We start from the raw sequence: 48,569 nt of genomic DNA on the forward strand, positions 1-48,569 counted from the left end.
CCCTCGCGCCGTGCGCCCCGACCCCGCCGGCATGGCCCGGGCGGTCCGCGACTTCCTCACCGCCGCGGGGCTCGACCTCCAGGACGTGAACCTGGTGGACACGCCGACGCGCGTGGCCGACGTGTGGGCCAACGGCTTCCTCGACGGCTACGGCCGCACGCCGGAGGAGGTGCTCGGGAAGACCTACCCCGCGCCCGCGGACTCTTCTGGAGAGCTGGTGGTGATCACGGACCTGCGCTTCCACTCCATGTGCCCGCACCACCTGCTGCCCTTCACCGGCCGCGCGCACGTGGCCTACGTGCCGGGTTCGCGCGTGGTGGGCTTCGGCCGCATCGGGGCGCTGGTGGACTGCTTCGCGCACCGGCTCATCCTCCAGGAGGACCTGGCCCGGCAGGTGGCGCGTTCGCTCGCCCGCGTGCTCGGCAGCCCCGCCACCGCCTGCATCCTGGAGGCGGAGCAGGCGTGTCTGCGGTTGAGGGCCGACCACCAGCGTGACGCCGTCACCCACGCGGAGGCCTACGAAGGGCGCCTGCGCCGTGACGGTCCGCTGCGCCGCGAACTGTGGGCCCGCCTGGGTGCGCGCACGGGGGCAGGGCGATGAACCCCGCCGCCCAGACCTTCGAACGGGTGGCGCCCGAGCGCGTGGCGAAGGTGCTGGAGGCCCTGACGGCCGTGCTGTCCGACGGCCAGGTGAAGCGCGACGCGGACACGCTCGACGCCTACGCGCGCGACGAGTCCGACAGCGGCGTGTACCGGCCCGACGCGGTCCTCCTTCCGGAGACGACCGCGCAGGTGTCCGCCATCTTCAAGGCCTGCCAGGCGCACGGCGTGCCCTTCACCCCCTGTGGCGCGCGCAGCGGCAAGAGCGGCGGCTCGCTGCCCCTGAAGGGCGGCATGGCGGTGAGCCTGGAGCTCATGAACCGCATCCGCTCCATCTCCAAGGAGGACCTCACCGCGGTGGTGGAGCCCGGCGTGGTGACGGGCGCCCTGATGAAGGCAGTGGAGGCGGAAGGCCTCTTCTATCCACCGGATCCGAACTCCTGGGAGTTCTGCACGCTGGGCGGCAACGTGGCGGAGAACGCCGGCGGCCCCCGCGCCTTGAAGTACGGCGTCACGCGCGACTACGTCATCGGCCTGGAGTGGGTGATGCCGGACGGCGAGGTGCTGCGCGTGGGCCGGCGCACCATCAAGGGCGTGGCCGGCTATGACCTGGTGGGGCTCTTCGTCGGCTCCGAGGGCACGCTCGGCGTGGCCACCGAAATCACGGTGCAGCTGATTCCACTGCCCCGCCAGGTGATGACCGCGCTGGTGGTGTTCCCCTCCGTGCTGGATGCGGCGCGGGGCGTCTCCGCGGTGCTCGCCGCCGGCATCCTGCCGCGCTGCCTGGAGCTCATCGACGAGGTCGCCGTCCAGGCCATCGTGCACCGGGGCAGCTTCCAGTTCCCCCCGGACGCGGGCGCCGCCCTCATCGCCGAGGTCGACGGCAACACCCCCGAAGGCGTGCTCGCGGAGCTCCAACTGTTGGGGGACATCTGCAACCAGCACAGGGCCACCCAGACCCTGGTGGCCCAGGACGAGTCCCAGCGCGAGAAGCTGTGGGCCGCGCGGCGCGTGATTTCGCCGGCCCTGCGCGCGCTCAAGCCAGCCAAGATTTCCGAGGACATCGTCGTACCCCGCTCGAAAATTCCCGAAATCATCGAGCGGCTGAAAAAGATGGGCGGCGAGCTGGGGCTCACCGTGGCCACCTATGGCCACGCGGGCGACGGCAACCTGCACGCCAACATCCTGTACGACGGCCCCGCCCAGCGCCCCCTCGTCGACGAGGCGCTGCGCCGCATGCTGGTGCTTACCGTGGAGTTGGGCGGCACCATCACCGGTGAGCACGGCGTGGGACATGCGAAGCGGGAATATCTGGCGCTGGAGCAGGCCCCCGCGCTGCTGGACCTGCAGCGCCGCCTGAAGGCCTTTTTTGATCCATCAGGCCTGCTCAACCCCGAGAAAATCTTCCCCGCTCCCAAGCGTTGAAGACTCCGTGGCCGGAAACGTAGGTGCTGTCCCACCCGTCGCGTCGCGCGCTTCCAGAGGCCCGGAAGGGCGACTGCGTGACGGGCTTTTGACAAGGGTAAGGGGCCGAAATGCCCTTCTTGGCAGGAATGAGAAACCCTTTCCGTCGTTGCGCGTCCTAGTCACAGGTGGACGCGGTTCGTCGGGGGATTCATCGCGTCCGGCAGTTTCGAACGGAAGGACGGGAAATCATGGCCAACTCGACGAAGTTCGCGGCAGAGGGCCTTTCGCATTACCTGCGTCACCTGGGCGGGCACCAGCAGCTCACGCGTGAACAGGAGTATGAACTGGCTCGCCAGGCCCGTAAGGGTGACGAGAGCGCCCGACAGACGCTCGCCAGCTCCAACCTCGCTTTCGTGGTCGCCGTGGCGAAGAAGTTCGCCAACCGCGGCGCCCGCCTGGACGACCTCATCCAGGAAGGCAACGTGGGCCTGATGAAGGCCATCGAGCACTTCGACCCGAAGAAGAACGTGCGCTTCGCCACCTATGCCGTGTGGTGGATCCGCGCCTACATCACCCGCTATCTGAAGGACAACCGCAGCCAGGTGCGCGGCGGTGAAGCGGAGCGCGGCAGCATGGTGGACTTCTCGCTGGACGCCACCATCGACGAAGAGGGCGAAACCACCTTCCTCGACCGCATCGAGGACGGCGGTCCCTCGCCGCAGGAGACCTTCCTCTCCCGGGAGCAGGACACCGAAATCCAGGAGGCCCTGGCCAAGGTGCGCAAGCGCATTGGCGACCTGGGCTGGGACATCCTCCAGGAGCGCCTCACGCAGGACAAGCCGCTGACGCTGGAGGAGCTGGGCCAGCGCTGGGGCGTGTCGCGCGAGCGCGTGCGCCAGGTGGAGCTCAAGACGAAGAACTTCCTGGAGCGCTACCTCATCGCGTTCAACGAGAACGAGGAGCACACCGCCACGGCCGACGCGGCCTGAAGCGGGGCAGGAACTGTTGCACCGGTGACGGGGCCTGGCGGGGTGTTCGCACCTTGCCTGCCCCGTCTTCTTTTTTGCCGCGCTGCGTCTGGCGCGTTCGGTTGATGGTCGGCAAGCGTGCGTGCTAAGGCATTTCGATGCGCTTGAAATTGCTTGCCCTTTGGGTGCTTTGGGCCATCCCGGCACACGCTGCGGATCCCGCGCTGCTCGACCAACTCGACGCGTTGTACGCGAAGCGCGGTGACGCGGAATCCGTCAAGGCGTTGGACACGGGGCTGTCGGATGCCCTGAAGGCCACGCCGGACGACTTCGACCTCGCGTGGCGCAAGGCCCGCCTCCTCCAGTGGCAGGCCGACGGCGCCACGGAGAAGAAGCTCAAGATGGTCCTGGGCAAGCAGACGTGGGAGGCCGGGGACAAGGCCTCCAAGCTCCAGCCCGCGCGCGTGGAGGGCTACTACTTCGCGGCGTGCGGCATCGGCTCGTACTCGCAGGCCGTGGGCATCATGAAGGCGTTGGGCGACGGGCTGGAGGGCAAGTTCAACGAGCGCCTGGACACCGCGCTGAAGATCGACCCCACGTACGAGTACGGCGGTCCCTGGCTGGTGAAGGGGCGTTATTTCTATGAGTTGCCCTGGCCCAAGCGCGACCTGGGCAAGTCCGCCGAGTACTACCAGAAGGCCATCACCAAGTTTCCGCAGTCGCTGCGCGCGCACTTCTACCTGGCCGAGACGCTGTTGAAGGACGGCAAGGCGAAGGAAGCGAGCGCGGCCATCGAGAAGGTCAAGCAGGGAAGCACCGCGTACAACCCCGCGGAGGGGCAACGCGTGCAGCAGTGGGCCAAGAAGGTGGATGCCGACATCCAGGAGGAGCTCAAGTGAGGGCAGAGAGTCAGGTCACGACGGCTCCCGCAGCGGGCGGGACGCAGGAGCAGAACCTCGTCCAGTTGCTCGTTCAGCGGGCCCAGAACGCTTCCAAGGTGGGAGTGACCCACAAGAAGGACGGGCGCTGGCAGGACGTCACGTACGCGCAGGTGCTGGAGGACGTGAAGGCGCAGGCGGCGGGCCTCATCGCCCAGGGTGTCCAGCCCGGGGACCGGGTGGCCATCTTCGCCAACACCAGCCTGCAGTGGATCATCGCGGACCTGGCCGTCAGCGCGGCCCAGGCCATCACGGTGCCCATCTATGGCTCCAACACGCCGGATGAGTGTCACTACATCCTGAACCACTCGGAGACGAAGCTGCTGCTCGTCGACTCCGATGAGAAGGACGCCAAGCAGGCGGGCCGCCTCACGCGCGTGCGCTCCAAGCTCGCGGACATCCCGTCGCTCCAGAAGATCGTCGTCTTCGAGGGCCCGGTCTCCGGCGACAAGGAGATGTCGCTCGCGGACATGGTCGCTTCCGGCAAGGGCCACCCGCAGGCCGCGGAGTCCGCGTTCGCCGAGCGCGTGGCGCAGGTGAAGTCGGACGACACCAACCTGCTCATCTACACCTCCGGCACCACCGGCGCCCCCAAGGGCGTCATCCTCACCCACGGCAACTGGGCCTATGAAGCGAAGGCCACCCAGGCCATGGGCATGATGAAGCCGGAAGACTCCGTCATGCTGTTCCTGCCCCTGGCGCACGTGTTCGCCCAGGTGGTGAAGGCCGCGTGGCTGTCCATGGGCTTCCGCCTCATCATCGCGGAGTCGGTGGACAAGCTGCTGGCGAACCTGGCGGAGACGCGCCCCACGGTGCTGCCGTCCGTGCCGCGCGTGTTCGAGAAGGTCTACAACAACGTCGTGGCCAACGGCTCCGCCGCCCCGGGCATGAAGGGCAAGCTGTTCAAGTGGGCCTTCGGCCTGTTCGACGAGTACTCCGAGGCCAAGGGTCAGGGCCGCGAGTACAGCTCGCTCCAGTTCTCCCTGGCGAAGAAGCTCGTGTTCTCCAAGGTGCGCAAGACGCTGGACGAGAAGCTGGGCGGCAACATGCGCATCTTCATCTCCGGCGGCGCGCCGCTGTCCCGGAAGATCGCCTACTTCTTCGACCTGCTCGACCTCAAGGTGCTGGAGGGCTACGGCCTCACGGAGACGAGCGCCCCGTGCAACGCCAACCGGGTGGAGAAGATCAAGATCGGCACCGTGGGCCCGCCGGTGCCGGGCACGGAGATCAAGATCGCCGCGGACGGTGAGATCCTGGTGCGTGGCCCCTGCGTGATGAAGGGCTACTACAAGAACGAGGAGGCCACCCGGGAGGTGCTGGATCCGGACGGCTGGTTCCACACCGGTGACATCGGCGAGGTGGACTCCGACAACTACCTGCGCATCACCGACCGCAAGAAGGACATCATCGTCACCGCGGGCGGCAAGAACGTGGCGCCTCAGAACATCGAGAACACGCTCAAGACCTTCCCGCTCATCAGCCAGGCCATGGTGTACGGCGACAAGCGGCCGTTCCTGGTCGCGCTGATCACCGTGTCCGAGGAGCCGGCGCGCAAGCTGCTGGAGGACAAGGGCATCGCGGTGGGCACCTACGCGCAGAACTCCCAGCGGCCGGAGATCAAGACGGCCGTCGAGGAGATCATCAAGAAGGTGAACGCGGAGATCCCCCCGTACTCCAGCATCAAGAAGATCGCCGTCATGGACGCGGACTTCACGCAGGAGTCCGGTGAGCTCACGCCCACCCTCAAGGTGAAGCGCAAGGTCGCCAGCCAGAAGTACATCAAGACCATCGACGCCATGTACGAAGGCGCGAAGGTGATGGACTGACGCACCCTGGCCGCTGCTCCCCGTGACCCGAGGTCGCGGGGGGCAGGGGGCCCCAAAAGCCCGACGCCCGTCCGCAGCCGCTTCGGAGCGGTCACGGTACGGGCGTCACGGGTGAACGTCGCTGGATGGTTTTTTCCGCCGGGGCGGGGCCTTCCCGGGCCCACCCGGACGGAATCAGGCGTGGTGGCTGGGCGACTTCGCGGCGACGTCCTTGTCCACGGTGGTGGACGCGGACAGGGTGCCGGTCTTCTTGTCGCTGGCGTCGTCCTTCTCCTCGTCGCTGGAGAAGCCGCGCTTGAAGTTGCGGAGCGCGCTGCCCAGGGACGAACCGAGCTGCGGCAACCGCGAGCCGCCGAACAGCAGCAGCAGCGCCGCGAAAATCAGAAGAATCTCAGGAAGTTTCAAACCCATGGCTTCGCTCCTCGCGAAATGCGCGGGGGAGCATACCGGTGGGAAGTGGGTCGCGCTAGCAACTCTGGCGGCCCGGACTCACGCCTGCCAGCCCGCTGGATGCCCGAGTTCTCTTGTTTCTGATGCCGCCAATGACACCGGCAGCGTGAGGAACAGGGTGGTACCGCCCGCGTCCGCCTGGGCACCCACCTGGCCACCGTGGGCTTCCACCTCCTGGCGGGCCAGGAAGACGCGCAGCGGATCCTCCAGCTTGCGCTCGCGGAAGGCGCGCTCCTCGCACTGGAAGACGGCGCTGATGTCCTCTTCCGGAACGGCGGCGCCGTCCCGGCGCACCTCCACCCTCACCTCGTGCCCCACTCGCGCGGCTCGCACGTGGAGTGACTCGCCCGGCTGCGCGCGTCCCAGCAGGTGATGCACGAAGGACTCCACGGCGTGCTGGATGCGGCCCGCGTCCACCTCCACGTTGGGCAGCTCCGGCAGGTCGTCCAGCGCCAGCGCCACGTTGGCGGCGGACGCGGCGGCCCGCGTGCGCTCCACCGCGGCGTCCAGGATGGGCAGCAGTTGCTGCCGCTCGCGCTCACACGCCAGCGCGCCCAGGTCCGCGCGGCTGGAGTCGAAGAAGTCCTGGGCGAAGGAGAGCGCCCGGTCCGCGTTGCGCAGGATGGTCTCCAGCCCGCGCTGCGCCTTGGGCTCCAGCGGGATGCGCCCGTTGAGCAACAGCGCCGCGTACGAGCGGATGTTGGCCAGCGACCCGCGCAGGTCGTGCGACGCGAGCGACAGGTAGCGCACGCGGTCCGCCACGCGCTCCCCCGTGGGTGAAGCCTGGGACACCGGGGACGCGGCCTGGCTCGCGCTCCAGGGCACCGGCAGCGCCCACACCAGCCGCCCGCCGTCCTCCAGCGGCTCCTCGCCCACCAGCAGGGTGCGGTCCTCGCGCTCCCACAGGTTCCGGGCGCCATCCCTCCGGAGGAAGCCCGCGGCGGCCATCAGCCCGTCGATGCCCGTCGCGCCCGGCATGGGAGGCAGGGCCTCCAGCCCCAGGTAGTCCAGGAGCAGGGGACCGAGCAGGCGTGGCGTCCCCTGCCGGGGCAGCAGCGCGAGCCCCGGCGCCGCCTCGTTGCTCCCAGATGTCTCCCCCATCCACGTCACGCGGACCTCCCCTGCCCGGGCCTCGAATCAACGGAAGGGTGGGCAGTGACTGTCGGTTTTGCAACGGGCTCCCTCTCTGGGCGAAGGGCCCTTGATTTCTTGCGCCAGGGGGGCCAGTGATCGTGGATGATCGATTCCCGGTAGCGGCATCGAGGAGACACCTCTGACCTCGCTCAACGCACAGCACACTGGTGCACCCGTGGTTCTTGTCGTGGACGATGATCCCGACATCCTGGAGGCCCTGTCGGAGATCCTCGAGGCCGAGGGCTTCGAGATCCGCCGGGCCCGCAACGGCAAGGAGGCCCTGGAGCGCCTGGATCCGGACCCTCCCGACCTCATCCTGTTGGACCTGATGATGCCGGTGATGGATGGCTGGGAGTTCGCCCAGCGCATGCGCCAGAAGCCGCCGGCCGTCGCGGGCATCCCGCTCATCGTCCTCAGCGCGGACCGCAACGTCGGCAGCAAGGCGAAGGACATTGGCGCGGTGGGCCATCTGGCCAAGCCCTTCGAGCTGAACGACCTCTTGTCGATGGTGCGACAGTCCCTCAGCCCCCCGGTGGACACGTCCCGCGTCTGAGCACGCCGCATGGGCCGTGCTTGACCCGGCGGTGGGGCGCCATTACGGTCCGCGCAGGCTTGATTCACCAATCAACGCTGATCATTCATAAGGAGCGAGTCATGGCGACCGCGAAGGACATCATCGAGACGCAGATTCCCGCAGTTCTGGCGGCCAAGCCGGAACTGGCGAAGGAGCTCAACGCCATCATCCACTTCGACGTCTCTGGCGACGGCGGTGGCAAGTGGACGCTGGACACCACCAAGTCCGAGGGCTGGGTGTCCGAAGGGCTCAGCGGCGCGTCGAAGATGACGGTCACCGTCAGCAACGACGACTTCGTGAAGATCCGCGAAGGCAAGCTGAACGCGCAGATGGCCGCCATGCAGGGCAAGCTCAAGTTCAAGCCGATGGACATGGGCCTCGCCATGAAGCTGGCGAAGCTGCTGAGCTAAGCCTCCCCGTATCGTGTCGTACCGACGGCGCGTCACCCTTCGCGGGGGCGCGCCGTCTGCATGTCTCCACTTCCCCCTGGAGCCCCCTCCATGCCTGAGCCGTCTGCCCCCCTCGCGGGCCTGCGGGTGTTGGACCTGTCACGTCTATTGCCCGGCCCCTACGCGACGCTCGTGCTGGCGGACCTGGGCGCCACCGTCGACACCGTGGAGGACCCGGACGTGGGGGACGCCACCCGTCACATGCCGCCGCACCGCGACGGGGAGGGGGCGCTCTACTACGGGCTGCACCGCAACAAGCGCTCGCTCGCGCTGAACCTCAAGACGCCGGAGGGCCGCGACGCGCTCCTGCGCCTCGTGCCGCACTACGACGTGCTGGTGGAGAGCTTCCGCCCCGGCGTGATGGACAAGCTGGGCGTGGGCGAGGCGGTGCTGCGTCAGAAGAACCCGCGGCTCATCTACTGCGCCATCTCCGGCTACGGCCAGACGGGCCCGGACCGGCTCAAGGCGGGGCACGACCTCAACTACGTCGCCCGCGCGGGGCTCCTGGGCTACGGCGGTGAAGCCGGTGGCGCGCCCGCGTTCCCGGGCGTGCAGATGGCGGACATCGGCGGGGGAAGCCTCTTCGCGCTGGTGGGCATCCTGGCCGCGCTGCACGAGCGCGAGCGCACCGGCGTGGGCCGCGCCGTGGACGTGTCCATGACGGACGGCGCGCTGGCGTTCCTCCACCTGCACCTGGCCTCGCGCCTGTTCATGGGAAGCGAAGGCACGCCGCTGCGGCGCGGAAGCGAGGCGCTCAACGGCGGCTACCCCAGCTACGGCCTGTACCGCACCGCGGATGAGCGCTGGCTCGCGGTGGGCGCGCTGGAGCCCAAGTTCTTCGGTGCGCTGTGCGCGAAGCTGGGCCGCCCGGAGTTGCTGGAGGACGCTTACATGGGCGGTGAAGCCAGCGCGCGGGTGAAGGCGGAGCTCACCCGCATCTTCGCGAGCGAGCCCCTCGCGCACTGGCGCGAGCAGCTCTCCGGCGCGGAGTTCTGCGTGGAGCCGGTGGCGGAGGGTGACGAGGTGCTCGCGGATCCGCAGCTGCGCGCGCGCGGCCTCTTCGCGGAGACGGATGATGCGCAGCGCGGCATTCGCGTTACGCACCTGCTCACGCCGCTGCGCATGGGCGACGTCGCGCTGCGTCCACCGCCCACGCTGGGACAGCACTCGCGCGTCATCCTCGAAGACGCGGGTTTCACTGCCGAAGAAATCTCGCGCCTGATTGCATGAATGCCGCGTGAAACGACCCGTGAAGGCGGGTTCGTACGCGGAGCCAAAGTGACCCGTTGCTGATTGACAGCTCTGGAGCCACAGTTAGATCTTTCCTGTTTTCTGACTGGGAAAACGACTTTCAAGCCCTGGGAAGGAAGGTCCCCCGTGCCCGACGCGCAGGAGCTCGAGTCATACATCCGACGGAAGTTTGCGGAAAACGTGGGTCTCACGGAGGCGGAGCTTTTCTCCGAAGACCTGTCACTCGCGGCGCTGATCACGCGCTCCGAGCGCATGACCAACAGTGTTGACCTGATGGAAGCCTTTGCCCGCACGTCCAACGGGCTGCGCAAGGATTTTGGACTGCGGGTGCGCCTGCCCGCACTGTCACTGGATACACCTGTGTCAAAGGTCCTGGCGGTTTTCATGGGTGAAGTCACGAACCCAGAGCGGAAGTCGGCATGAGCGTCCTGGCGCGCAGCCTCGAGCACGAAGAAGCGACCGTCGCCTCCCCCTCTCATCCCCTCCCGCACGAAGGCCGCCCGGCCATCATGGCGGAGCTGTACGAAGCCCTGACCCAGCGGGGCCTGTCGCTGGTGGACATCACCTGGGAGCAGCAGCGGTTGCATGAGTCGCGGCGCTGGAGCGTGGTGGAGATGCTCTCCTCGGTGGACTTCACGCACGTGGGTGAATCCGACCGGCACCTGGTGTGGAACGCGGGGCGCGCGGAGCTGACGACGAAGCCGGGCGCGGACCGGTTGGAGCGGCTGGCGGACGTGGAGTGCCGCCGGTGGCAGGAGAAGAACCCCACCGTCGCGGCCATCATGCAGGCGTGCGGCACGTGGAGCAGGTACTGGAACGAAGAGGAGGCGCACCACGAGACGGCGTTCAACCGCCTGTCCACGGTGCTGCGGCTGGAGCCCATCTCCGACGCCACCTTCATCGAGTTCCGCAAGGTGTTCCCCGACGACGACATGCTGCGCACGCTCACGCTGCTGGCCATCTCCGAAGTGGTGGCGGCGGTGGACTACGGCCAGTGCTCGCAGATGGTCCAGGACCCGGGCCTGCGCGCGTTGTTCAAGCAGGTGGCCGCGGACGAGGTGCAGCACATGACCTACTTCGTCGCCTTCGCCAAGGCGCTGGTGGACAGCGGCGCCTACCAGGCGAAGGAGGCGTTCGCGGTGGCGCACCTGTTCCTGCGCGACGGCGGCGAGGTGCACGGCAGCAAGCGCGAGCGCGTGGAATCCCGCGACACCCACGTCAACTGGTGGGATCAGCTGGAGCACCGCGAGGGCTTCTACGCGCCGGACGCGCTGCGCAAGAAGGAGCAGCTCATCTTCCACGCGCTCAAGCGCATCACCGGCATCACGGTGACGTCGCGCGAGGACGTGGAAGACACCTGGATGGACCTCGTCGGGTGTTGATGGGGTTGGGCCATGACCTCCAGGCCGTCACGGAGCTGGAGGCCTCACGGGCCCTGCGGGAGCCGGACATCTTCTTCACCGCCGCGGAGCTCGCCCACTTCGAGCACGCGGCGAACCCGGTGGAGAGTCTGGCCGCGGGGTTCAGCGCGAAGGAGGCCCTCTTCAAGGCGCTGCCCGCGGTGGAAGGTTGGTTCTGGACTGACGCCGAGCTCGTCCACGACGCCCGGCACGCGCCACGCTTCCGGTTCCACGGCGCGCTCGCGGCGCACCTGGCCCGCGAGGGCCTGCAGGTCGCTGTATCGCTGTCGCATAGCGGAGGGTTCGTCTCGACGGTGGTCATCGTGACGCGCGCTCCGTCCCCCTGAAGTCGCTGTCCTCCCCCGGCAGCCCGAAGGACATCCCCCCGTGCACTTCCAAGAGTCCACCCTCACTCTGCGCGTGCGTCCCAACGACCTGGACATCCTGGGGCACGTGAACAACGCCACCACGCTGGAGTACCTGGAGGCCGGCCGTTGGGCCTGGCTGGAGCGGCAGGGGCTGACGCGCGGCGGGCCGGTGGTGGCCGTGGTGTCGCGCGTGGAGGTGGACTACCGCCGGGAGATTCCGCCGGGTGACGTGGTGGTGCACACGGAGCTGGAGTCGCCCGCCGCGGACGAGCTGGAAGCGGACGGCCTCAACTACCGCGCGCGGTTTCGTCAGCGCGTGTTCCTCGCGACGGACGGGCCGGTGGCGGTGGAGGCCCTGGTGAGCGTGGCCTTCCTGGATGCGCGGGCCCGGTCACTCGCGTCCCTGCAGCAGTTCCTGGCCGCCGCGCGCGCGCCGGCATCCACCGTCGAGGAGCCTCGTCCATGAGCACGAACGCGAAGCCGGACTTCGCCTCGCAGGAGTTCTGGGTCCCCACGTCCCAGGAGCACGCGCTGCACGTCGTGGAGGCGCGCATGTCCGGGACGCCGGCCTCCGCGCCCGGCATCCTCTTCGTCCCGGGCCTGTTCTCCGACGGCCGCTTCTTCCTGGGCGGGCAGGGTGACGGCCCCGCGCGCTTCTTCGTGGACGAGGGCTGCGTGGCCTATGTCGCGTCCCTGCGGGGCCATGGCAAGAGCCGCTGGCCCGCGAAGCGCGCGCACGACTGGAGCTTCGACACGTACGTGCGCCACGACGTGCCGGACCTGGTGCGGGCCGTGCGCGCGCGCCACCCCGGACCGGTGTTCCTGCTGGCCCACAGCATGGCGGGCTACGCGGCGCTGGCGGCCCTGGGCGTGGACCCCTCGCTCCAGGAGTCGTTGTCTGGCGTGGCCACGCTGTCCTCGGCGGTGAATGACTACAGCGACGGCGGGTTCAAGAAGCGCTTCCAGCTGGGCTTCTCGTCCACGGTGGCGGGGCTCCTGGGGCGCTTCCCGGCGAAGGCGCTGAAGCAGGGGCCGTGGGATGAACCGGCGGGCGTGATGCGGCAATTCACGGACTGGGCGCCCACGGGCGCGTTCCGGAGCGCGGACGGCGCGACGGACTACTGGAGCGCGCTGGGCAAGGTGACGCTGCCGGTGTTCGCGGGCGTGGGCGCGGCGGACATGTTCCATGCGTCGCCGGTGCGCGCGCAGAAGCTGGTGGCCCACCTGGGCAGCGCTCGCAAGGAGCTGGCCGTGCTGGGGCGCGCGCAGGGGTTGAGCTGGGACGCGGGTCACTTCGACGTGGTGCGCGGAGAGCGCGCCCGGGCCGAGGTGCTGCCCCGCGTGCTCACGTGGATGCGCCAGGTCGCGCCCGCGCACTGAAGAAACCAGAGGAGGGGAGGTTCCGCATGCTCGACATCATCCAGCGGCTGGAGTCGGTGGACCCGCGACGCGGCCTGTATCTCTATGAAGACTTCGTCGGACCGCCGGAGTTCGTGCCCTACCGGGAGTTCGCCTCCCGGGTGGCCGGAGCGGCGGAGCACTTCCGCGCGCGCGGCGTAGCGCAGGGCACGCGCGTGGTGCTGCCCTTCGAAACCTCGTCGTCCGTCATCTTCGCCTTCCTGGGGCTGATGGAGCTGGGCGCGGTGCCGCTGTCCGTGAAGCCGTACATCCTGAGCACGCCGAAGGGGCCCTACCGGGACTTCCTCGCGCGCATCCGCGAGCGCTACGGCGCCTCGCTCGTGCTGGACGCGCCGAGCCTGTCCGGACTGGAGCTGCCCCTGGAGCGGCTGCCGCTGCCGCCCGCGGGCGCGAAGGTCGCGGGCGCGAAGCTGCGCGAGGTGGCACCGGGAGAGCTGGCGTTCGTGCAGTTCTCGTCGGGGTCCACGTCGTTCCCCAAGGGCGTGCCCATCACCCAGGAGAACCTGGCCGCGAACCTGCGGATGATCACCCGGCATGACGGCCGCACGACCGGGGACCGGGTGACGAGCTGGCTGCCGCTCTACCACGACATGGGGCTCATCGGCGGGCTGCTCACCTGCATCGCGGTGGGCAATGATCTGCTGCTGTCCCAGCCCGCCTCGTTCCTGATGGATCCCATGGGCTGGCTGGAGCTCATCTCCAGCGAGCGGGTGATGGGCTCCGTCATCCCCAACTTCGCCATCGACTACGCGCTGAAGACGCTCAAGTCAGCGGACGCGGACGACCTCAAGCGGTTGGACCTGTCGCGCGTGCGGAGCATCTACCTGGGCAGCGAGCCCATCAACATCCCCAACCTGGAGCAGTTCCTGGACATCCTCGCCCCGTGCGGCCTGCGGCGTGACGTGTTCATGCCCTGCTACGGCATGGCGGAGACGGTGCTGATGGTCGCGAGCGTGCCGCCGGGCCAGACGGTGCGCGTCATCACCGCGCCCAACGGGCAGCCCGCCATCTCCGTGGGCCGGCCGCTGACGGAGTTCGAGGTGCGGCTGCGCACCGAGGACGGCCGTCTGTGCGGCGAGGGCGAGCTGGGCGAAATCGAGCTGCGCGGTGGCAGCCTGGCGCCGTCGTACTACCAGGACGACCGTCCCCTGCGCGGCGACGAGGGCTTCTACGCCACGGGCGACCTGGGCTTCCAGAAGGCCGGCGAGCTCTTCATCACCGGGCGGATCAACGACCGCATCAAGGTGAACGGCCAGAGCTTCTTCTCCGCGGACTTCGAGCAGGCCGTGGAGCGGCTGGCCTTCATCCGCCCGGGCCGCACCGCCGTCATCCAGGTGAAGGGGCGCCTCGTGGTGCTGGCGGAGGTGAACCATCCGTCCGCGCTGGAGCGCCTGGAGGACAGCCGCAAGCAGGTCTGCCAGTCGGTGCTGGAGACGGTGGGCGTGACGCTCCCGCCCCAGGACGTCCTCTTCATCCGCTACGGCCAGCTCCAGAAGACGAGCAGCGGCAAGCTCCAGCGCCGCTCCATCACGGAAGCCTACGAGCAGGGCCGCATCCGCACCGTGACGCCCATGGAGCTGCGCGCGGACCTGCTCCAGATGCGCGCCCAGCGCATCGTCCTGGGCTCGGTGATGGTCGCGCGGCAGCGGGGCCGCCGGTGGATGGCCTCCGGGAAGGCGGCGCTCTCCGCGGGCCTCCAGCGGCTGCGGCCAGGAGGCCAGCGTCAGGACGGGCCCTGAGGCTCGCGAGGCCCGGGCCTCAACGCGCCTTCGCGGAAGCCCACAGGTCCCAGCCGCGCGCCGCGTGGCACGCATCGCCCACCAGGTCCAGGGCGAGCTGGGGCTGTGTCCGGGATAGCGCCTCGGTGTCGCGGAAGGCGCCCGTGGCCTCCAGCCGGAGCGTGGCGTGCTCCAGCGCGGCCTTCGCCTCCTCCACCGCGCGGGCCTGCGCGGGCGTGGGCTTCCAGCCCGTCTCGTCCCGGTAGCGCCCCAGGGCCTCCAGGAAGTGGCCATGGAACTTCACCATCTGCACCAGCACCGGGACGCGGTACGCGGGCGCGGCGGTGAGCGCGGCCTCGTACTGCCGCGACTCCGAGGCCAGCCGGTACACCAGCACGTCCACCTGCGCGTCCAGCCGCGGACCCCACGCCTTGCGCACGGAAGGGAAGCGCGCCCAGCCCGCGACGGCCTGGAAGAAGTGGAGCCCGCCACACGGGTGCGCGTAGATGCCCTGCTTGTTCTTGGGCAGCTGGGGAAGGCCCGCCTTCATGCCCCGGGCCAGCTCCGCCTGCGCGGCCTCCAGCGTGGCGAGCGCGGTGTCCATGACCGCGTCCATTCGCACCGTCTCACCCGCGCCGTTGACGAAGGACTGCCCGGGCTCCAGCACGTGCGACAGCGCGTCCAGCGCCCACGCTCCATCCGGCGACGCGGCGAGCGCGGGGCGGAAGTCATGTTGGAGTGACGCCACCAGTTCGCGCAGCGTCACCTGGCCCCACGCCGTGCGGAAGGAATGCGAGCGCGGGTATCCAGCGAGCAGGAACGTCTTCACCTGGAGCGCCGGGTGCGGCTCCACGGGCGTGCCGTCCGGGGTGAAGGCGTCGAAGAAGTAGCGGGCCGTGCCTCCCGCGTCGGGGGCGTCGCGGCGCAGGAACCCCGCGACGATGGCGTCCGAGGCCGGGCGGCCGTCACGCGCGCGGAAGGCCTTCCCGTCCAGGTCCATGCCGTGCGCGAGCGCCCAGGGCCGGGACGGATCCGCCGCGTGCGTGCGGCACTGCGCGTGGAGCAGCGCGGACGCGGAAGGCGCGGCGGGGGAGGGTGGGGGAGCGGCGCTCAGGCCAAGCCCGAGCAGGGCCACGAAGGAGGGGAGCATGGGCGCGGGCAGTGTCGCAGCCCGCGCCCCTCCACGCACCTGCCGTGCCCGTCAGCGCGGCGGGGCGCCGCACTTCATGCGGGCAAGCATCCGCTCGATGATGCCGAAGAGCGCCTCGCGGTCCTCCTCGGGGAGCAGGCCCATCAGGCGCCGGATGCCGGCGTCCGTCATCAGCTGGATGACCTGGTAGATCTCACAGCCCTTGTCGGTGAGCTTCGCGGTGACGGCGCGGCGGTCCTCCGCGTCCCGGCCGCGCTCCACCATGCCCATGTCCTCCAGGCGGTCCACCACGCCGGTGATGGTCTTCTTGGTGATGCCGATGCGCTGGGCCAGCACGCCCACCTGGATGGGGCCGTCCATGCCCAGCCAGCCCAGGGCGTGCACCTGCGTGGGGGTCAGCCGCATGTCGTCGCAGAGGCTCGCCAGCGGATCCCTCAGGGAGCGGAAGTGGGCCAGCTCCCGGATGAGCCCCAGGAAGCGGCGCGAGTCCGGCGTGGACTGGTCCCCTTCCTGGAGCAGTCGCTCCATCGCGGCCTTCTCTTCGGCGGCCTCGTCCTTCCCCTCGGAGCGCGCGTCGGCGTCCGAGGGGGGCGCGATGGAGGTGGGGCGGCGCATCAGGCCGTCTCCACCCGCGCCGCGGCAGCCGCGGCTTCCCGCTCACGGTCCTGGTTGACGGGACCATGCGACGGGCCAGAGCCACCCGCGAAGCCGGGGTCGCTGCCCTTGTTGCGCTTGAAGCGCGCGGCCAGCTGATCCAGCAGCGAGTACACCACCGGCACCACGCCCAGCGTGAGGAACGTGGAGGTGATGAGGCCGCCAATGATGGTGATGGCCATGGGCGCGCGCGTCTCCGCGCCGTCGCCCTTCGCGATGGCCACCGGGATCATGCCGGCGATCATCGCGATGGTCGTCATCAGGATGGGGCGCAGACGGACCGGGGCGGCCTCGAGCAGCGCCTCGTGCGCCGTGCGGCCCTTCTCACGGACCTGCAGCGTGAAGTCCACCAGGAGGATGCCGTTCTTCACCACCAGACCCATGAGCATGATGACGCCGATGAGGGCGAACATGGACATGTACTGGCCCGTGATGAGCAGACCGCCAATGGCCCCGATGAAGGCGAAGGGCAGGGACAGCATGATCGTGAACGGGTGGATGAGGCTTTCGAACTGCGCCGCGAGGATCATGTAGATGAGGATGATGCCCAGGAGCAGCGCGGTGCCGAACGCGGCCACCGACTTGCCCAGTTCCTTCGCGTTGCCTTCCAGTTCGCCCACGACGCTCTTGGGCAGGTCCGTGGAAGCGTAGCCCTGCATGTAGGTGATGGCGTCGGAGAGCGCGTAGCCCTCCTTGAGGTTCGCCAGCATGGTGATCTGCCGCCGCTGCGCCTGACGGTCGATCTGCACCGGACCCTCGGCGGGAACGATGCGGCCCAGGTTGCGCAGCTCCACCAGCTGCCCGGACGGCGCACGCACGGCCAGTTGGCCGAGCGCGTCCGCGGAGGCCAGCGTCTCCGGCGGCAGGCGCAGCTTCACCTCGTACGTCTCACCGCCCTCGCGGTAGTCCAGCACCTTGTCCCGGCCCAGGTAGGAGCGCAGCGTGGCGCCCAGGGACGCGGCCGGCACGCCCAGCATGGCCGCGCGGTCGCGGTCCACCTGCACGTCGTACTGCGGCTTGCCGGAGCGGTACGTCATGTCCACGTCGGTGAGGCCCGGGTTCTTGAGCATCGCCTGGCGCATCTTCTCCGCGGACTCCGTCAGCTCCTTCCAGTTGTCGCCGCGCAGGTTGAACTGCACCTGCTGCGAACGCGCGCCGCCACCCGACACCGCGGCCACGTCCTGCACAGCGACGGTGACACCCTTGGGCGGGTGGATGTTCTGGCGCAGGTAGGCCTTGAGCTCGCTCTGCTTGAAGGCGCGGTCCTTCACCGGCTTCAGGTTGATGAGCACCTCACCCTTGTGGACCTCCTCCTGCACGCCGCCACCCGCGGTGGTGAACGTGGAGGCGATGCCCGGCACCGCGCGGACCTGCGCCGCGAAGGTGTCCAGCTGCGTCTGGGTCTCGTGGATGGTGGACCCGATGGGCAGCTCCACCGTCAGCTTGATGTTGCCGTTGTCCTGTTCGGGGATGAACGTGAACTTGAGGAACCGCATCATGCCGAAGGTGGCGAAGAGCACCGCCACCGCGACGACCATCGTGATGAGGCGGTGCCGCAGGATGCCACCCAGGATCTTCCGGTAGCCGTTCTCCATGCCCACCAGCACCTTCTCCACCGCCGCGGAGATGCCCGTCGGGTGGCCGTGCTCACGCAAGAGGCGCGAGGACAGCATCGGCGTGAGCGTCATGGACACCACGTAGGAGATGAGCGTGGCCACCGCCACCGTGACGCCGAACTGGTAGAAGAACTTGCCGATCATGCCGTCCATGAAGGCCACCGGGATGAACACCGCCACGATGGCCAGCGTCACCGCGAGCACCGCGAGGGCAATCTGTCCGGCGCCCTCCAGCGCGGCCTGCATGGGCGAGGCGCCCTCTTCCATGTGACGGACGATGTTCTCGATGACCACGATGGCGTCGTCGATGAGCAGACCGATGGACAGGGTCAGCGCGAGCATCGTGATCATGTTGAAGGTGAAGCCCAGCGCCGCCATCACCGCGAACGTACCCACCACGGACACCGGCAGCGCGATGGCCGCCACGATGGTGGAGCGCAGGTTGCGCAGGAACACCAGCACGATGAGCACCGCGAGCACGCCGCCCAGGATGAGGTCCTCCTGCACCGCGTGGATGGACGAGCGGATGAACCGCGCGTTGTCCGTCACCGTCTCCACCTGGATGCCCGCGGGCAGCTTCTTGTTGATCTCACCCAGCGACTCCTGGACCAGGTCCGCCACCTGCACCGTGTTGGAGCCGGACTGCTTGCGCACCACCAGCGCCACCGCGCTGCGCTCGCCGCTCTTCGCGCCCGAGCGCTGCTCCGCGGGACCGTCCACCACCTCCGCGATGTCGCGCACGCGCACCGGCGCGCCGCCCGAGCTGGTGATGATGATGTTGCGGATGTCCTCCACGCTCTTCGCTTCGGAGGTGAGGCGCACCACGCGCTCACGGCCGCTGTCCATGCTGCGGCCGCCGGGGACGTCCAGGCTCTGGGCCTTGAGCGCCTGGCTGACGTCGCTGATGGCCAGGCCAAAACCGCGCAGCCGCTGCGGATCCACCACGAGCTGGATCTCCCGCTCACGGCCACCGACGATGTCGATGCTGCCCACGCCCGGGTTGCGCTGGAGCGCCGGCTTCACGACGTCGTCCGCGATGCGCGTCAGCTCCTCCACCGGCATGGCGCCCGCGAGCGCCAGCGTGATGATGGGGGCCGCGCCGATGTCGAACTTCTCGACGACGGGCGTCTCCACCTCATCCGGCAGCTTGCTCAACGTGGCCTGGACGCGGTCGCGCACGTCCTGCGCCGCGATGTCCACCTTGGTGGACAGCTTGAACTGCACGACGATCTGCGAAACGCTCTCCAGGTTGATGGACTTGAGCGTGTCCACGCCGTTGAGCGTGTTGAGCGCCTCCTCCAGCGGGTCGGAGACGTTCTTCTCCATCGACTCCGGGTCCGCGCCCGGGAGGACGGTCGTCACGGTGACGACGGGGAAGTCGACGTCGGGGAACTGGTCCACGCCAATCTTCGGATAGGCGTACAGGCCGAACACCACCACCGCCAGCATCAGCATGGCGGTGAAGATGGGCCGTGAAATGAAGGTCTTGAGCATTCAGATACCCAGGGAAGAAGAGGGGAGGAGGGACCGCTACTGCGCGACGCGCACGGCGGTCCCCTCCTTGACGTCCAACGAGGCGTCGGCGAGCACGCGCTCCTCCGCCGTCAGGCCCTGCAGCACCTTCACGTAGCCCGGCAGCACGCGCTGCACGCGCACGTCGCGCTTGCGCACGGTGCCGTCCTGCACCACCCACACGAAGCCGTCCTGGCCCTTGCTGCTGACCGCCTGCGCGGGCAGGAACAGGCCGTTGCCCGCGTCGCCCGCGGCCTTGGAGAAGTCCATCTCCACCAGCGCGCCCGGACGCAGCGGGTGATCCGTCTTACCGGTCACGTCCGCCAGCACCTCCACGGTGCGGCTCTGCGCGTCGATGACGGCGCCCACGTTGGCCACCTTCGCCTCGAAGCGCATGCCGCTGGGGTTCACGGTGCCCGGCGTCACGATGCCCGGCGTCACGTTGTCGATGACGGACTCCGGCACCATCATCCGGATCTCCAGCCCGTCGGCGTCCACGATGGAGAACACCGGGGTGGAGGGCGTCACCGCCACGGAGTCACCCACGTTCTTGTTGCGCGCGGTGATGATGCCGTTGAAGGGCGCGATGATGGAGTGATCCCGCAGGTTCTCCACCGCCAGCCGGTAGGCCGCGCCGGCCTGGGCCGCCTGGGCCGCGGCCTGCTTCTGGCCAATCTCCACCTGCTCCAGCGCGTTGGCCGCGACGCCGCCGGACTCGGCCACCTTGCGCGTGCGCTCCAGGTTGCTGGAGGCCAGCTGCAGCGCGGCCTCCGCCATGTCCTTGGCCGCCTTCGCCTGGTCCACCGCGATGCTCACGTTGGACGTGTCCAGCTGCGCCAGCACGTCGCCCTTCTTCACCTTGTCGCCCACCCGGACGTTCACCTTCGCGAGCGTGCCCGTGGCCTGGGGACCCAGGACGGCCTCCTGCTTGGAGCGGACCTGGCCGGTGACGCGCGTCACGTTCTGCTCCAGCTCGGTGGCCGGGGTGATCGCCTTGACTCCCAGCGCGTTGGAACCCTCCTGCTGCGCCGGCAGCTGCGCCTTCTCCGCGCCCGCCTTCGAGCACCCCGCCGTCGACACAGCCACGGCCACCACGGCAGCCAAGATTCGCTGATTCACGCGTCCGAACTCCTGCCGGGTCGCCGGCGGGACACCCGCCCTGGCACCTGCTCCGGCTAATTCTTTGTGGGCTAGAAATTACCGACACTCGATTATCTGTCAAGAGGATACTCCGGAGTGCGGACTATCCACTCCCCAGTCATCCTGCGGGCTTGGCTGCTTGCCCTCCAGGGCTCAAGACTTCTTCACAACCCCGTCACCGGCGCGCTGCGTCACCGCTGGAGAGGGGGGCAGGCGGGGCCTGGACGAGGTTCGTCGCTTGTGGCTGACGGCGGGCGCCTGTTATTGACTCGCGAATCAACCCGCACCGGGACAACCCAAAAGGACTCGCGATGCTCAACCCGTTCACCGAGGAGCATGAAGCGTTTCGCAGGACGGTCCGCGCCTTCGTGGAGAAGGAGATGGCGCCCTACGGTCTGGAGTGGGACCGGGCAGGCATCTTCCCCCGCGAGCTGTTCAAGAAGTGCGGCGAGCTGGGCTTCCTGGGCATCAGCCACGACCCGAAGTTCGGCGGCAGCGGCCTGGACTACTGGTACGTGACGGCGTTCGCGGAGGAGCTTTCCCGCAGCCGCAACGCGGGCGTGAACATGGCGCTGCTGGTGCAGAGCCAGATGGCCACGCCCATCATCAACGAGATCGGCACCGACGAGCAGAAGCGCGAGTTCCTGGAGCCCGCGCTCAAGGGCGAGCGCATCGCGGCGCTGGGCGTGAGCGAGCCGGGGTGCGGCTCGGACGTGGCGAGCATCAAGACGACGGCGCGCCGGGATGGCGACGACTACGTCATCAACGGCTCCAAGATGTGGATCACCAACGGCACGCGCGCGGACTTCATCACGCTGGCGGTGCGCACCGGTGAGCAGGGCTACGGCGGCATCTCGCTGGTGACGTTCCCCACGGATGTGAAGGGGTTCAGCATCTCCAAGAAGCTGGACAAGATTGGCAACCTGTCCTCGGACACGGCCATCCTCTACTTCGAGGACTGCCGCATCCCCGCGCGCTACGTGCTGGGCGAGGAGAACCAGGGCTTCTACCACATCATGACCAACTTCCAGGGCGAGCGCCTGGTGGGGGCCATCACCACGGTGGGCGGCATGGACCGGATGCTGGAGGACGCGCTCCAGTACGGCAACGAGCGCGAGGCGTTCGGCCGGCCGCTGATCAAGTTCCAGGTGTGGCGCCACAAGTTCGTGGAGCACCTGACGGCGGTGGAGGCGGCGCGGCGGCTCAACTACTACGCGGTGGACCTCTACGACCGGAAGGAGAACCCGGTGAAGGAGATCTCCATGGCGAAGCTGTTCGCCGGAGACCTGGCCCAGCGCGTGGCCTACGACTGCCAGCAGTTCTTCGGCGGCATGGGCTACATCGAGGAGACGCCCATCGCGCGCATGTGGCGCGACGTGCGGCTCATCACCATCGGCGGCGGCACCTCCGAGGTGATGAAGGAGATCATCTCCAAGCTGTACGGCTTCTAGCTACTTCCTGCCGAAGAGGGCCTCCGCGGCGCTGACCATCGCGTCGCGCGAGGCCTTCTGGTGCAGGCCGCCTTCGCCCAGCTGGAAGAACTCGCAGAAGTTGGCCTCGTCCTTGTCGCGGGGCGCTTCCGCGAAGGGCTCCTTGCAGGCCTTGGCCACGGACTCGTCGAAGTGCCGGCAGTTGCGGCACGAGCGCAGGTCCTCTTCACAGCCGGGGCACGTGTCGCGCCGGCCCACCTGGTTGGCGATGATGTCGAGCGTGTGTCCGCAGTGCGCGCAGCCGGGCATGGCGGTCCTCCCCGTTCAGGAAACAACGGGGTGGCATCCTGCCAGAGTCCTAGCGCTGGACGCTGGGCGTGAACGCCGGAGCGGGCAGGGAGGAGGCTTCCTGGGGCCGGCGCAGCTCGCCGGTGGCATCCAGGAGCTGGTCGTCCAGCCGCTTGAGGAGGAAGAGGACGTAGGCGGACAGCGCGGACAGGACGGCGGCCATGATGCCCAGCAGCATGCCGCGCTGCCAGCGGTGGGCCTGCTCCATCACGCCACGGCGTTCCTTGAAGGTCTTCAGCTGGGCGTCCACGGAGGTGCCGTCCAGCTTCTGGGCGAAGTCGGAGGCCTGGGCGCTGCCCCGGGCCATCAGCCAGCGGCCCTCCGCCTGGAGGCCTTCAGCGCGCGCGTAGCAGAACGCAGCCCCGCCCGTGAAGAACAGGGAGATGCACAAGGCCGCTGTCACGCTCCGGGTGCCCATGCCACCAACCCTCCGGAATATCCGTTGGCGCGGCGAACGAACAGGCCGCGACTGCTCCGGCTTTCCGAAGACAGTAGCGGATGCTAGGGACGGCTTCTGACATGGGCAAGCCCTACCGTCCTAAAGACCACTATTTCCAGAAAGCCAAGCAAGAGGGACTGCGCGCGCGTTCCGCGTTCAAGGTCGATGAGATCCTCAAGCGCTTTCCTGCGTCCGTGAAGAAGGGCGCGGCGGTGCTGGATCTGGGCGCGGCGCCGGGCGGCTTCCTCCAGATTCTCGCGGACGCGGTGGGCATGCACGGGCGCGTCATCGGCGTGGACATCTCGGCCATCCGGCCGTTCTCCCAGAAGTGGGTGACGACGGCGGTGCTGGACGTGCTCGCGGACGACTTCGACGCGAAGCTGGCCGCGCTGTACGACGGTCCCTACGACGCGGTGATTTCCGACATGGCGCCCAAGACGTCCGGCATCAAGGGCACGGACGAGGCGCGCAGCCTGCGGCTCGCGGGCAAGGCGCTGGAGGTGGCCGCCACGCGCGGCAGGCCCGGCGCCACGTTCGTGGCCAAGGTCTTCATGGGCGGCGACTTCGAGGCCTTCCGTGACGAGGTGCGCCAGCACTTCGAGGAGGTGAAGATCGTCCGCCCGGAGGCCACGCGCGGCGCCAGCATGGAGGTCTACGTGGTGGGGCTGCGGCGCCGGGCACCCGCGCCCGCTGCTTCCTGAAACGGAGAAGGGACCGCCAGGGACGCGGGCGGCGTCTAGAGTGCCGCCCCTATGTCTTCACCTCCGCGCCCGCGTACATCCGCCGTCGTGCTGTGCCTGCTGTCCCTCGTGTTGTCCTCCGTGTCCGTGGCTGCCCCCGAGAAGGCGCTCCCGACGTGGAAGGCCATCGACGCGCTCGTCGAGGACGACAAGGTGGAGTCCGCCGCGCAGGGGGCCGAGGCCCGGCTCGCCGCGGCGAAGGCCCAGGGTGACGCGGACGAGTGGACGCGCGCGCTGATCCGCACGGTGCAGCTGCGCACGCGGCTGCATGGCTATGAGACGGCGGTGCGCTTCCTGCGCGAGCAGCCCTGGCCAGAGGGGCTGCGGCCGCAGGCCACGCTCCACCTGTTCCAGGCGGCGGTGATCGCCAACTACGTGCAGGCGTACGGCTACGAGATTGGCCAGCGCGAGCAGGTGGTGACCTCCGGGACGGTGGACCTGAAGGCGTGGACGAAGGATCAGCTGTCGGCGGAGATCCAGCGCGAGTACGCGGCCGTCTGGGAGCTGCGCCAGAAGTTCGGCACGGAGCCCGTGAAGGTGCTGTCCGAATACGTCACGCCCAACACGTATCCGGAGGGCATCCGCTCCACGGTTCGCGACGCGGTGACGTACCTGTGGGTGGCGTCACTGGAGAGCACGGACCTGTGGCGCCCGGAGCAGGAGCAGGGGGTGTACCGGCTGGACCTGGGCGCGCTCCTGGAGGGCACGCCGAAGGTGGAGCTGAAGGAGCCGTCCGCGCATCCGCTGTTGAAGATCGCGGCGGTGCTGGGCGACCTGGAGGCGTGGCACCTGGCGGCGGGCCGGCGCGAGGCGGCGCTGGAGGCGCGGCTGCGGCGCTACGAGGTGCTGGCGGCGTCCTTCACCGACGTGGCGGATCGCCAGCGCATCCGTGAGCACCTGGCCGCGCACCTGAAGGGCTTCCGGGACGTGCCGTGGTGGTCCATGGGCCAGCACCAGCTCGCGACGATGGAGCAGTTGGCGGGCCGGCGGGTCACGGCGCACGCGCTGGCGAAGGCGGGCGTGGAGGCGTGGCCGAAGTCGGTGGGTGGCGCGCAGTGCGCGGAGCTGGTGGCGAGCCAGGAGGCGCCGGAGCTGTACGCGTCCGTGATGCAGGTGGACGGGCCGGGCAAGCGTTCCATCGCGGTGCAGCACCGCAACGTGGGCACGCTGTACTTCCGGGCGTTCGCGCTGGACGTGGAGGCGCAGCTCGCGAAGCCGGATGCGAACCTGATGCTGTCCACTTCGAACAAGGAGGTGCTGCGCATGGTGGCGTCGCGCAAGCCCGACGCCGTCTGGAGTACGGCGCTGCCGCCCACGCCTGACTTCCAGAGCCACCAGACCTTCGTGACCCCGCCGGCGCTCAAGCCGGGCACGTACATCATCGTCCTGTCCACGCGCGAGGACTTCGAGAAGAAGAACAGCAAGCTCCTCTCCCTGCCGCTGTCCGTGTCGCCCTGGGCGGTGACGGTGCAGAAGGCCAACCCGAACCAGGCGGAGCTGCGCGTGGTGGACGGCGCCACGGGGGCGGGCGCTCCGAACGTGGAGGTGCGGCTGGTGAAGCCGGACTTCCGCACGCGCCGCTTCGGCATCACCAGCCGCCGCACCGACGCGAACGGCGACCTGGTGCTGGAAGGCACGGACGCCAACCGCTACGACGAAATGCTGCTGGTGGTGGGCCGGGGGCAGGGCGCCATGGTGTTCCCGGGCTCGGTGTACCTGTCCCCCCTCTATGAATCATCCCCGCAGGACCAGGCGCTCATCTACACGGACCGCGCCGTCTATCGCCCCCAGCAGAAGCTGCTGTGGAAGGTGGTGGCGTACCGCCCGGAGGAGATGTCGAAGCGCTACCGCGTCCTTCCGGATTCGCCGGTGACGGTGACGCTCGTCGATCCCAACGGTCAGGAGGTGGCCAAACGCGAAGCGCGCACCAACACGTTCGGGTCGGTGGCCGGAGAGTTCGGCATCCCGTCGGGACGTCCCCTGGGCCAGTGGTCCGTGCGCACGAGCCCCAGTGGCTACGCGGGCGTGCGCGTGGAGGAGTACAAGCGGCCCACCTTCGAGGTGACGCTGAAGGACGCGCCGGATGCGCTGCGGCTCAACCGGCGCGCCACGTTCCAGGGTGAAGCGCGCTACTACTTCGGCCTGCCGGTGACGCGCGGCGCGGTGAAGTGGCGCGTGTCGCGCGAGCCGGTGCTGCCGCCCTGGTGGTTCTGGGAGCGCATCCCGGCCACCTCTCAGCTGGTGGCCTCGGGTTCGGCCCCGGTGGGAGAGGACGGCGGCTTCACGGTGGCGTTCACGCCGGAAGCGGACGAGCGGCTCGCGAAGGCGCAGGGCGTGTCGTGGCGCTACCGCGTGGAAGCGGACCTGACGGACGAGGGCGGTGAGACGCGCTCGGCGAGCCGTTCCTTCCGCCTGGGCTTCGTGTCGGTGGAGGGCCGCGTGGAGTCCGACGTGGGCTTCGTCCGCGAGGACCTCCCGTCGGAGGTGCGGCTCGTCCGCGCGAATCTGGACGGTGCTCCGCAGGCCGGACCGGGCCGCTGGCGGCTCATCGCCTTGAAGGCACCTGGACGTCCGCTGATGCCGTCGGAGGTGCCGGTCGAAGCGCCCCGGCCCCTGGACGCGGCAGCGCAGGAGCGCAAGGAGGTGTCCCCCACGCCGGGGGATGCGCTCAAGGCGCGCTGGGAGTCGGCCTTCGACGTGGATCAGACGCTGCGGAGCTGGGACGACGGCGCGGAGGTGGCGCAGGCGGCGGTGACGCACGGCACGGACGGTGTCGCCGCCGTGAAGCTGCCGGCGTTGCGCGCGGGGGCGTACCGCCTGCGCTACGAGACGACGGATGCGTTCGGCCAGAAGGCCACCGCGCAGCGGGACTTCCTGGTGGCGGGTGTGCGGGCCCCGGCGGGGTTGCCGGCCGTGCTGGAGGCGGAGCGCGCTTCCGTGCGCGTGGGTGAGGTGGCGCGGTTCCTGGTGGCGTCCGGCTTCGAGGGACAGCCGCTGGTGATGGACGTGTACCAGGGACGCCAGCGCATCGAGCACCGCCAGTTGAAGGCGGGGCAGGGGCGCGCGGTGGTGGAGATTCCGGTGACGGAAGGCCTGCGCGGCGGCTTCACCGTGGTGCTCTCGCTGGTGCACGACTGGCAGCCCCTGCACTTCCAGCAGACGGTGTCCGTGCCCTTCGACGACAAGGAGCTCAGCCTGGAGTTCGCCACGTTCCGCGACACGCTGCGGCCCGGCGCGAAGGAGACCTTCCGCGTGACGGTGAAGGGGCCGAAGGGCGCGAAGCTGGAGGCCGGGGCCGCGGAGCTGCTCGCGTACATGTACGATCAGTCGCTCAACGTCTTCGGACCGCACACGCCGCCGCAGGTGGCGCAGCTGTATCCGCAGCAGACGGCGTACGTGGACTTCCGCTCGTCCGGGGGCAGCTCCAGCGCGGACTGGCTCTTCGACGAGCTCGACCGGGGCCGGCCTTCCGCGCCGGCCCCTTCCGACGATTCGCTGAAGTTCGAGGACGGCTACGGGCTGGGCGGCCCGGGCTTCCGCCACGGCTACGGTTACGGGAGGGGCGGCATGCGCATGCGTGCCATGGCCGCGAAGCCCGGGGCCGTGCAGCGGGAGTCGGCGGACGCAGCGCCTCCTCCGCCCCCTCCGCCTGCTCCGTCGTCCCCCTCCGCGTCGGGAAGACCGGTGCTGGAGCAGAAGCGGCGTGAGATCATCCAGATCATCAAGGGGGCGCCCGGCGCTCCGGAACCGGGGGAACCGGAGCAGCCGCTGCGCTCCAACTTCGCGGAGACGGCGTTCTGGATTCCGCAGCTGCTCACCGGTCCGGACGGCGCGGCGGTGCTGGAGTTCACGGTGCCGGACTCGGTGACGGCGTGGGACGTCTGGGTGCACGCGCTCACGCGCGACCTGCGCGGTGGCTCCACGCAACGCGCCACCCGCAGCGTGAAGGAGCTGATGGTGCGCCCCTACCTGCCGCGCTTCCTGCGCGAGGGGGACCGCGCGGAGCTGGAGGTCGTGGTGAACAACGCGGGAGCGCAGGCGCAGCAGGGCCAGCTCACGTTCGACATCGTGGACCCGGACACGCAGAAGAGCCTGGCCGCGGACTTCGGCGTGAAGACGGCCACGCAGGCCTTCACGGTGGCGGCGGGGAAGGGCACGCATCTGCGCTTCCCCATCACCACGCCCGCGCGCGTGGGCCCGGTGGCCTTCCGCGTCATCGCGAAGACGGGCGCGTTCAGCGACGGTGAGCTGCGGCCCCTGCCGGTGCTGCCTGGCCGCATGCACCTGTCCCAGTCGCGCTTCGCGATGCTGAGCGACAAGGACCGCAGGACGCTGACGTTCGACGACCTGAAGCGCACCGATGACCCCACGCGGGTGAACGAGCAGCTCGTGGTGACGGTGGACGCGCAGCTGTTCTACTCCGTGCTCCAGGCGCTGCCGTACCTGGTGGACTACCCCTATGAGTGCACGGAGCAGACGCTCAACCGCTTCGTGTCCACGGGCATCGTCTCCAGCCTCTTCGACAAGTATCCGGCGGTGGCGAAGGTGGCCAAGGACCTGAGTCAGCGCAGCACGCGCTTCGAGACCTGGGACGACGTGGATCCGAACCGGAAGATGACGCTGGAGGAGACGCCCTGGCTCAACGAGGCGAAGGGCGGGACCGGAAACGACGACGCGCTCCTGCGCGTGCTGGATCCGAAGGTGGCCAGGGCCCAGCGCGCGTCGTCGCAGGAGAAGCTGCGCAAGGCGCAGAACGCCGACGGTGGCTTCCCCTGGTGGCCGGGCGGCCCGTCGTCGCCGTACATGACGCTCTACATCCTGCATGGCCTGTCGCGCGCCATGGAGCACGGGGTGGACGTGTCGCCCGCCATGACGGAGCCGGCGTGGGGCTACCTGGCCACGCACTTCCGGAACGACTACGCGAACCGGCTGATGAAGAAGGACCTGGGCTGGGAGTTCCTCACGTTCCTCAACTTCGTGGCGTCGGCGTATCCGGACGCGCGCTACACGGGCGAGGCGCTCACGGCGGCCGAGCGACAGCGCATGCTCGACTCCTCCTTCAAGCACTGGAAGGAGCACTCGCCGTACCTCAAGGGGTACCTGGCGCTCACGCTGAACCGGGCGAAGCGCGGCAAGGACGCGATGAAGGTCTGGGACAGCGTGATGGACTCCGCGAAGACGACCCGGGACCAGGGCACGTTCTGGGCGCCGGAGGACCGGAGCTGGCTCTGGTACAACGACTCCACGGAGACGCACGCCTTCGCGTTGCGCACGCTGTCGGAGCTGAGTCCGAAGGACCCGCGCCGCGCGGGCCTGGTGCAGTGGCTGCTCCTGGACAAGAAGCTGGGCCACTGGAAGTCCACGCGCGCCACGGCGGAGGCGCTCTACGCGCTGGTGAACTACATGGAAGCGGAAGGTTCGCTGGCCGCGCGCGAGGAGCTGAAGGTGACCGTGGGCCCGAAGGTGGTGACCATGAGCTTCTCGCCGGACGTGTACACGGGGAAGAAGAACCAGGTGGTGCTCACCGGGCCAGAGGTGAACGCGGGCACGGCGACCACGATTGTGGAGAAGACGACGCCGGGCTTCGCCATCGCCTCCGCGACGTGGCACTTCTCCACGGAGGAGCTGCCGAAGGAGGAGCGCGGCGACTTCTTCCAGGTGTCGCGCCGCTACTTCGTGCGGATCCGCGAAGGCAACCAGACGCTGCTTCGCCCACTGGCGGATGGTGCGCGGCTGCAGCCCGGCGACGAGGTGGAGGTGCAGCTGTCGCTGCGCACCAAGCACGCGGCGGAGTACGTGCACCTGCGAGACCCGCGCGCCGCGGGCCTGGAGCCGGAGAACGCGCAGTCCCGCCACAAGTGGGACCTGGGCATCGTCTGGTACGAGGAGACGCGCGACTCGGGGACGAACTTCTTCTTCGAGCAGCTGCCGGCCGGTGAGTACACGTTCAAGTACCGGCTGCGCGCCAACCTCGCGGGCACGTTCCGCGTGGGCCCGGCGACGGTGCAGTCCATGTACGCGCCGGAGTTCACCGCGTACTCCACGGGCGCGGTGCTCACCGTGGACAAGGCGCCGTAGGACGGCAGCAGGGCAGGGGGCCCGCGTCCTTCAGGGGCGCGGGTCCGCTACTCCGAGCAGGTGGCGGCCTCGTCGGTGGGGTGCAGCGTGGCGATGCCGTAGGTCCCGTTGCGCGTGCCGCACCAGATGCGCCAGTTGCCGCCCTCGACGTCCGGCGCCGAGTACACGCCGCCTTCCTTCTTTGCCCCACCACGCGCGCAGCAGCGCGCGAACGCGCGGGTTCCGATGGCGGCGATGGAGACCGCGTCCTGCGACGTCGGGAAGCCGCCCATCCGCTTCACGCCGCAGGACCAGGGCGACAGACCCTTGAAGCGGATGAGGTACTGCTCTCCCCGCACCGCCTCTTCGCCCTTCACGGGGCCCTGGTAGCAGACCTTCCCCTCCGCCTCGAGCTGCGCGTAGCGGGGCAGGAAGTGGAGGCCGCCAATCGGGCCGCGCTGCCAGTCGTCCCCGCAGAAGACGTGCGTGAACGCGTTGCGCGGGCCGGTGCTCACCCACAGGCTCGTGAGCCATTCGATGTTCGCCTGCCGCGAGCCCGGCCGGCCCGCCGCGGACAGCGCGCGCTGCACCCGCGCGTCGTCGTAGTGCTTCGCGAAGAAGCGCTGCACGTCTCCAGCGCTCACGCTCGCATCAGGACGCGCGGGGCACAGGTCCAGCACCTCACGGTCCAGCGCGGACAGCGCCGGGGCCTTCGCGAAGAGGGGCGCCTGCTCACAGGTGCTCGCACACGCCGCTGCTTCGCCCGGCGCCGCCGCACGACCCGCGGGCGCACGGACCTCCACGGCGCCCGCTTCCCCGTCGTCCGACTCCGTCCCGAGCGCGCCCGCACCTGACCCGCCCCCGAGCGACTTCGCCGCCTCCGCGAGGGATGATCCACCGCCCCGCGATGCCTGCTGCTGGCGCGTGTTCTCGTGGTCCGCTCGCACGAGCGCGTCCGTGCCGGGCGCCTTCTGGACGGCATCCGTGGGCGTGCCATCGCAGAGCACCCAGCCCTCGGCCTTCGGCCCCTGGAGCTTGCACCACACGCGGTCCGGGCCCCCCTTCTTCATGAGCGGATAGGACACGCCGGGCTGCACGGAGAAGACGACCTTGGCGGACTCGGGCTGCTCCACCGCGTCCACGGACTCTTCGGTGACGAAGACGCCGCTCCCCGCGAGGGCAGCGGGGGACACGGAGAGGGCGAGGGCCAGGAAGAAGCAGGCGAGCGACCCGGAAAGGCGCATGGTGCGCCGGACTCTAACAGGGGCGCCCACGGCCCGCTGTTCCCCGGTTGCGCATGGCGCCGCACCGCGAAATAAGAGCGCCCGACATGAAACCGATGAATTTCCGAGGCCGCTGGGTGCTCATTACCGGTGCGTCGTCCGGCCTGGGGCTGGAGATGGCCCGCCTGCTCGCCAAGGAGCACGGCGCCCACATCATCGCCGTCGCACGGCGCGAGGACCGGCTCACCGCGCTCAAGGCGGAGCTGGAATCCGCGCACGGTGTGCAGGTGCTGCCCCTGTCCGCGGACCTCACCCGGCCCGGCGAGGCGGCGCGCGTCTTCGAGACCGCCACCACGGGCCGCACCGTCGACGGCGTCATCCTCAACGCCGGCGTCACCTACTTCGGCCACGCGCTGGAACAGCCGCCCGAGTCCTTCGACGCGATGCTGGCCACCAACATCACCAGCGTGGTGCGCATGTCCCAGCTCTTCGGCGCGCACTTCGTGAAGCGGGGTGGGGGAGGGGCGCTGATGCTCGTCGCGAGCACCGCGGGCTTCGCGCCGCTGCCGTACCAGACGGCCTACGCGGCGACGAAGTCGTTCGTGATCAGCTTCGGACGAGGCCTGGCCTACGAGCTGCGCAAGGCGGGCGTGTCCGTCACTGTCTTCGCGCCGGGCGGCATCGCCACGGAGATGCTGTCGCTGTCAGGACTGGACCGGAAGTTCAAGGCGGGCGACCTGGGCATCATGTCCGCGGAGGCCTGCGCGCGCATCGCCGTGGACGCCTTCGAGCACCGCCGCGAGCTCGCCGTGCCCGGCGTCCTCAACCGCTTCCTCGCCACGATGATGAAGCTGTTGCCCCACGGCTTCCTCGTCCAGCGCTCCGCCGCGCTGTACGAAGGCGCGATGCCGAAGGAGCCGCCCGCGCCCTGAAGCAGGCCCGGGCGGCATCCCGCGCGGCGCTCAGGACAGCTTCACCCGCGTGACCTTCAGCTTGCCCACCTGCACGGTGTATTCACCGGCCCCCAGCTCCGCCTTGGGGTCGGTGATCTTCTCACCGTTCACCTTGACGCCACCCTGGCCCATCATCTTGCGCGCCTCGGTGGCGGAGGCGACGAACTTCGTCTCCGGCAGCAGCTTCGTCACCAGCAGCTTCTCCGCGCCCGCGAGCGACACCTCCACGAGCGGCAGGTCCTCCGTCGACAGCTCCTTCTTGGCGAAGCGCTTCTCGAAGTCCTCCGCGGCCTTGCGCCCGGCCTCTTCACCCTGGAAGCGCGCCGCCATCTCCTGCGCGAACGCGACCTTCGCGGCCTTGGGGTGCGCCGCGCCGGACTTCGTCTTCTCCTCCAGCTCCAGCACCTGCTTGAGCGGCATGGAGGACAGGAGCTTGTAGTACCGCCACATCAGGTCGTCGGTGATGCTCATCAACTTGCCGAAGATGCTGTCCGCCGGCTCGTCGATGCCCACGTAGTTGTCCAGGCTCTTGGACATCTTGTCGCCGGTGATGACGCCGTCCACGAGCTTCGCGTCCAGGCCCTCCAGGATGGGGCCCGTCATGATGACCTGCGGCTCCAGGCCCTCTTCCTTCATCAGCTGACGGCCCACGCCCAGGTTGAAGAGCTGATCCGTCGCGCCCAGCTCCACGTCCGCCTTCAGCGCCACGGAGTCGTAGCCCTGCAGCAGCGGGTAGAGGAACTCATGCAGGGAGATGGAGCGGTTCTCCCGGTAGCGGGTCTTGAAGTCGTCGCGCTCCAGCATGCGCTGCACGGAGTAGCGCGAGGCCAGGCGGATCATCCCCTCGGTGCCCAGCGCGTCGAGCCACTCCGAGTTGAACTTCACCACCGTCTTGTCCGGATCCAGGACCTTGAAGACCTGCTGCTTGTACGTCTCCGAATTGACCTTCACCTCGTCCCGGGTGAGGGCCGGCCGTGTCGCGTTCTTGCCGGTGGGGTCGCCGATGAGGGCGGTGAAGTCACCGATGAGGAACACCACCGTGTGGCCGAACTCCTGGAAGCGCCGCATGCGCGTGAGCAGCAGCGAGTGGCCCAGGTGCAGGTCGGGACGGCTGGGGTCGAAGCCCGCCTTGATGACGAGCGGCTTGCCCTTGTCATACGAGCGCTGGAGCTTCTTCTTGAGGTCCTCCGGCACCTGCAAATCCACGGTGCCGCGAGTGACTTCTTCGAACTGTTCTTCGGGGGTCGCCTTGCGCAGTGCGTCCGGGTTCATGGCGCCGCGGACACTAGCCCAAAAAAGACAACGGGCAGGGCGGGACTTCTGCAGTCCGCCCCACCCGTGGCTGTCACCCCATCCGCCCGAAGGCTAGGTGTCCAGGAAGTCGAAGCTGCGGCACAGCCCGCGCAGCGTCTGGCTCTCCGTGACGATCTGGTCCATGTCCACGTCGTCGCTCGTCGTGGGCAGCGCCTGGACGATCTGGTCGTTGAAGGCCAGCCCCACCCGGCGGCTGCGTGAACTGGCCGCCTTGAGGGTGGCGTCGTAGTAGCCACCGCCGCGCCCCAGCCGCTTGCCGTCCGGGCTGAAGCCCAGACCGGGCACCACGAACAGGTCGATCTGATCCACCGCAATCAGGTCCGAGGAGTTCGTGGGCTCCCGGACGCCCAGGCGTCCCGGCTCCAACTCGCTCTCCGACTTGATGGCCCGGAAGGCCAGGATGCGCCCATGCACGTGGGACAGCGGGTAGCAGACGATCTTCTCGTCCTGCAATGCCGCGATGAGGATGTCCCGGGTGGGCACCTCGCCCCGGATGGGGGCGTAGAGGGCCACCGTCCGCGCCTTGTGATAGTAGGGCGATGCCAGGAATCGAGACTGGACCTTGAGGCCTCGCTCATCGATGAGGTCATTGGTCATCGCCTTGCGGCGCGCCGTGAGCTCCTCACGAAGCGTTACCTTCTTCTCCGCCGCCGCCGCCACCGTATCCGCCGCCGTCTCGCTCACCGCCGCCGCTCCAAAGAAAGAGTCCCCCGCCGAGCCGTGTGTCCAGCGTCCATTGAACCCTTAGAAGCCAGGTGGGGACCGAAATCATGTCACCGCAGGCTTCCCTCATCCCCGGTGAAGGGGGAGGGCTTGCACATGGCGACCGAAACGGACCCCGGAATGGACGTATCGGTTCGAATTTCTGCTGGGCATCACGCACCCCGCAGGGAACAGACCTTTTACTGCTCAAATCGCGCTACAAGTCCTTAGAATCACTGGGAAATCCCAGGGCGTTCTGGGAAAATGATAAGGATGGAGAAGCGTGCGGTCAAGCCGTCCTCGCGCGTTTACAAGCCGCCCCGTGGACTTCTATGATGCCCGGGTCCCCGACATGTCGCCCCCGACCTCAACATTGGCTCTCGCGGCGGTAGTCTGCCTCGCTTCCGGATTCGCCTGGGCGGGTCCGCAGCTGAACAGCACCTACCAGGCAGATGCCTTCGGCCCCATCGAGTTGCGCTCGGACGGGGAACATCTGCTCGGCACCGCGCCGGCAGGCGGGCCCTGCCAGCGCCCGGTCGCCGAGCAGATCCTGACGGGCGACTTCCAGGGCAACGTCTTCCTGGGGGAGATCACGCTCTGTCAGACAGGGGACACCTGCACCCCGTCCCGGAGCTTCCCCGTCATGCTCGTCTACAACGTGGAGGAGCGGGCACTGGGCGGCGTGGTGAAGCTGGAGGACGACTGCGAGTCCCCGGCCCTGCCCAAGAACCGGATGCTGGTGCTGCGGGCGACGGACCAGGGCGCGGCCCTGACGCCCCCCGTCGCGGCCCCGGCGCCGGAGCAGCGTCAGGCGCAGGCCGCTCCCCCGCCGCCTCCGTCTGGTGGGGCCGCGCAGGTGGCGGCGCAGCGCCGGCTGGAGCCGGTGGACGTGGCGGCCACGTTGAAGCTGGGCCAGTCCCTGCTGGCGCAGAGCCCCATCGCGGCGTCGCAGCAGTTCCAGTTGGTGCTGGCCCAGGAGAAGGAGAAGAACAACGCCTGGGCGCTGACGGGCATGGGCGTGGCGCACTACCTGCGGAAGCAGCATCCGGAGGCGCTCCGGTTCCTGGAGCAGGCGCGCAGCGTGGGCAGTGGCGCAGCGCGGGCGGAGGCCTTCTTCTGGACGGCGTGCGTGAAGCGGACGGCGCAGGAGTCGCGGCTCGCCCAGGAAGCGCTGCGCCGCGCGCTGGCGGAAGGCTGGTCCCCTCCGGAGGGCAACGTGCTGGTGGAGCGCGAGCTCCAGCAGTTCTCCAATGAAGGGGCGTTGTACGAGGCGCAGTTGAAGCAGGCCCGCGGCCGCAAGCGGGTCCAGGGTCGTGAGTCGCAAGGAGCTGGAAGCGCCAGCCCGTGAACGCGCCGACCCCCGTGTCGAAGCCCGTCCGGGTCTTCGGCAACTACGAAATCCTGTCGTTGCTGGGCAAGGGCGGCATGGCCGAGGTGTACCGCGCGCGCGTGCGCTCCGGTCCGTACGAGGGCTGGACGGTAGCGCTCAAGCGGCTCCTGCCCGCGCTCACCCGCGACCCGGCGTCGGTGGACCTCTTCCGCCGCGAGGCGCAGCTGTCGCGCCAGCTGGACCACCCGAACATCGTGAAGGTGTTGGACGCCGGGATGCTGGACGACGTGTCCTTCCTGGTGATGGACCTGGTGGACGGGCGCGACCTGGGCCACATCCTGCGCCGGTGCAAGGCGCGCGGGATTCCGCTCCCCGTCGACTTCGCGGTGTACCTGGCGAAGGTGTTGCTGGAGGCGCTCGCGTACGCGCACACCGCCACCGGACCGGACGGGACGCCGCTGGGCATCGTCCACTGCGACGTGTCCCCGTCCAACCTGTTCATCTCGCGGGTGGGGGAGATCAAGCTGGGCGACTTCGGCGTGTCGCGCGTGCTGGTGGACGGGAAGCTCCAGGGCGGCGAGGTGCTGGGCAAGCCGTACTACCTGTCCCCGGAGTCGCTGCAGGGCGCCGTCGCACCGGAGGCGGACCTGTGGGCCGCGAGCGTGGTGCTCTACGAGCTGCTCACGCTGGGCCGGCCCTTCGTGGGCACGACGCCGGAAGAGGTCTTCGCGGGCATCCTGTCGCGCAAGTACCGGCCCCTGAGGTCGGTGCGGGCGGACATCCCGGAGGCGCTGGACGCGGTGCTGGCGCGCGCGTTCGCTGAGAACCCCGAGGACCGCTTCCCGTCCGCGGAGGAGTACGCGAAGGCCCTGTCGCCGCACTTCGACGAGAACGTGGGCACGCCGCTGGCCATCGCTGCGGTGGTGCGCGGCCTGTTCGGCACCACGGACGAGATGCCCGTGTACCGGGGCTCGCCGCCGGCCAACGGCTCCCCTGACGACAACGGGTAGCCGGGCGGGCAGGGCCCTGGCGCGCGGCTTCCCAGCCGGTGGAGCCCGCTGCGGCACCTGCCCCGGATGATGACCTTTCCTCCCGCGAACATGCACCGGGAGGAATCCATGGCGACCGAGCGAAAGCAGCAGAAGCCCGAGAAGGAACAGCCCACCCGCGAGACGCGGCACGGCGACGAGCGACTTCCGCCCAAGGCCGATGAGGCCAAGGAGGGCATGCCTGGCTACGGACAGCCCGACCCGGAGGTTCGCGAGAAGAACCTGCCCGACCAGAAGTGGTGATCAGCCCAGCGCGCGCACCAGGGGCACGTGGGTGCACAGCGCTTCCACCACGCGCTCCACCTCCGCGCGCGTGGTGGACGGGCCCAGGCTGAAGCGCAGACTTCCGCGCGCCTGTGCCGGGGTGAGGCCCATGGCGCGCAGCACGTGGGATGGGGACAGCGTGCCGGACGCGCAGGCCGCTCCCGACGAGACGCGGATGTCCTCCAGGTCCAGCGCCATTAACAGCGCTTCGCCCTCCACGCCGTCGAAGCGCAGGTTGCTGGTGTTGGGCACCCGGGGCGCGGGGGCTCCGTTCACCGTCACGCCGGGCAGCCGCTGGAGCACCTGCTGTTCGAAGGCGTCGCGAAGGGCGGCGAGCCTCACGGCGGTGCCGGACTGATCCGCGGTGGCCAGCTCCAGGGCCAGGGCCAGGGCCTCGGCGTAGGGCACGTTCTGCGTCCCTCCGCGCCGGCCACCTTCCTGGTGCCCGGGCGTCAGCGCCCGCACGTCCACGCCCTTGCGCACCACGAGCACGCCCACGCCCTGGGGTCCTCCGAACTTGTGCGCGGAGAGGGAGAGGAGATCCGCGTCCACTTCACGCAAGGACAGCGGCACCTTGCCTGCGGCCTGCACCGCGTCCGTGTGGAAGAGGATGCCGCGCTGACGGCACGCGCGCGCGGCTTCCGCCACCGGCTGCAGCACGCCCGTCTCGTTGTTGGCCCACATCAGCGAACACAGCGCGGTGTCCGGCGTCAGCGCCTCCAGCACGGCCTCCAGCGGCACGCGGCCGTCGGCAGCGGGGGACAGCCGCACCACCTGGGCGCCGTCCTTCTCCAGCTGCGTGAGGGCTCCCAGCGCTGACGGGTGCTCCACCGTGGTGGACACCACGCGGCGGCGCTCCTTCACCGGCCGGGCCGCGTACGCCCCCAGAAGTGCGAGCGCATCCGCCTCGCTGCCGGAGGCGGTGAAGGTGATCTCCTTCGGCTCGCAGCCGAGCACGCGCGCCACCTTCGCTCGCGCCGCATCCAGCCGGCCCCGGGCCTCGCGCCCTCCGCCGTGCACGCTGGACGCGTTGCCGAAGCCGCCTTCCGTGAAGGCCCGCGCGAGCAGCGCGCCCACCTCCGCGCGCACCGGCGCGGCGGCGTTGTGATCCCAGTAGATCACGTGTCCTGCGCGGACAGCAGCGACACCGGCCGCTCCTCGGCGACACCGAAGGCATCGAGGAAGCGCGACACGACCTCGCGCTTGAGCGCCTTGCGCTTGTTCGCGCTGCCGGACAGGGGCAGCCGCGCGCCCGCCATGCTGCCGTGGCCGCCGGACGAACCGCCCAGGTCCTCGCACAGCTCGCGGATGAGGCGGCCCGCGTTCATGCGCCGGTCCTTCACGCGCAGGCTCAGGAAGAGCTGGTTGCGGAACGTCCCGTACGCCAGGGACCACTTCATCCCTTCCAGGTACATCATCCGCTCGGCGACCTCCGCCACCATGTCCGGGGAGTAGACCTCCTCCAGGTCGGTGATGATGGCGGTGCCGTAGACCTTCGCCTTCTCGATGGACGTGTGGAACAGCTGGAAGAAGCGCGCCGGCAGCTCCGGGTGCTCGATCTGTCCCAGCAGATCCTTGTCACAGCGGGGGAACAGCCACAGGTAGCTGTCCACGTCCGTCTGGGTCGTCTCACGGCCCAGGTCCCGCGTGTCCGCCTTGATGCCGTAGAAGAGCGCGGTGGCGATCTCCACGGACGGCTCCAGCCGGGCGGCCCGCAGGTACTCCACCAGCATCGTGGAGGTGGCGCCAAAGTCGCCGCCCACATCCGCGAAGGGCGCCAGCAGGCTCTCCTCGCGCAGCGGGTGGTGGTCCACCACCAGGTCCGCCCGGTAGCGCGCCGGCAGCGAGTGGTTGCGCACCGGCGGCTGCGTGTCCACCAGGCCGAAGAGGTCGTACTGGCTGAAGTCGATCTGCGACACGTGCGACACCGGCAGGTGCAGCACGCGCACGAAGGCGACGTTCTCCGCGCGCCCGATGATGCCGCCGTAGCCCACCTGGGCTTCGATGCCGGCCTTGCGCTCCAACAGGTGGGCGAGCGACACCGCCGCCGCCATGGAGTCAGGGTCCGGGTTGTCGTGCGTGAGGATGAGCGCCCGGCGATGGCCCTTGGCCACCTGGAGCAGGCGGCCCAGCTTGTCGGCGGCAGGCAACTTCGCCAACCGCGCTGGCGGAGGCTCCGTGAGCTCGCTCCCGGCGGGAAGCTGGGCGCGACGGCTTTGGAGGGTCGGGGTCACAGGCATGGGGATTCTTCTTTTACTTCCTCCGGCACGGGGATTCGAGAAGTCGGATGTTGTCCCCGTAACGTTCCGGAAAGGGTGTTTCCAACACCCCAATGGTGTCGACGTGCCGCGCGTTCTTCATGCCGCGGCGGGGGACGGGCGGGACGGTTGCCCCCTCGCCAGTCCCCCCATGGCACGCCGCCCCACGCGCTACTCCACGGTCTTGTACTTGCGGCCCAGGTCGCGGAAGTACTTCACGCCGTTGTCGAGCGAGTTCTCCATCGCGTCCATCAGCACCGTGCGGAAGACGGCCACGGGCGCGCGGAAGGACTCGTAGTAGCGCTGCCGGTCGATGGAGTGGATGACCGCGGGCATGTAGCCGTTGCGCAGCAGGATGAGGTTGCTGCACATGCGCCCCACCTTCCCGCTGTGCTCGGTGAAGGGGAAGATCTGCAGGAACTCGTGCTGCACCACCGCCGCCTGCTTGATGGGGTGGAACTCGCGGAACTCCGCGCTGGCGGTGTGGTCCACCAGCTTCTCCAGCCGGGCCTGGATCTTCGCGGGCTGGGTGATGTCGTGGAAGTAGGTGCGGTGCAGGGGCATGTCCTTGCGCAGCCCCGCGCGGTCGCGCTCCTTGGCCAGTTCCTTCTCCGTGCGCTCGCGGCGTTCCATGCGCGCGCGCTCCGCCAGGGCCTCCGGCGTGTTGCCCAGGAAGAGGTCGTGCATCCGCTTGATGGTGGTGAGCGTGAGCGCGGACTGCTTCTTCGCGCCCGCGGCCTCCTCGCGGATGAAGTCCGCCACGGCCTTGTGGTTGCGGATCTCCAGCACCACCGGGATCATGGAGGCTTCGGCCGCGGTGCGCTCCGGGAAGAGCGCGGCCATCAGCTCCTGGTGCGTGTACACGACGCCTTCGAGCGCTGCGTCGTGGTAGATCCACGACATCTCGAAGCGGTCGAGGTACTCACGCGCTGGCGGCTTGCCCTTGTAGATTTCAAGGTACTCGCGCAGCTGCTCGTTCTTCTCGTCGATGTCCTGGTAGCGTTCCTTCACGGACTGCGGCTCCTTCTCGCTCCGGCCCGCCCCGGGCGCTGATTCTCAAGAGGCTGCGCCGGGAGGTACAACGGCACGCGGAGTCTAGAAATTCCGCGCGGTTGGAACAAATAAAACCCGACTAGAGATTCACCAGGAACACTTCGCAGGCCTGATCGAGCAGGTCTTTTGAAAGGGCTGGCGGGATTTGCCGGTATCGGGCCGCGTCCCGGATGAGCGACACCAGGTCGCGGGGGTGGCAGGAGCGCATCTCCATGCTGCGCGGCTTGTAGTAGTGCTCCACCAGGTAGGTGATGGCCTGGTCCACGTAGGGAATGCCCGCCGCCTCGCACACCCGGCGGAAGATCTCCCGGTAGGACTCTTCGTCCGGATTGCCTACTTCAATCTTGTACTTGATGCGCCGGAGGAAGGCTTCGTCCACCAGCTCCTTGGGGTCCAGGTTGGTGGAGAAGACGAGGAGCTGGTCGAACGGAATCTCGAACTTCTTGCCGGTGTGCAGGGTGAGGAAGTCCACCCGCTTCTCCAGGGGGACGATCCACCGGTTGAGCAGGTCCGTGGGGTGGACCTTCTGGCGGCCGAAGTCGTCGATGAGGAGCATGCCGCCGTTGGCCTTCACCTGGAACGGCGCCTCGTAGAAGCGGGTGCTCTCCGAGTAGATGAGGTCCAGCGTCTCCAGCGTCAGCTCGCCGCCCACCACCACGGCGGGGCGCCGGCAGAGCGACCAGCGCTTGTCCATTTCGAAGGTCTGCCGGCGGCCGCCGGAGTCGCGGCCAATCTCCAGCGGCACGGCCGTGTGGATGATGCTGTCGAAGACCTTGATGATCTGGTTGTCGATTTCGAGGCAGTGCGGGACGAACACCTCGCCGCCGAACATGTGCGAGATGGCCTCCGCCAGGCTCGTCTTGCCGTTGCCCGGCGGGCCGTAGAGGAAGAGCGAGCGGCCGGAGTTCACGGCCGGGCCCAGCTTGTCCATCAGCTCCGCGGGGACGGTGAGGTGGCCCAGGGCGGCGACCAGGTCCTCCTGGCCCACGACGGGCGTCTCCTCCGTCTGGCTGCTGATGAGGGCGTTGTACTGCTCGATGGGGACGGGGGCGGGGCCCACGTAGGTGGAGCGGGTGAGGGCGTCACGCGCGTACTCGCGGCCCTTCTCCGTGAGGGCGAACTCCACGGACGCGCGGCCAAAGCCCTTGCCGCCGCGCAGGTCCACGAGCTTCTCCGCGGCGAGGAAGTCCACCACGTGCTCGACGACGCCGGACCAGGGCAGGCACATGCTCTCCGCGATGGCCATGCCCGTGCCGGTGCCCGCGTAGTACAGGAACTTGAGGCCCAGGTCCGCGAGCAGACCCATCCTCAGTCCCGTGTCCTCCAGCGACTTCGGCTCCGCGGGAGCGATGTCGAGGACGGAGGGGTTCTCCAGCTTGAACGGATTGTCGTCGTACGCGTGGCCGGCGGGAGGCATCGGGTACGGGTTCTACCCGATTCCCCCGGCCGCCGGGACTTCACGTCCGCGGACTGTCCGTCAAACGTAGGTCAGCCAGTCCGCATAGCGTTCTTCCTGGCCTCGCACGACGCGGAAGTACGTGTCCTGGACGAACCGGCTGATGGGGCCGGGCTTGCCGTCGCCCACCTGGCGGTTGTCCACCTCGCGCACGGGGGTGATCTCCGCGGCGGTGCCGGTGAAGAAGATCTCGTTGGAGATGTAGAGGGCGTCACGGGTGAAGGTGACCTCCTCGATGGTGGTGTGCCCGGCGTCGCGCAGCAGCTTCAGCACCGTGTCGCGGGTGATGCCGTCCAGGACGGGGGACGAGAGGGGCGGCGTCTTGATGATGCCCTTCTTGTTCACCATGAAGATGTTCTCGCCGGAGGCCTCCGCGACGAAGCCGCTGATGTCCAGGAGGATGGCTTCGTCGTAGCCGGCGAGCACCGCCTCGCGCTTGGCGAGGATGGAGTTGACGTACTGGCCGGTGATCTTCCCGCGCACCATGTTCACGTTCACGTGGTTGCGCGTGAAGGAGCTGACCTTGGCGCGGATGCCCTCCTTCATGCCCTTGTCGCCCAGGTACGCGCCCCAGTCCCAGGCGGTGATGCCCACGCGGGTGGGGTTCACCGCGCCCAGGCCCATGGCGCCGTCGCCCATGAAGGCCACCGGACGCAGGTAGGCGCCGTTGGCGAACTGCGCCTTCTGCTTGCGCAGCAGGTCCAGCGTGGCCTCGACCAGCTCGTCTTCGCTGTAAGGCATCTGCAGCATGATGATGTGCGCGGAGTCGAGCAGGCGGCGGATGTGCTCGCGCAGCCGGAAGACGGCGAGCCGGCCATCATGGGTCTTGTAGGCGCGGATGCCCTCGAAGACGCCCAGGCCGTAGTGGAGGGCGTGCGTCATCACGTGCACGTTGCCCTCGTCCCATTTCATCAGCTTCCCATCGAGCCAGATGTGTTCGGCGCGCAGCACGGAGGATGAGGTCGAGCTCATCGGGAAGGTCCTTGTCGGGCTAGGGGTGGGACGGCTTGGGGACTTGTATCCAGGGCCACCGGGGACGCAAAGCGTGAAACGCCAACGAACCGCCCAAGAGTCCCCTGGGGCGCGGCGCCCTGCGTCAGGCCTGGGCGATGGTGGGCAGGTTGGCGCGGGCCTTCTCGATGTCGCCTTCGTATTTGAGGACGAGGTTGAGCGTGGCGGCGACGACGTCCGCGCTGAGCGCTTCGGCGTTGAGCAGCGCCAGGCTCTGCGCCCAGTCCAGCGTCTCGCTGATGGACGGGGCCTTCTTCAGGTCCAACGCGCGGATGGCGGCCACGGCCTCCACCACCTGCTCGGCCAGCACCTGGGGAACCTCCGGCAGGCGCGAGCGGACGATCTTCAGCTCGCGCTCGCGGTCCGGGAAGTCGATGTGCAGGTGCAGACAGCGGCGCTTGAGCGCGTCGGACAGCTCGCGGGCGTTGTTGCTGGTGAGGATGACGCGGGGGATGTGCTTCGCCCGGATGGTGCCCAGCTCCGGCACCGTGACAGCGTTGTCAGAGAGGACCTCCAGGAGGAAGGCCTCGAACTCCGGATCCGCCTTGTCGATTTCATCCACCAGCAGCAGGGCCGGCGTGGGCGACAGCTGGGCCTGGAGGATGGGGCGGGGGAGGAGGAAGCGCTCGGAGAAGAACACCGCGTCGCCGGACGCGAGCCGGTCCGCGGCCTCCGCCAGCGTGGACGTGCCCTGGGTCAGCTCGCCAATCTTGTCCTTGAGCAGCTGGGTGTAGAGCAGCTGCTTGGCGTACTCCCACTCGTAGAGGGCCTTGGCCTCGTCCAGGCCCTCGTAGCACTGGAGGCGGAGGAAGGTCCGGTCCAGCGCCTGGGCCAGGGCCTTGGCCAGCTCCGTCTTGCCCACGCCGGCCGGGCCTTCCACCAGGATGGGCTTGCCCATGCGGTCCGCCAGGAACACCGCCGTGGCGATCTCCGGCGAGGACAGGTAGCCCACCGCTTCCAGGCGACGCGCCGCGTCCTCCACGCTGGTGAACGAGCGAATCTCCGGAGTCAGTTGAGGGGGGCTCACGGCCGTCAACTTAACCGACGGTTTCCCGCCGACTGCGGCAAAAATGCCAGGGTTGTGGGGGCGTCGTCCGCACTCTTGAGGGCCATGGGAGCTGTAACCCTGCGGAATCAGGGTGCGTAAATATTTGCGCACCGTGGGCATGCACCGTGCATCGAAGCGTGCGTATCTCAGGACGAACGAGGTCGCGGGTCATGTGGGCGTGGATGAAGCTGGCGATGGCGGTGTTGGTGGTGGTGATGCCGGGGGGCTTCCCCCTCGTGCTGGCGTACATCGCGACGCGGACGTTGCTGGAGCGCTGGCGGCAGGCGCAGGCGCAGGCCCGGGAAGAGGGGCGGCCGGTGTCGGTGGTGCGGGACGTGGTGAGCGAGCTGCACTTCCGGGACCTCATCCGTGAGGCGCGGGCGGCCACGGCGCTGTAACCGGCAGCACCCGTCTTGAGATGGACGAAGGGCCCGGCACTCCCTGGGAGTGCGCGGGCCCTTGTCGTTTCCGGCCGCTTCCTGTGGACGCGCCCTCCCGGTGAGGGGAGGGCGGGGCGCAGGGCTACTTGTCGAGCTCGTCGACGAGCGCCGTCCAGTCGTCCTCACCGCCTTCGGGGGCGGTGGGCAGCTGCATCACCATGGTGCGCTCCGGGGCGTCCTCGTCCACGGGGACGGGAGCCGGGGCGGCGGCCTTCTTCGCGGCGGGCTTGGCGGCGGCCTTCGCCGGGGGCTTGGCGGCGGCCGGGATGACCGGGTTCGCCTGGACCGTGGCGGCCAGGTGCTCGTCCTCGGTGGCCTTGGCGCCCGCCTTCGCGGCGGGGGCGGCGGCGGCCGGGGCCTTGGTCTTGTAGCGGGCCAGCTCCAGCTCGGCGACCTTGAGCGCCTTGCTCTTCTCCTGGACGGACGTCTGGAGACGGGCGACCTCCTGGGCCTTGATGGCCTCGCGGCGCTCGAGCTCCGCCTTCTGCTTGGCGTTGAGGTCCTCCAGCTCCTTGGCCTGCCGGGCCTCCAGGTCCTTGCGCTCCTTCTGCGCCGTGGCGGCCTTCGCGGCCGCTTCGTTGGCCTTGGTCTCCGCCGCGGCGACGCGGGCGTTGAGGTCCTTCTCCGCGCGGGCGCGGGTGCTCTGGGCGTTCTCCAGCGCCAGCTCCAGGTCCTGGGCCTTCTTGGTGCGGGCCTGCAGCTGGGCCTGGGCGTCCTTGAGCTTCGCGTCCGTGTCGGCGGCGGCCTTCTGGGCCTCCTGGGTCAGCTGCGCGATGCGCTGCTCCGCCTTCGCGAACTTCGCGGCCACGTCGTCGGCCTGCTTCTTCGCCTCGGCGGCGGCGGCCTGCGCCTGCTGGGCCTGCTGCTGCGCCTGGGCCTGGGCCTGCTGGAGCTGTCCGGCCAGTCCGTCGCGCTCGCTGGCGAGCTTCTTCTGCTGCTGCGCGGCCTGCTGCAGCTGCGCGTCGCGGTCCGCGACGGCCTTGCGCGCGCCGTCCAGTTCGCCGGAGACGTTGCCCAGCTGCTGGTTGAGCGCGTCCGCCTGCTTCTTCGCCTCGGAGGCCTGGGCCTCCAGCTGGCCTTCCAGCTGCTTCACCTGCTCCGTGCGGGTGGCGACCTCGCGGTTGAGCACCTCCGCCTGACGCATCTTCTCCTGCGTCACGTGCGTGAGCTTGCGGAGCGTGTCCGACAGCTCCTTGCCCTTGGTGTCGACCTCGTTCTGGAGGAGCTCCTCACGGCGCTGCGACTCGTGGGTGAGCGTCTGGAGGCGGTCCTCCAGGTGGTGCCGCGCGTTCTCCGTCTGCGCGAGCGTGGAGGACAGCTGCGTGACTTCCGACACGCGCGTGCCCAGCTCGTGCTTGGTGACGATGAGCTGTTCGGCCAGGTCCTCGCCGTTGGCCTGGGACTCGTTGAGCTGGCGCGTGAGCTCCGCCTGCATGCTGGCGGCGGCCTGGCGGGCCTGCGCGTGGGCCTGCTCCTCGCGGGCCAGCGCATCCTGGGTGCTGGCGAGCTGGCCCTGCGTGTCGGCCAGCTGCTGCGACGTGGCGTTCAGCTCCGCGAACAGGTTGTCTCGCTCGCCGGTGAGGGCGTTGATGCGCGCGGTGGTCTCCTCCGCGAGCGCCGCGTGGGCGGTGCGCTCGGCGTCGTAGAGCCCCTGCGTTTCGGACAGGTCCGCGCGCAGCTGGCCAATCTGGCCGGTGAGGTCCTGCTCCAGCGAGTCCTTCGCGGCGTTGAGCGCCTGCAGCTCCGCGATGCGCGCGTCGCGCTCCTCGGTGGTGCGGGCGAGGAGGCCGTTGGTCTCCTGGAGGATGTCGCGGGTCTCGTTCAGCTCCGCGTCCAGCTCGTCGCGGTGCGAGGTCACCTTCGCCAGGTCGCCGCGCGTCGCCTCCAGGGTCTCCTGGGTCTGCGTGAGCGTCTGGCTGGTGGCCTCCAGCTCGCCGCGCGTCTCCGCGAGCGTGCCTTCGGTGCTGGAGAGGGTGCCCTGCGTGTCGGAGAGCGTGGCCTCCGTGCGCGCCAGCGTGTCCTGCGTCTGCGCGAGCGTCGCCTCGGTGGTGGCCAGCGTCTGGCTGGTGGCCTCCAGCTCGCCCTGGGTGGACGCGAGCGTGGCCTCCGTGTTGGCGAGCCGCGACTGCGTGTCCGTCAGGGTCTGGCTGGTGGCTTCCAGCTCACCGCGCGTCTGCGCGAGCGTGCCCTCGGTGCTGGCGAGCGTGCCCTGCGTGTCGGAGAGGGTCTGGCTGGTCGCGTCCAGCTCACCGCGCGTGGTGGAGAGCGTCTCCTCCGTCTGCGCGAGCCGGGACTGGGTGTCCGCGAGGGTCTGGCTGGTGGCCTCCAGCTCGCCGCGCGTCTCCGCGAGCGTGCCTTCGGTGCTGGAGAGGGTGCCCTGCGTGTCGGAGAGCGTGGCCTCCGTGCGCGCCAGCGTGTCCTGCGTCTGCGCGAGCGTCGCCTCGGTGGTGGCCAGCGTCTGGCTGGTGGCCTCCAGTTCGCCGCGCGTGGTGGAGAGCGTCTCCTCCGTCTGCGCGAGGCGCGTCTGCGTCTCGGAGAGCTGCTGGCTGGTGGCCTCCAGCTCGCCACGCGTCTCCGCCAGCGTGCCTTCGGTGTTGGAGAGGGTGGTCTGCGTCTCGGAGAGCTGCTGGCTGGTGGCTTCCAGCTCGCCGCGCGTCTCCGCGAGGGTGGCTTCCGTGCTGGAGAGCGTGCCCTGCGTCTCGGAGAGCTGCTGGCTCGTGGCCTCCAGGTTGCCGGTCAGCTCGGAGATGCGCGCGTCGCGGTCGGCGACGTCGGTCTGCAGGCCCTCGATGGTGCTGTCGCGCTGCGCGACGGTGTCCTCGAGCGAGGCCACGCGCGCGGAGAGCTGTTCGCCCTGGCGCTGGGCCGCGTCCAGCTGCTCGGTGAGCGCCTGGATCTGGCCGTTGAGGTCCGCCTCCAGGGCGTCCTTCGCCGCGCGCAGGTCCTCCAGCTGGCTGGTGAGGTCCTGCTCCAGCGCGTCCTTGGCCTGCTGGAGCGCCTGGATCTCGCCGTTCAGCTCGTTCTCGCGGTCCTCCAGGTGCGTCTTGACGGCTTCGACTTCGCCTTCCAGTTCACCGATGCGCTCGCGGTGCTGCTGGATGGTGGCGTTGAGCTCCGCCTCGCTGTTCTCGTTGCGGGCGATGGTCTCCTGCAGCTCGCGGTCGAGCGCGGAGATCTTCCCGTCGCGCTCCTCCACGCGCTGCGTGAGGTCCGCCTCCAGGGCGTCCTTGTCCAGCCGGAGCTGGTCGCGCTCGCCGGTGACGCGCGCGATGTCGGACTCCAGGTCCGCCACCTGCTGCGTGAGGCGCTGCTCCAGGGCGGCGCGCTCGGCGTTGAGGCGTTCAATCTCCGCGTCCGAACGGCTGGCGTGCTCCTCCGCCGTGGTGGACCGGGCCTCCAGGCCGCGCACGGTGGCGTCGCGCTCCTGCTCCGTCTGGGTCAGCCGCTCCTGGAGGGCCTGAAGCTCGCCGTCCAGTTCGGCGTAGCGCTGGTCGCGCTCGCTGACGGTGCGGGACAGCTCGGACTCGAACTGATCACCCCGGTCGCGCAGCTGGACGATGTCCGCCTCGTTGGCGCGGACGGTGTCCTGGAGCTTCTGCTCCTTGACCTCGAACTCCAGCGTGACGACGCCGAGGTGCTTCTCCAGCTTGTCGAACTCGTTGCGCCAGCTCTCCAGGTCCGTGCCGCGCCGGGCCAGCTCCTCGTCGCGGAGGTTGACCTCCTTGCGCAGGACGTTGATGTCCTTTTCCTTGGAGGCGACGACCTCGATGAGGTCCTTCTCCGAGGAGAACTTCTGGAGCAGCAGGTCGTCGACGGTGGCGCCGTGCTCGCGCTCCTTCTGGACGATGGACTGCTGCGCGTCGTTGAAGCGCCGCAGCAGGTCGTCCACCTGCATCTTCAGGCCCTGCAGCTCCACGTCCTTCTCGTGGAGGCGGTCCTCGACGGAGAGCAGCTCTCGCTCGCGGACGCTCCAGATTTCGGACAGGCGCGCGAGCTGGGCTTCCCGCGTCTTCAGCTCGTCCCGGAGGATTTGAATCTTGCCCTCGGGTGTGCCCATCAGCTCGCGGCGCGGGGGCGGGCGCTTGAGCTGGCGCGACTCGGCGAGCAGCTCCGCCTTGCGGTCCGCGATGGACGAGAAGGCCCGGTCCATGAAGGCCTTGTCCTCGTCCGTCATCGCGCTGCGGCGCTCGCGCTTGGGCAGCTTGGGCGGAGCGCCCGTGCGCACGCCGGGCATGGGCGGCGGGGCTTCACGCGGTGCGCCAGAGAGCGCGGCGTCCAGGTCCGCGTCCGTCTCGTCGGAGCCAGGGGGCACGATGCCCGCGCTCATGGAGGCCAGCTCGCCCATCTCGAAGGGGATGACGAGGTAGCCGTCCGCGGCGGCCGGGGTCTCACGGTGTTTGTTCAGACCCTCCACGCCGGAATCGGAGGAGAGCAGGAGGACCTTCAGGTTCTGGCCCCACTTGCCCTTCTTGATCTGCCCACAGAGAGCGAAGCCGGACTGGTCCGGCAGCTCCGCGCGCACGACGACGAGGTCGGGTCGGCGCTTCTCCAGCTCCCGCTGCGCGTCTGACGCAGTGGTGGCCATGGCCGTGTTGTAGCCCGCGCTCTTGAGCACGGAGGCCATGCTGAGTGCGAAGTCGTTCTGGCTTTCGACGATGAGGACGCGACGCTCCATGAAGCCCTTCACCCAGCAAAAAGTGCAGTGAAAACCGCCACATCCTATCGGGCGGGCGCAAGGCTTGGGAAGTTTCCGAGCAGTGCTCGGTCGGCTGCCTCACGAGTTCTTGCCGCGAACCGCTCCCTGTCCGACAGGGGGGACCGACCCGGGGGACGCGTCCGCATCCGGATCCCGCCCGGGGAAGTTGGTGGGCGGGGTGGGC

General features: G+C 69.2%; 40 protein-coding genes and 1 other RNA gene. 22 read left to right on the forward strand and 19 right to left on the reverse strand.

Going from position 1 to position 48,569, the window contains the following annotated elements; translation table 11 throughout:
• The 5 genes from folE to D7X32_RS17470 form a co-directional block, all read left to right on the forward strand.
• A partial coding sequence (folE, locus tag D7X32_RS17450; RefSeq protein WP_244239053.1) for a GTP cyclohydrolase I occupies positions 1-601 on the forward strand: 601 nt, incomplete at its 5' end.
• Complete coding sequence (locus D7X32_RS17455; protein ID WP_120603687.1) at positions 598-2,025, forward strand: FAD-binding oxidoreductase; 1,428 nt, start codon at positions 598-600, stop codon at positions 2,023-2,025. The genes folE and D7X32_RS17455, both read left to right, overlap by 4 nt.
• A 230-nt stretch (positions 2,026-2,255) precedes the next feature.
• Positions 2,256-2,996 (forward strand): sigma-70 family RNA polymerase sigma factor, encoded by a 741-nt coding sequence (locus D7X32_RS17460; RefSeq protein WP_120603688.1) that lies wholly within the window; start codon positions 2,256-2,258, stop codon positions 2,994-2,996.
• A gap of 137 nt (positions 2,997-3,133) precedes the next feature.
• A complete protein-coding gene (locus D7X32_RS17465; RefSeq protein ID WP_120603689.1) occupies positions 3,134-3,874 on the forward strand; it encodes a tetratricopeptide repeat protein in 741 nt (246 codons plus the stop codon).
• Positions 3,871-5,739 carry an AMP-dependent synthetase/ligase gene (locus tag D7X32_RS17470; RefSeq protein ID WP_120603690.1) on the forward strand — a complete coding sequence of 623 codons (1,869 nt, stop codon included), beginning with the start codon at positions 3,871-3,873 and terminating at the stop codon, positions 5,737-5,739. Before D7X32_RS17465 ends, D7X32_RS17470 begins: the two co-directional genes overlap by 4 nt.
• A gap of 174 nt (positions 5,740-5,913) precedes the next feature.
• Here the strand turns inward: D7X32_RS17470 and D7X32_RS17475 are convergent, their stop codons facing one another.
• Both D7X32_RS17475 and D7X32_RS17480 read right to left on the reverse strand, forming a co-directional pair.
• Complete coding sequence (locus D7X32_RS17475; RefSeq protein ID WP_120603691.1) at positions 5,914-6,150, reverse strand: twin-arginine translocase TatA/TatE family subunit; 237 nt, start codon at positions 6,148-6,150, stop codon at positions 5,914-5,916.
• Between the two features lie 78 nt (positions 6,151-6,228).
• A complete protein-coding gene (locus D7X32_RS17480) occupies positions 6,229-7,290 on the reverse strand; it encodes a sensor histidine kinase (protein WP_120603692.1) in 1,062 nt (353 codons plus the stop codon).
• Between the two features lie 208 nt (positions 7,291-7,498).
• On the opposite strand from D7X32_RS17480, the gene D7X32_RS17485 reads away from it, so the two are divergent.
• From D7X32_RS17485 to D7X32_RS17525, 9 genes are all read left to right on the forward strand, one after another.
• Complete coding sequence (locus D7X32_RS17485) at positions 7,499-7,876, forward strand: response regulator (RefSeq protein ID WP_120603693.1); 378 nt, start codon at positions 7,499-7,501, stop codon at positions 7,874-7,876.
• Positions 7,877-7,977: 101 nt separating this feature from the next.
• The gene (locus D7X32_RS17490; protein WP_120603694.1) at positions 7,978-8,307 is read left to right on the forward strand and encodes an SCP2 sterol-binding domain-containing protein; all 330 of its coding nucleotides are present in this window, start codon (positions 7,978-7,980) and stop codon (positions 8,305-8,307) included.
• 90 nt (positions 8,308-8,397) lie between these two features.
• The gene (locus tag D7X32_RS17495) at positions 8,398-9,576 is read left to right on the forward strand and encodes a CaiB/BaiF CoA transferase family protein (RefSeq protein WP_120603695.1); all 1,179 of its coding nucleotides are present in this window, start codon (positions 8,398-8,400) and stop codon (positions 9,574-9,576) included.
• Positions 9,577-9,723: 147 nt separating this feature from the next.
• A complete protein-coding gene (locus D7X32_RS17500) occupies positions 9,724-10,020 on the forward strand; it encodes a hypothetical protein (protein ID WP_120603696.1) in 297 nt (98 codons plus the stop codon).
• Positions 10,017-10,979 carry a ferritin-like domain-containing protein gene (locus D7X32_RS17505; RefSeq protein ID WP_120603697.1) on the forward strand — a complete coding sequence of 321 codons (963 nt, stop codon included), beginning with the start codon at positions 10,017-10,019 and terminating at the stop codon, positions 10,977-10,979. Before D7X32_RS17500 ends, D7X32_RS17505 begins: the two co-directional genes overlap by 4 nt.
• On the forward strand, positions 10,979-11,344 hold the full coding sequence (locus tag D7X32_RS17510; protein ID WP_120603698.1) for a holo-ACP synthase: 366 nt from the start codon (positions 10,979-10,981) through the stop codon (positions 11,342-11,344). The genes D7X32_RS17505 and D7X32_RS17510 overlap by 1 nt, the downstream gene beginning before the upstream one ends.
• A gap of 40 nt (positions 11,345-11,384) precedes the next feature.
• Positions 11,385-11,831, forward strand: a complete 447-nt coding sequence (locus tag D7X32_RS17515; protein ID WP_120603699.1) for an acyl-CoA thioesterase — start codon at positions 11,385-11,387, stop codon at positions 11,829-11,831.
• Positions 11,828-12,745, forward strand: a complete 918-nt coding sequence (locus D7X32_RS17520; protein WP_120603700.1) for a serine aminopeptidase domain-containing protein — start codon at positions 11,828-11,830, stop codon at positions 12,743-12,745. Before D7X32_RS17515 ends, D7X32_RS17520 begins: the two co-directional genes overlap by 4 nt.
• A 26-nt stretch (positions 12,746-12,771) precedes the next feature.
• Positions 12,772-14,523: an AMP-binding protein gene (locus tag D7X32_RS17525; RefSeq protein WP_120603701.1), complete on the forward strand. Its 1,752-nt coding sequence runs from the start codon at positions 12,772-12,774 to the stop codon at positions 14,521-14,523.
• 19 nt (positions 14,524-14,542) lie between these two features.
• Here D7X32_RS17525 and D7X32_RS17530 read toward each other — a convergent pair whose 3' ends face one another.
• From D7X32_RS17530 to D7X32_RS17545, 4 genes are read right to left on the reverse strand one after another with little or no spacing between them, the layout of a single operon-like run.
• Positions 14,543-15,652: a hypothetical protein gene (locus tag D7X32_RS17530; protein WP_120603702.1), complete on the reverse strand. Its 1,110-nt coding sequence runs from the start codon at positions 15,650-15,652 to the stop codon at positions 14,543-14,545.
• 51 nt (positions 15,653-15,703) lie between these two features.
• Positions 15,704-16,267: a MarR family winged helix-turn-helix transcriptional regulator gene (locus D7X32_RS17535; RefSeq protein ID WP_120603703.1), complete on the reverse strand. Its 564-nt coding sequence runs from the start codon at positions 16,265-16,267 to the stop codon at positions 15,704-15,706.
• Positions 16,267-19,416 carry an efflux RND transporter permease subunit gene (locus D7X32_RS17540; protein WP_120603704.1) on the reverse strand — a complete coding sequence of 1,050 codons (3,150 nt, stop codon included), beginning with the start codon at positions 19,414-19,416 and terminating at the stop codon, positions 16,267-16,269. Before D7X32_RS17540 ends, D7X32_RS17535 begins: the two co-directional genes overlap by 1 nt.
• Positions 19,417-19,452: 36 nt before the next feature.
• Positions 19,453-20,553 carry an efflux RND transporter periplasmic adaptor subunit gene (locus D7X32_RS17545; RefSeq protein ID WP_120603705.1) on the reverse strand — a complete coding sequence of 367 codons (1,101 nt, stop codon included), beginning with the start codon at positions 20,551-20,553 and terminating at the stop codon, positions 19,453-19,455.
• 332 nt (positions 20,554-20,885) lie between these two features.
• On the opposite strand from D7X32_RS17545, the gene D7X32_RS17550 reads away from it, so the two are divergent.
• Positions 20,886-22,025, forward strand: a complete 1,140-nt coding sequence (locus tag D7X32_RS17550) for an acyl-CoA dehydrogenase family protein (RefSeq protein ID WP_120603706.1) — start codon at positions 20,886-20,888, stop codon at positions 22,023-22,025.
• Here the strand turns inward: D7X32_RS17550 and D7X32_RS17555 are convergent, their stop codons facing one another.
• Both D7X32_RS17555 and D7X32_RS17560 read right to left on the reverse strand, forming a co-directional pair.
• Positions 22,026-22,313 carry a hypothetical protein gene (locus D7X32_RS17555; protein WP_120603707.1) on the reverse strand — a complete coding sequence of 96 codons (288 nt, stop codon included), beginning with the start codon at positions 22,311-22,313 and terminating at the stop codon, positions 22,026-22,028.
• Between the two features lie 49 nt (positions 22,314-22,362).
• Positions 22,363-22,770 carry a hypothetical protein gene (locus D7X32_RS17560; protein ID WP_120603708.1) on the reverse strand — a complete coding sequence of 136 codons (408 nt, stop codon included), beginning with the start codon at positions 22,768-22,770 and terminating at the stop codon, positions 22,363-22,365.
• A gap of 80 nt (positions 22,771-22,850) precedes the next feature.
• Between D7X32_RS17560 and D7X32_RS17565 the strand changes: the two genes are divergently transcribed.
• The gene (locus D7X32_RS17565) at positions 22,851-23,492 is read left to right on the forward strand and encodes an SAM-dependent methyltransferase (protein WP_120603709.1); all 642 of its coding nucleotides are present in this window, start codon (positions 22,851-22,853) and stop codon (positions 23,490-23,492) included.
• Positions 23,493-23,543: 51 nt separating this feature from the next.
• Entirely contained in the window at positions 23,544-29,609 is a 6,066-nt protein-coding gene (locus D7X32_RS17570; protein WP_120603710.1) for an alpha-2-macroglobulin family protein, read from the forward strand.
• 47 nt (positions 29,610-29,656) lie between these two features.
• Here the strand turns inward: D7X32_RS17570 and D7X32_RS17575 are convergent, their stop codons facing one another.
• Complete coding sequence (locus D7X32_RS17575) at positions 29,657-30,832, reverse strand: EndoU domain-containing protein (protein ID WP_120603711.1); 1,176 nt, start codon at positions 30,830-30,832, stop codon at positions 29,657-29,659.
• Between the two features lie 86 nt (positions 30,833-30,918).
• On the opposite strand from D7X32_RS17575, the gene D7X32_RS17580 reads away from it, so the two are divergent.
• Positions 30,919-31,743, forward strand: a complete 825-nt coding sequence (locus D7X32_RS17580; RefSeq protein WP_120603712.1) for an SDR family NAD(P)-dependent oxidoreductase — start codon at positions 30,919-30,921, stop codon at positions 31,741-31,743.
• Positions 31,744-31,773: 30 nt separating this feature from the next.
• Here the strand turns inward: D7X32_RS17580 and tyrS are convergent, their stop codons facing one another.
• The 3 genes from tyrS to ssrS all read right to left on the reverse strand — a co-directional run bounded on the left by tyrS (position 31,774) and on the right by ssrS (position 33,974).
• Positions 31,774-33,036 carry a tyrosine--tRNA ligase gene (gene tyrS / locus D7X32_RS17585; protein WP_120603713.1) on the reverse strand — a complete coding sequence of 421 codons (1,263 nt, stop codon included), beginning with the start codon at positions 33,034-33,036 and terminating at the stop codon, positions 31,774-31,776.
• A gap of 93 nt (positions 33,037-33,129) precedes the next feature.
• Complete coding sequence (locus D7X32_RS17590) at positions 33,130-33,762, reverse strand: 5-formyltetrahydrofolate cyclo-ligase (RefSeq protein WP_120603714.1); 633 nt, start codon at positions 33,760-33,762, stop codon at positions 33,130-33,132.
• Between the two features lie 19 nt (positions 33,763-33,781).
• Positions 33,782-33,974, reverse strand: a non-coding RNA gene (gene ssrS / locus D7X32_RS17595) — 6S RNA.
• A gap of 158 nt (positions 33,975-34,132) precedes the next feature.
• Between ssrS and D7X32_RS17600 the strand changes: the two genes are divergently transcribed.
• The 3 genes from D7X32_RS17600 (at position 34,133) to D7X32_RS45970 (ending at position 36,402) form a co-directional block, all read left to right on the forward strand.
• Positions 34,133-35,128, forward strand: coding sequence for a tetratricopeptide repeat protein (locus D7X32_RS17600; RefSeq protein ID WP_147450182.1), 996 nt, complete (start codon positions 34,133-34,135; stop codon positions 35,126-35,128).
• A gap of 77 nt (positions 35,129-35,205) precedes the next feature.
• Positions 35,206-36,120, forward strand: a complete 915-nt coding sequence (locus tag D7X32_RS17605) for a serine/threonine-protein kinase (protein WP_244239054.1) — start codon at positions 35,206-35,208, stop codon at positions 36,118-36,120.
• Positions 36,121-36,228: 108 nt separating this feature from the next.
• Complete coding sequence (locus D7X32_RS45970; RefSeq protein ID WP_167506483.1) at positions 36,229-36,402, forward strand: hypothetical protein; 174 nt, start codon at positions 36,229-36,231, stop codon at positions 36,400-36,402.
• On the opposite strand, the gene D7X32_RS17615 is transcribed toward D7X32_RS45970, so the two are convergent.
• The 6 genes from D7X32_RS17615 to D7X32_RS17645 form a co-directional block, all read right to left on the reverse strand.
• Positions 36,403-37,545: a cysteine desulfurase family protein gene (locus D7X32_RS17615; RefSeq protein ID WP_120603718.1), complete on the reverse strand. Its 1,143-nt coding sequence runs from the start codon at positions 37,543-37,545 to the stop codon at positions 36,403-36,405.
• Entirely contained in the window at positions 37,542-38,663 is a 1,122-nt protein-coding gene (locus tag D7X32_RS17620) for a DHH family phosphoesterase (RefSeq protein WP_120603719.1), read from the reverse strand. Before D7X32_RS17620 ends, D7X32_RS17615 begins: the two co-directional genes overlap by 4 nt.
• A gap of 189 nt (positions 38,664-38,852) precedes the next feature.
• A complete protein-coding gene (locus D7X32_RS17630; RefSeq protein ID WP_120526510.1) occupies positions 38,853-39,692 on the reverse strand; it encodes a Fic family protein in 840 nt (279 codons plus the stop codon).
• 121 nt (positions 39,693-39,813) lie between these two features.
• Complete coding sequence (locus D7X32_RS17635) at positions 39,814-41,151, reverse strand: DUF8689 domain-containing protein (RefSeq protein ID WP_120603720.1); 1,338 nt, start codon at positions 41,149-41,151, stop codon at positions 39,814-39,816.
• Between the two features lie 60 nt (positions 41,152-41,211).
• Positions 41,212-42,162: a branched-chain amino acid transaminase gene (locus D7X32_RS17640; protein WP_120603721.1), complete on the reverse strand. Its 951-nt coding sequence runs from the start codon at positions 42,160-42,162 to the stop codon at positions 41,212-41,214.
• Between the two features lie 124 nt (positions 42,163-42,286).
• Positions 42,287-43,228 carry an AAA family ATPase gene (locus D7X32_RS17645; RefSeq protein ID WP_171447323.1) on the reverse strand — a complete coding sequence of 314 codons (942 nt, stop codon included), beginning with the start codon at positions 43,226-43,228 and terminating at the stop codon, positions 42,287-42,289.
• Positions 43,229-43,419: 191 nt separating this feature from the next.
• On the opposite strand from D7X32_RS17645, the gene D7X32_RS17650 reads away from it, so the two are divergent.
• On the forward strand, positions 43,420-43,647 hold the full coding sequence (locus D7X32_RS17650; RefSeq protein ID WP_120603723.1) for a hypothetical protein: 228 nt from the start codon (positions 43,420-43,422) through the stop codon (positions 43,645-43,647).
• A 124-nt stretch (positions 43,648-43,771) separates the two neighbouring features.
• Here the strand turns inward: D7X32_RS17650 and D7X32_RS17655 are convergent, their stop codons facing one another.
• Positions 43,772-48,364, reverse strand: a complete 4,593-nt coding sequence (locus tag D7X32_RS17655; protein ID WP_120603725.1) for a response regulator — start codon at positions 48,362-48,364, stop codon at positions 43,772-43,774.
• Between the last annotated feature and the right edge of the window lie 205 nt (positions 48,365-48,569).

Origin of the sequence: Corallococcus carmarthensis (assembly GCF_003611695.1) — a bacterium.
Lineage (GTDB): Bacteria > Myxococcota > Myxococcia > Myxococcales > Myxococcaceae > Corallococcus > Corallococcus carmarthensis.

Coding starts and splice junctions, on each gene's coding strand:
- D7X32_RS17455 (WP_120603687.1), top strand. CDS start 598: ATGAACCCCGCCGCCCAGACCTTCGAACGGGTGGCGCCCGAGCGCGTG.
- D7X32_RS17460 (WP_120603688.1), top strand. CDS start 2,256: ATGGCCAACTCGACGAAGTTCGCGGCAGAGGGCCTTTCGCATTACCTG.
- D7X32_RS17465 (WP_120603689.1), top strand. CDS start 3,134: ATGCGCTTGAAATTGCTTGCCCTTTGGGTGCTTTGGGCCATCCCGGCA.
- D7X32_RS17475 (WP_120603691.1), bottom strand. CDS start 6,150: ATGGGTTTGAAACTTCCTGAGATTCTTCTGATTTTCGCGGCGCTGCTG.
- D7X32_RS17480 (WP_120603692.1), bottom strand. CDS start 7,290: ATGGGGGAGACATCTGGGAGCAACGAGGCGGCGCCGGGGCTCGCGCTG.
- D7X32_RS17490 (WP_120603694.1), top strand. CDS start 7,978: ATGGCGACCGCGAAGGACATCATCGAGACGCAGATTCCCGCAGTTCTG.
- D7X32_RS17495 (WP_120603695.1), top strand. CDS start 8,398: ATGCCTGAGCCGTCTGCCCCCCTCGCGGGCCTGCGGGTGTTGGACCTG.
- D7X32_RS17505 (WP_120603697.1), top strand. CDS start 10,017: ATGAGCGTCCTGGCGCGCAGCCTCGAGCACGAAGAAGCGACCGTCGCC.
- D7X32_RS17510 (WP_120603698.1), top strand. CDS start 10,979: ATGGGGTTGGGCCATGACCTCCAGGCCGTCACGGAGCTGGAGGCCTCA.
- D7X32_RS17520 (WP_120603700.1), top strand. CDS start 11,828: ATGAGCACGAACGCGAAGCCGGACTTCGCCTCGCAGGAGTTCTGGGTC.
- D7X32_RS17525 (WP_120603701.1), top strand. CDS start 12,772: ATGCTCGACATCATCCAGCGGCTGGAGTCGGTGGACCCGCGACGCGGC.
- D7X32_RS17530 (WP_120603702.1), bottom strand. CDS start 15,652: ATGCTCCCCTCCTTCGTGGCCCTGCTCGGGCTTGGCCTGAGCGCCGCT.
- D7X32_RS17535 (WP_120603703.1), bottom strand. CDS start 16,267: ATGCGCCGCCCCACCTCCATCGCGCCCCCCTCGGACGCCGACGCGCGC.
- D7X32_RS17540 (WP_120603704.1), bottom strand. CDS start 19,416: ATGCTCAAGACCTTCATTTCACGGCCCATCTTCACCGCCATGCTGATG.
- D7X32_RS17550 (WP_120603706.1), top strand. CDS start 20,886: ATGCTCAACCCGTTCACCGAGGAGCATGAAGCGTTTCGCAGGACGGTC.
- D7X32_RS17555 (WP_120603707.1), bottom strand. CDS start 22,313: ATGCCCGGCTGCGCGCACTGCGGACACACGCTCGACATCATCGCCAAC.
- D7X32_RS17560 (WP_120603708.1), bottom strand. CDS start 22,770: ATGGGCACCCGGAGCGTGACAGCGGCCTTGTGCATCTCCCTGTTCTTC.
- D7X32_RS17565 (WP_120603709.1), top strand. CDS start 22,851: ATGCTAGGGACGGCTTCTGACATGGGCAAGCCCTACCGTCCTAAAGAC.
- D7X32_RS17570 (WP_120603710.1), top strand. CDS start 23,544: ATGTCTTCACCTCCGCGCCCGCGTACATCCGCCGTCGTGCTGTGCCTG.
- D7X32_RS17575 (WP_120603711.1), bottom strand. CDS start 30,832: ATGCGCCTTTCCGGGTCGCTCGCCTGCTTCTTCCTGGCCCTCGCCCTC.
- D7X32_RS17580 (WP_120603712.1), top strand. CDS start 30,919: ATGAAACCGATGAATTTCCGAGGCCGCTGGGTGCTCATTACCGGTGCG.
- tyrS (WP_120603713.1), bottom strand. CDS start 33,036: ATGAACCCGGACGCACTGCGCAAGGCGACCCCCGAAGAACAGTTCGAA.
- D7X32_RS17600 (WP_147450182.1), top strand. CDS start 34,133: ATGTCGCCCCCGACCTCAACATTGGCTCTCGCGGCGGTAGTCTGCCTC.
- D7X32_RS17605 (WP_244239054.1), top strand. CDS start 35,206: ATGGCCGAGGTGTACCGCGCGCGCGTGCGCTCCGGTCCGTACGAGGGC.
- D7X32_RS45970 (WP_167506483.1), top strand. CDS start 36,229: ATGGCGACCGAGCGAAAGCAGCAGAAGCCCGAGAAGGAACAGCCCACC.
- D7X32_RS17620 (WP_120603719.1), bottom strand. CDS start 38,663: ATGCCTGTGACCCCGACCCTCCAAAGCCGTCGCGCCCAGCTTCCCGCC.
- D7X32_RS17635 (WP_120603720.1), bottom strand. CDS start 41,151: ATGCCTCCCGCCGGCCACGCGTACGACGACAATCCGTTCAAGCTGGAG.
- D7X32_RS17640 (WP_120603721.1), bottom strand. CDS start 42,162: ATGAGCTCGACCTCATCCTCCGTGCTGCGCGCCGAACACATCTGGCTC.
- D7X32_RS17650 (WP_120603723.1), top strand. CDS start 43,420: ATGTGGGCGTGGATGAAGCTGGCGATGGCGGTGTTGGTGGTGGTGATG.
- D7X32_RS17655 (WP_120603725.1), bottom strand. CDS start 48,364: ATGGAGCGTCGCGTCCTCATCGTCGAAAGCCAGAACGACTTCGCACTC.